Origin of the sequence: Mesorhizobium sp. M0587, from assembly GCF_040320945.1 — a bacterium.
Taxonomy (GTDB): domain Bacteria; phylum Pseudomonadota; class Alphaproteobacteria; order Rhizobiales; family Rhizobiaceae; genus Mesorhizobium.
In genome coordinates this window covers 1-57,671 of the sequence record NZ_JAMYQP010000018.1, presented here as the reverse complement: position 1 = coordinate 57,671, position 57,671 = coordinate 1, and the positions used below count along the sequence as shown (strand labels likewise).

The 57,671-nt window shown below is 60.5% G+C and carries 43 protein-coding genes and 15 pseudogenes; 41 read left to right on the top strand and 17 right to left on the bottom strand.

The genetic code is table 11. The features are described 5' to 3' along the window. Nucleotides 1–413 precede the first annotated feature (413 nt). From NKI49_RS17860 to NKI49_RS17845, 4 genes are all read right to left on the bottom strand, one after another. Nucleotides 414–1,631 carry an MFS transporter gene (locus tag NKI49_RS17860; protein ID WP_352603571.1) on the bottom strand — a complete coding sequence of 406 codons (1,218 nt, stop codon included), beginning with the start codon at nucleotides 1,629–1,631 and terminating at the stop codon, nucleotides 414–416. 57 nt (nucleotides 1,632–1,688) lie between these two features. Beyond that, on the bottom strand, nucleotides 1,689–3,125 hold the full coding sequence (gene rpoN / locus NKI49_RS17855) for an RNA polymerase factor sigma-54 (RefSeq protein ID WP_352603569.1): 1,437 nt from the start codon (nucleotides 3,123–3,125) through the stop codon (nucleotides 1,689–1,691). Nucleotides 3,126–3,193: 68 nt separating this feature from the next. Further along, on the bottom strand, nucleotides 3,194–3,727 hold the full coding sequence (locus NKI49_RS17850) for a peroxiredoxin (RefSeq protein ID WP_352603567.1): 534 nt from the start codon (nucleotides 3,725–3,727) through the stop codon (nucleotides 3,194–3,196). A gap of 836 nt (nucleotides 3,728–4,563) precedes the next feature. Further along, nucleotides 4,564–4,863, bottom strand: coding sequence for a hypothetical protein (locus tag NKI49_RS17845; protein ID WP_352603565.1), 300 nt, complete (start codon nucleotides 4,861–4,863; stop codon nucleotides 4,564–4,566). Between the two features lie 200 nt (nucleotides 4,864–5,063). Between NKI49_RS17845 and NKI49_RS17840 the strand changes: the two genes are divergently transcribed. The 30 genes and pseudogenes from NKI49_RS17840 (at nucleotide 5,064) to NKI49_RS17685 (ending at nucleotide 35,824) form a co-directional block, all read left to right on the top strand. After that, nucleotides 5,064–6,266, top strand: a complete 1,203-nt coding sequence (locus NKI49_RS17840; protein ID WP_352603563.1) for a cytochrome P450 — start codon at nucleotides 5,064–5,066, stop codon at nucleotides 6,264–6,266. A gap of 89 nt (nucleotides 6,267–6,355) precedes the next feature. Continuing rightward, nucleotides 6,356–7,645: a cytochrome P450 gene (locus tag NKI49_RS17835; RefSeq protein ID WP_352603561.1), complete on the top strand. Its 1,290-nt coding sequence runs from the start codon at nucleotides 6,356–6,358 to the stop codon at nucleotides 7,643–7,645. Then, a pseudogene (locus NKI49_RS17830) lies at nucleotides 7,629–7,772 on the top strand (ferredoxin); the annotation flags it as partial. The gene NKI49_RS17835 and the pseudogene NKI49_RS17830, both read left to right, overlap by 17 nt. 168 nt (nucleotides 7,773–7,940) lie before the next feature. Continuing rightward, complete coding sequence (locus NKI49_RS17825; protein WP_352603647.1) at nucleotides 7,941–8,783, top strand: SDR family oxidoreductase; 843 nt, start codon at nucleotides 7,941–7,943, stop codon at nucleotides 8,781–8,783. Continuing rightward, nucleotides 8,783–10,126 (top strand): cytochrome P450, encoded by a 1,344-nt coding sequence (locus tag NKI49_RS17820; protein WP_352603559.1) that lies wholly within the window; start codon nucleotides 8,783–8,785, stop codon nucleotides 10,124–10,126. Before NKI49_RS17825 ends, NKI49_RS17820 begins: the two co-directional genes overlap by 1 nt. A gap of 147 nt (nucleotides 10,127–10,273) precedes the next feature. Beyond that, nucleotides 10,274–11,266 carry a polyprenyl synthetase family protein gene (locus NKI49_RS17815; RefSeq protein WP_352603645.1) on the top strand — a complete coding sequence of 331 codons (993 nt, stop codon included), beginning with the start codon at nucleotides 10,274–10,276 and terminating at the stop codon, nucleotides 11,264–11,266. Between the two features lie 146 nt (nucleotides 11,267–11,412). Further along, a complete protein-coding gene (locus NKI49_RS17810) occupies nucleotides 11,413–12,972 on the top strand; it encodes a hypothetical protein (protein WP_352603557.1) in 1,560 nt (519 codons plus the stop codon). Beyond that, nucleotides 12,969–13,871 carry a terpene synthase family protein gene (locus NKI49_RS17805; RefSeq protein ID WP_352603555.1) on the top strand — a complete coding sequence of 301 codons (903 nt, stop codon included), beginning with the start codon at nucleotides 12,969–12,971 and terminating at the stop codon, nucleotides 13,869–13,871. The genes NKI49_RS17810 and NKI49_RS17805 overlap by 4 nt, the downstream gene beginning before the upstream one ends. A 28-nt stretch (nucleotides 13,872–13,899) precedes the next feature. Beyond that, the gene (fni, locus tag NKI49_RS17800) at nucleotides 13,900–15,003 is read left to right on the top strand and encodes a type 2 isopentenyl-diphosphate Delta-isomerase (RefSeq protein WP_502899538.1); all 1,104 of its coding nucleotides are present in this window, start codon (nucleotides 13,900–13,902) and stop codon (nucleotides 15,001–15,003) included. Nucleotides 15,004–15,592: 589 nt separating this feature from the next. Beyond that, a complete protein-coding gene (locus NKI49_RS17795) occupies nucleotides 15,593–15,919 on the top strand; it encodes a helix-turn-helix domain-containing protein (RefSeq protein WP_352603641.1) in 327 nt (108 codons plus the stop codon). Then, entirely contained in the window at nucleotides 15,894–17,150 is a 1,257-nt protein-coding gene (locus NKI49_RS17790) for a type II toxin-antitoxin system HipA family toxin (protein WP_352603639.1), read from the top strand. The genes NKI49_RS17795 and NKI49_RS17790 overlap by 26 nt, the downstream gene beginning before the upstream one ends. A 477-nt stretch (nucleotides 17,151–17,627) precedes the next feature. Then, nucleotides 17,628–18,521 (top strand): nitrogenase iron protein, encoded by an 894-nt coding sequence (nifH, locus tag NKI49_RS17785; protein ID WP_023706403.1) that lies wholly within the window; start codon nucleotides 17,628–17,630, stop codon nucleotides 18,519–18,521. 98 nt (nucleotides 18,522–18,619) lie between these two features. Beyond that, nucleotides 18,620–20,122, top strand: coding sequence for a nitrogenase molybdenum-iron protein alpha chain (gene nifD / locus NKI49_RS17780; RefSeq protein WP_352603553.1), 1,503 nt, complete (start codon nucleotides 18,620–18,622; stop codon nucleotides 20,120–20,122). A 127-nt stretch (nucleotides 20,123–20,249) separates the two neighbouring features. Then, nucleotides 20,250–21,791, top strand: coding sequence for a nitrogenase molybdenum-iron protein subunit beta (nifK, locus tag NKI49_RS17775; RefSeq protein WP_352603551.1), 1,542 nt, complete (start codon nucleotides 20,250–20,252; stop codon nucleotides 21,789–21,791). 57 nt (nucleotides 21,792–21,848) lie between these two features. Further along, the gene (gene nifE, locus NKI49_RS17770) at nucleotides 21,849–23,339 is read left to right on the top strand and encodes a nitrogenase iron-molybdenum cofactor biosynthesis protein NifE (protein ID WP_352603549.1); all 1,491 of its coding nucleotides are present in this window, start codon (nucleotides 21,849–21,851) and stop codon (nucleotides 23,337–23,339) included. A 9-nt stretch (nucleotides 23,340–23,348) separates the two neighbouring features. Further along, nucleotides 23,349–24,731 (top strand): nitrogenase iron-molybdenum cofactor biosynthesis protein NifN, encoded by a 1,383-nt coding sequence (gene nifN, locus NKI49_RS17765; RefSeq protein ID WP_352603547.1) that lies wholly within the window; start codon nucleotides 23,349–23,351, stop codon nucleotides 24,729–24,731. Beyond that, complete coding sequence (nifX, locus tag NKI49_RS17760) at nucleotides 24,697–25,194, top strand: nitrogen fixation protein NifX (protein WP_352603545.1); 498 nt, start codon at nucleotides 24,697–24,699, stop codon at nucleotides 25,192–25,194. The genes nifN and nifX overlap by 35 nt, the downstream gene beginning before the upstream one ends. A 17-nt stretch (nucleotides 25,195–25,211) precedes the next feature. Beyond that, nucleotides 25,212–25,691, top strand: coding sequence for a NifX-associated nitrogen fixation protein (locus NKI49_RS17755; RefSeq protein ID WP_352603543.1), 480 nt, complete (start codon nucleotides 25,212–25,214; stop codon nucleotides 25,689–25,691). 27 nt (nucleotides 25,692–25,718) lie between these two features. Next, nucleotides 25,719–26,504: a winged helix-turn-helix transcriptional regulator gene (locus tag NKI49_RS17750; RefSeq protein ID WP_352603541.1), complete on the top strand. Its 786-nt coding sequence runs from the start codon at nucleotides 25,719–25,721 to the stop codon at nucleotides 26,502–26,504. A gap of 102 nt (nucleotides 26,505–26,606) precedes the next feature. Further along, nucleotides 26,607–27,494 (top strand): universal stress protein, encoded by an 888-nt coding sequence (locus NKI49_RS17745; protein ID WP_352603539.1) that lies wholly within the window; start codon nucleotides 26,607–26,609, stop codon nucleotides 27,492–27,494. Between the two features lie 1,311 nt (nucleotides 27,495–28,805). Continuing rightward, a complete protein-coding gene (locus tag NKI49_RS17740; protein WP_352603638.1) occupies nucleotides 28,806–29,975 on the top strand; it encodes a TlpA disulfide reductase family protein in 1,170 nt (389 codons plus the stop codon). A gap of 333 nt (nucleotides 29,976–30,308) precedes the next feature. Beyond that, a pseudogene (locus NKI49_RS17730) lies at nucleotides 30,309–30,774 on the top strand (NifX-associated nitrogen fixation protein). Between the two features lie 25 nt (nucleotides 30,775–30,799). Further along, complete coding sequence (locus NKI49_RS17725; protein WP_352603537.1) at nucleotides 30,800–31,003, top strand: CCE_0567 family metalloprotein; 204 nt, start codon at nucleotides 30,800–30,802, stop codon at nucleotides 31,001–31,003. Next, nucleotides 31,000–31,317: a ferredoxin III, nif-specific gene (gene fdxB / locus NKI49_RS17720; protein ID WP_352603535.1), complete on the top strand. Its 318-nt coding sequence runs from the start codon at nucleotides 31,000–31,002 to the stop codon at nucleotides 31,315–31,317. The genes NKI49_RS17725 and fdxB overlap by 4 nt, the downstream gene beginning before the upstream one ends. Continuing rightward, entirely contained in the window at nucleotides 31,226–31,669 is a 444-nt protein-coding gene (locus tag NKI49_RS17715) for an exopolysaccharide production repressor protein (RefSeq protein ID WP_352603533.1), read from the top strand. Before fdxB ends, NKI49_RS17715 begins: the two co-directional genes overlap by 92 nt. Before the next feature lie 339 nt (nucleotides 31,670–32,008). Further along, nucleotides 32,009–33,025 (top strand): annotated as a pseudogene (locus NKI49_RS17710) (1-aminocyclopropane-1-carboxylate deaminase). A 229-nt stretch (nucleotides 33,026–33,254) separates the two neighbouring features. After that, nucleotides 33,255–33,791, top strand: coding sequence for a transposase (locus tag NKI49_RS33400; protein WP_502899535.1), 537 nt, complete (start codon nucleotides 33,255–33,257; stop codon nucleotides 33,789–33,791). A gap of 670 nt (nucleotides 33,792–34,461) precedes the next feature. Continuing rightward, nucleotides 34,462–35,162: pseudogene (locus tag NKI49_RS17695) on the top strand (IS5 family transposase); the annotation flags it as partial. Beyond that, nucleotides 35,162–35,510: pseudogene (locus NKI49_RS17690) on the top strand (hypothetical protein). The pseudogenes NKI49_RS17695 and NKI49_RS17690, both read left to right, overlap by 1 nt. An 83-nt stretch (nucleotides 35,511–35,593) precedes the next feature. After that, a complete protein-coding gene (locus NKI49_RS17685) occupies nucleotides 35,594–35,824 on the top strand; it encodes a hypothetical protein (RefSeq protein ID WP_352603531.1) in 231 nt (76 codons plus the stop codon). 30 nt (nucleotides 35,825–35,854) lie between these two features. On the opposite strand, the gene NKI49_RS17680 is transcribed toward NKI49_RS17685, so the two are convergent. Together NKI49_RS17680 and NKI49_RS17675 are read right to left on the bottom strand one after the other, a co-directional pair. After that, nucleotides 35,855–37,126 carry an ATP-grasp domain-containing protein gene (locus tag NKI49_RS17680; protein ID WP_352603529.1) on the bottom strand — a complete coding sequence of 424 codons (1,272 nt, stop codon included), beginning with the start codon at nucleotides 37,124–37,126 and terminating at the stop codon, nucleotides 35,855–35,857. Between the two features lie 539 nt (nucleotides 37,127–37,665). Beyond that, nucleotides 37,666–38,191 (bottom strand): annotated as a pseudogene (locus NKI49_RS17675) (IS630 family transposase); the annotation flags it as partial. Between the two features lie 284 nt (nucleotides 38,192–38,475). Between NKI49_RS17675 and NKI49_RS17670 the strand changes: the two are divergent. Beyond that, a pseudogene (locus NKI49_RS17670) lies at nucleotides 38,476–39,199 on the top strand (transposase). Between the two features lie 546 nt (nucleotides 39,200–39,745). On the opposite strand, the gene NKI49_RS17665 reads toward NKI49_RS17670, so the two are convergent. Together NKI49_RS17665 and NKI49_RS17660 are read right to left on the bottom strand one after the other, a co-directional pair. Then, nucleotides 39,746–40,162: an SAM-dependent methyltransferase gene (locus NKI49_RS17665; RefSeq protein WP_352603635.1), complete on the bottom strand. Its 417-nt coding sequence runs from the start codon at nucleotides 40,160–40,162 to the stop codon at nucleotides 39,746–39,748. Between the two features lie 841 nt (nucleotides 40,163–41,003). Beyond that, nucleotides 41,004–41,267 (bottom strand): hypothetical protein, encoded by a 264-nt coding sequence (locus tag NKI49_RS17660; RefSeq protein WP_352603527.1) that lies wholly within the window; start codon nucleotides 41,265–41,267, stop codon nucleotides 41,004–41,006. Between the two features lie 424 nt (nucleotides 41,268–41,691). On the opposite strand from NKI49_RS17660, the gene NKI49_RS17655 reads away from it, so the two are divergent. From NKI49_RS17655 to NKI49_RS17640, 4 genes are all read left to right on the top strand, one after another. Next, nucleotides 41,692–42,351: an OmpW/AlkL family protein gene (locus tag NKI49_RS17655; protein ID WP_352603525.1), complete on the top strand. Its 660-nt coding sequence runs from the start codon at nucleotides 41,692–41,694 to the stop codon at nucleotides 42,349–42,351. Between the two features lie 191 nt (nucleotides 42,352–42,542). After that, nucleotides 42,543–43,802 carry a diaminobutyrate--2-oxoglutarate transaminase gene (gene ectB / locus NKI49_RS17650; RefSeq protein ID WP_352603523.1) on the top strand — a complete coding sequence of 420 codons (1,260 nt, stop codon included), beginning with the start codon at nucleotides 42,543–42,545 and terminating at the stop codon, nucleotides 43,800–43,802. Continuing rightward, nucleotides 43,792–44,634: a 2OG-Fe(II)-dependent halogenase WelO5 family protein gene (locus NKI49_RS17645; RefSeq protein WP_352603520.1), complete on the top strand. Its 843-nt coding sequence runs from the start codon at nucleotides 43,792–43,794 to the stop codon at nucleotides 44,632–44,634. Before ectB ends, NKI49_RS17645 begins: the two co-directional genes overlap by 11 nt. Before the next feature lie 199 nt (nucleotides 44,635–44,833). Then, nucleotides 44,834–45,907 carry an IS110 family RNA-guided transposase gene (locus tag NKI49_RS17640; RefSeq protein ID WP_352603632.1) on the top strand — a complete coding sequence of 358 codons (1,074 nt, stop codon included), beginning with the start codon at nucleotides 44,834–44,836 and terminating at the stop codon, nucleotides 45,905–45,907. Nucleotides 45,908–46,200: 293 nt separating this feature from the next. Here the strand turns inward: NKI49_RS17640 and NKI49_RS17635 are convergent. From NKI49_RS17635 to NKI49_RS17615, 5 genes and pseudogenes are all read right to left on the bottom strand, one after another. Further along, nucleotides 46,201–46,425, bottom strand: a pseudogene (locus tag NKI49_RS17635) (transposase domain-containing protein); the annotation flags it as partial. Nucleotides 46,426–46,453: 28 nt separating this feature from the next. Then, a pseudogene (locus NKI49_RS17630) lies at nucleotides 46,454–47,901 on the bottom strand (recombinase family protein). Beyond that, a complete protein-coding gene (locus NKI49_RS17625) occupies nucleotides 47,888–48,076 on the bottom strand; it encodes a hypothetical protein (protein WP_352603518.1) in 189 nt (62 codons plus the stop codon). The pseudogene NKI49_RS17630 and the gene NKI49_RS17625 overlap by 14 nt, the downstream one beginning before the upstream one ends. 305 nt (nucleotides 48,077–48,381) lie before the next feature. After that, nucleotides 48,382–48,604, bottom strand: a pseudogene (locus NKI49_RS17620) (IS66 family transposase); the annotation flags it as partial. Next, nucleotides 48,593–48,837: pseudogene (locus tag NKI49_RS17615) on the bottom strand (IS21 family transposase); the annotation flags it as partial. The pseudogenes NKI49_RS17620 and NKI49_RS17615, both read right to left, overlap by 12 nt. 159 nt (nucleotides 48,838–48,996) lie before the next feature. Here NKI49_RS17615 and NKI49_RS17610 point away from each other — a divergent pair. Further along, nucleotides 48,997–49,386 (top strand): annotated as a pseudogene (locus tag NKI49_RS17610) (transposase); the annotation flags it as partial. Between the two features lie 54 nt (nucleotides 49,387–49,440). Here NKI49_RS17610 and NKI49_RS17605 read toward each other — a convergent pair. After that, nucleotides 49,441–50,319: a TauD/TfdA dioxygenase family protein gene (locus tag NKI49_RS17605; RefSeq protein WP_352603516.1), complete on the bottom strand. Its 879-nt coding sequence runs from the start codon at nucleotides 50,317–50,319 to the stop codon at nucleotides 49,441–49,443. Between the two features lie 385 nt (nucleotides 50,320–50,704). Here NKI49_RS17605 and NKI49_RS17600 point away from each other — a divergent pair, with 385 nt between their 5' ends. Both NKI49_RS17600 and NKI49_RS17595 read left to right on the top strand, forming a co-directional pair. Then, entirely contained in the window at nucleotides 50,705–50,932 is a 228-nt protein-coding gene (locus tag NKI49_RS17600) for a hypothetical protein (protein WP_352603514.1), read from the top strand. Nucleotides 50,933–51,134: 202 nt separating this feature from the next. Next, nucleotides 51,135–51,929 carry a LuxR family transcriptional regulator gene (locus tag NKI49_RS17595; RefSeq protein ID WP_352603512.1) on the top strand — a complete coding sequence of 265 codons (795 nt, stop codon included), beginning with the start codon at nucleotides 51,135–51,137 and terminating at the stop codon, nucleotides 51,927–51,929. Nucleotides 51,930–52,499: 570 nt separating this feature from the next. Here NKI49_RS17595 and NKI49_RS17590 read toward each other — a convergent pair. Together NKI49_RS17590 and NKI49_RS17585 are read right to left on the bottom strand one after the other, a co-directional pair. Continuing rightward, complete coding sequence (locus NKI49_RS17590) at nucleotides 52,500–53,783, bottom strand: ATP-grasp domain-containing protein (RefSeq protein ID WP_352603510.1); 1,284 nt, start codon at nucleotides 53,781–53,783, stop codon at nucleotides 52,500–52,502. Between the two features lie 629 nt (nucleotides 53,784–54,412). Beyond that, nucleotides 54,413–54,511 (bottom strand): annotated as a pseudogene (locus NKI49_RS17585) (transposase domain-containing protein); the annotation flags it as partial. A 14-nt stretch (nucleotides 54,512–54,525) separates the two neighbouring features. Here NKI49_RS17585 and NKI49_RS17580 point away from each other — a divergent pair. From NKI49_RS17580 to NKI49_RS17570, 3 genes and pseudogenes are all read left to right on the top strand, one after another. Further along, nucleotides 54,526–54,906, top strand: a pseudogene (locus NKI49_RS17580) (transposase); the annotation flags it as partial. Nucleotides 54,907–55,612: 706 nt separating this feature from the next. Then, nucleotides 55,613–56,041 (top strand): aspartate 1-decarboxylase, encoded by a 429-nt coding sequence (gene panD, locus NKI49_RS17575; RefSeq protein WP_352603508.1) that lies wholly within the window; start codon nucleotides 55,613–55,615, stop codon nucleotides 56,039–56,041. 297 nt (nucleotides 56,042–56,338) lie between these two features. Then, entirely contained in the window at nucleotides 56,339–56,773 is a 435-nt protein-coding gene (locus tag NKI49_RS17570; RefSeq protein WP_352603506.1) for a GNAT family N-acetyltransferase, read from the top strand. Between the two features lie 382 nt (nucleotides 56,774–57,155). On the opposite strand, the pseudogene NKI49_RS17565 reads toward NKI49_RS17570, so the two are convergent. After that, nucleotides 57,156–57,595, bottom strand: a pseudogene (locus tag NKI49_RS17565) (transposase); the annotation flags it as partial. Nucleotides 57,596–57,671 lie beyond the last annotated feature (76 nt).

The window sequence follows — 57,671 nt, the reverse complement described above, 5'->3', positions numbered from 1 at the left end:
CCGAACGATAGTCTGCGGCCGAAACAAGGTACGCGCGGTAGACGATAGTCCGGCCGCCGTTGACACGACTGGCAATTCGCGACCTGTCTGCGCTATCGAGCGGCATCGTCACCGGCGTTCTGACGGGCATGGCCGGCGCGTAGCTGTCGCTTGCCCAGAATCCCGGCTTGTCGTGAAGGATATGACCGCCAGCAAGGGTCCCATCGCGCCGGCAGCGCTCACCGTCGCCAAATATGGAAACCTGTGCCGGCGAGGGTTCGCGTGTCTGGCGGGGAAGGTCCCTGGCCCGGAGGTGAAGCCGGCGAGGCGCTTGCGCTGGTCCATGCGTAATCGTGCGGAGGACCGCGCCGCGCCGCGCTGTGCATCGCATCTCTCGTCCCGCTGCGCTGCTGAGGCCTCTTCTGTCAGGCGGTCTAGGTTTCGCGCTTCGGGCCGAGCAGGAACACTATGAGGGCAGCGACGAACGTGGCAACAGCACTGTAGGCAATGGCGCTGGTAATCCCCGCATTCTCCACCAATAGTCCACCGAAAATCGCGCCGGCTGCGATTGCCACTTGGAATACTGTGACCAGCAGCACACCGGCGCTTTGGGCCTGCTCGGGAACGGCCCTCCGTACCATCCACGTCTGCAATCCCACTGGCACCGCGCCGAAGGCAAACCCCCACGCGGCAACAGCAATCGCCGAGGCCAAGGCCGATGCTCCCGCCGTCAGCAGCGAAACAGCGGCTATCGCTATGAGCAGCGGTGCAAGGGCCGCGACTGCCTTGAGACTGTACTCGGCCAGAAGCCCGCCGGCCAAATTGCCGAAGAATCCGCCGATGCCAAAAGCAAGCAACACAAGCGAGATCGTCTCTACATCCAGCGCGGGAATCTTCTCGAGGAAGGCGCGGATATAGGTGATTCCGGCGAAGTGGCCGGAAGCGACCAGCAGGACGACCAAAAGCGCAATTTTGACCATCGGGATCTTGGCTACATCCAGCAGGCTGCGGAAGCTAGCCACTCCAATCGGAGGCAGTCTCGGAATGGTTATGAGTTGCACGAGCAGTGTAGCGGCGGCGCCGGCTGCGGCGAGCATAAAGGCGCTTCGCCATCCCCAGATATCACCGACATAAGCGCCGATTGGAGCTGCGCAGACGGTAGCTACGGAAACGCCGGTGAGGATGATCGACATAGCGCGCGGCAGGAGGTGGGTTGGAACAAGCCGCATCGCCAGTGCTGCCGACATCGACCAGAAGCCTCCGAGCGCTATGCCGAGCACGACGCGTGCAGTCAGGAGAGCCGCCAGCGACCACGCGCCGGCCGCCAGAACGTCCGACAGGATCAGCAGCAGCGTCATGGTCCACATGACGGTCCTGCGGTCCAGGCGCTTTGTGATAATGGCCACCGTCGGCGCCGAGATCGCCCCGACGATAGCTGTCGCCGTCATCGCCTGTCCAGCCGCTCCCTCGCTGATACCGAGATCATGCGCGAGGGGCGTGAGCAGGCTGACAGGCAGAAACTCTGCCGTGACCAGCCCGAAGGTGCCCAAGGAAAGCGAAATGACCGCACCCCATGCGGGACCAGACGGTGGGACGGGCTTTTCTGGGTCGCGCAGAACAGCGTCCATGACACCTGCTGCGGATTGGGTCATGAACGAAGTCTCCACTTTGATGCAATGCAACGTGATGTTGGCTGCCTTGACCCAAATCTAAAAACACAAGCGCATTTCCCGGCGGCGTTGCACGGAGGAGGGGATGTTCATTGCTTCGCGATATTTTGTGACGGTGCGGCGCGCAACATCGATGCCGGTTTCCTTCAGCCGGACAGCGATGTCCTCATCGGAAAGCACGTCGCCGGGAGATTCTGCGGCAATGATCGCTTTGATCCGATGCCGGACAGCTTCAGCGGAGTGCGCATCGCCGCCTTGGCAGGACGCGATCGCGACGGTGAAAAAATACTTCAGTTCAAAAACTCCGCGCGGGGTAAGCATGTACTTGTTCGAGGTCACCCGGCTTACCGTCGACTCGTGCACGCCGATCGCGTCAGCGACGGTTCTAAGATTGAGAGGCCGCAGGTGGGCGACGCCGTGTTCCAAAAAGGCATCCTGCTGACGCACGATTTCAGCCGCAACCTTAACAATCGTCTTGGCGCGCTGATCGAGGCTGCGGATTAGCCAGTTCGCGTTTTGCAAGCATTCGTCGAGAAATGCTTGATCTTTCGAATTTTGGGCAGTTTGACGCGTGACTTCGGCATAATAGGTTTGGTTGATCAGCAGCTTTGGCAGCGTGGCGGGATCAAGTTCGATCTGCCACCCGCCTTGCGGCGAGGGCGTGACCCAGACGTCGGGTATGATTGATTCAGACGCACCGGATTCGAATCTGTTCCCAGGCTTGGGATCGAGCGCCCGAATCTCATGCATCATGTCGAGAAGGTCTTCTTCATCGACGCCGCAATGCTGCTTCAGTGCCTCAAAATCCCGTCGCGCAAGCTTTTCAAGATGGGCAACCAAAGCTGCCATTGCCGGGTCGAGCCGATTTCGCTGGCGCAACTGAATCTCGAGGCATTCTCTGAGACTTCGCGCAAAAACTCCCGGTGGATCAAATTGTTGCAAGGTTCCGAGAACCCGTTCCACAACAGCCTCATGGACATTCAGGCTCTCGGCCAACTCCAAAAGGTTTGCCCGAAGATAGCCAGTGTCTTCCAGATCGGCGGCAAGCTGGCCAGCGATCAGCCGCTCCTGTGGTGTGAACGCAGTGAGGGCGATCTGACGAGCGACATGGTCGTGCAATGTTTCGGCGAGGGTGGCATACTCGTCGAGGGAAGGGCCATTGCCGGGCGGGTTGTTGGTCGTGTTGCGAAGTGATTTCCATTGCCCGAGCCGTTCAGGCGAACCTGCCCCGGTCGGTCCTTCAACGGCGTTTGCCCCAGGGCCGACAGGCTGATCCGCTCCCGAAATCGAAACGTCGTCAAAAGGCCCGCCATCGCTTGATGCAGATTCCAAGAGCGGGTTCTTCTCAATTTCCCGCTCCACGAACTGATGCAGTTCAGTATGCGCCAGTTGCAGCAAGCGAATCGACTCAATGAGTTGAGGCGATGCCACCATGGATTGCTTCTGGCGTTGAAGCAGGCTTGCTGAGGATTGCATGGTGAGCGCGATAATCCTGTCGAGGAGCCTCTTGGGCCGGCACTGGCACCAGGGAGACGTTTTCTAGGTCAAGCGGCGGCTTTCAGCGTTTCGAGAACGTTTTGCGGGGATGAGACGCCATACGGGTCGGCCTCGCAGTTGTCGGAGAAACCTTCCTCCTCGAACCAGTGCTCCACCACGCCATTGTTGATCAGGGCGGCGTAGCGCCAAGAGCGCATCCCGAAGCCGAGATTGTCCTTGGCGACCAGCATGCCCATTTTGCGTGTGAACTCGCCTGAGCCATCGGGGATGAGCTCGACCTGCTTCAGGCCCAAGGACTTCCCCCACGCATCCATGACGAAGGCGTCGTTGACTGAGAGGCAGTAAATCGCGTCAATTCCCTGCTTCACAAACTCATCATAGAGCTCTTCGAACTTGGGTAATTGGTATGTCGAGCAGGTCGGGGTGAAGGCGCCAGGCAGCGAGAACAGGATGACCCGCTTGCCGGCAAAGTAGTCGTCAGATGTCTTTTCCTGCCAGCGATATGGATTTGGCCCCTGGACGGACTTATCGTGAACACGTGTGAGAAAGGTGACGAAGGGAACTTTGTTTTGAACTGTCATTAATTTGCTCCTGCAAAGTAGAAAACTGGCGCGCTGGATTCTGGCAGAGCCTGGCGCAATACCGAGCAAAGGCTCGTATGCCGGGCACGGAGTGAGGACCTCGCGGTTAGCAACCTCCTTTTTCCATGCCGGGGAATGTCTTGGCTGCTGGTCTTTGCCACCCGAACGCAATCGATCTGAGCGAGCTGGAGACCGTCGAGCTGCTTGCTTTCCACGGCTATGGCGCCCGGAGGAGACGATGTCCCGATGTTCAACGGGAACGGGCACCGTCTCCTCAGGCCACTGTCTAGAGCTTCGCGCGTCGGGCATGGTGCAAGTCGCTTTCATCGTTATTTGATGGTGCTCTAACCAGGAGCAGCAAGCGGCGTGCCATTTCAAATAGAGGTGCTGTTGGACCGCCCCTTCTTCTCGGAGGCCGTGTCTTAGAAGATCGGGCGCGCGCTATGCCGCCTCGTCACACAGGCAACAACGATGCTGTACGGTGCGGATATTCGGCGCTTCAGCCTCGGCTGGGCAAAGACGAACCGGAAGCCGAGCCGATGCATTACCTGAGGCTGGAGGGCACTCCAGTCATTGCGTAGCGTGTGGCGCTAGCGTTCCTGGGTGCGCAGGCACGGCTATCGCGAACATGCGCGTGTCGCAGCAACATGAGCGCGCGCTCTTGGGCAAGCGCCCTGGCCCCGTGAGGATCGAATTCCCCAATCGTGTCTGTTTGCCGCCCTCTTATGTTCGAAACTGGACCAGAATGTCGCAGGCCCGACCTAAAGGTCGCCCGAGGCGTTCTGTCCGACACTGTACCGTCGCCTTTGTTGGCCCGCGACACCGGCTTATTTCGCCTAGCTCTTCTCTGGCCTCAGGCTAAGCCGCTGAGAAGCTGCCACGATTTTTTTCTGCTGCGGCCAAATTGGCACGAGATTTGAAGCACCTTCGTTGCGGGCCGGGAGCCGCCGACCGACTTTCATTTCGTGGATGACACGAATGGAACGAAGAAAGAAAAGCAAAATGTCAAATCCGCGTCGGATAGCGTCTATGGGCAGGGGGTCCTCGGCGAAACCGCCCTTACCCAACAGCTCGCCGCCCTTGTCGACCCTTGCGCAGGAAATCTTGGCCGGCGGCGAGTCAAAGGCTGACCACACCGACTTTATCCTGACCTCGAAGGTACAGGATAACGTTCTGCATCTGGCCGCGCGTTTGCCTAGACAGTTAAGCGTTAGCCGATCCTGATAATCGGTCTGCCTTCCGACGGCGTCGTCTACATGCCGTCTTAGGTCTTCTCTACCGCAGCGCCCGCCGGTCACCTTCCGCCCTTCCATCGCTATAGAGTGAAGTGCCACCCATGTCCGAACAACCTTTGCCGACGCTGCCGATGTGGCGCGTCGATCACATTGAGCCCTCGCCTGAGATGTTGGCGTTACGGGCCAACGGTCCGATCCACCGCGTGCGCTTCCCGTCCGGGCACGAAGGCTGGTTGGTGACAGGCTATGACGAGGCCAAGGCGGTGTTGTCCGACGCGGCGTTCCGGCCCGCGGGAATGCCGCCGGCGGCATTCACCCCGGATTCGGTGATTCTCGGTTCGCCAGGATGGCTGGTCTCGCACGAGGGGGGCGAGCATACGCGGCTACGCACGATCGTGGCGCCGGCCTTCAGCAACGGCAGGGTGAAGCAGCTCGCGCAGCAGGTCGAGGCGATCGCCGCGCAGTTGTTTGAGACGCTGGCGGCCCAGCCCCAGCCCGCCGATCTGCGGCGCCACCTCTCCTTTCCGCTTCCCGCCATGGTCATTGGCGCGCTGATGGGCGTGCTCTACGAGGATCACGCCTTTTTCGCCGGGCTGTCCGACGAGGTGATGACGCACCAGCATGAAAGCGGCCCGCGAAGCGCGTCGCGCTTGGCCTGGCAAGAACTCCGCGCCTACATTCGCGGCAAGATGCGGGACAAGCGCCAGGATCCGGGCGACAACGTGCTGACGGATCTGGTCGCGGCGATCGACCAGGGCAAGGCGACCGAGGAAGAGGCGATCGGCCTGGCGGCGGGCATGCTGGTGGCGGGGCACGAGAGCACCGTCGCGCAGATCGAATTCGGCCTGCTGGCCATGTTCCGCCATCCGCAACAGCGCGAACGCCTGGTCGGCGATCTATCCCTGGTGGACAAGGCGGTGGAGGAAATCCTGCGCATGTACCCGCCGGGCGCCGGCTGGGACGGCATCATGCGCTATCCGAGGACCGACGTGACCATCGCGGGCGTGCATGTTCCCGCGGAGAGCAAGGTGCTGGTCGGCCTGCCGGCGACGTCATTCGATCCGCGCCATTTCGACGACCCGGAAATCTTCGACATCGGACGTGACGAAAACCCGCACCTGGCGTTCTCCTACGGGCCCCACAACTGCGTCGGCTTGGCGCTGGCCAGGATGGAACTCAAGGCGGTGTTCGGTTCGATCTTCCAGCGCTTTCCCGCGCTGCGCCTGGCCGTGGCGCCCGAAGAACTGAAGTTGCGCAAGGAGATCATCACTGGCGGGTTCGAGGAGTTCCCGGTGCTCTGGTGATACGCGGACGCCACCAGGAATCCCGATGTTCTCGAATTGCCGGCGCGCCTGCCGCGCCGATCAGATCAGCCAGCCAACAGGTGACCAAGATGGACGTGCAAGACACCATGGCATCATGCCAGGACGCCTTCGCCGAACTGGCGTCGCCAGCGTGCATTCAGGACCCGTACCCATTCATGCGGTGGTTGCGCGAGCACGATCCGGTACATCGCGCGGCGTCGGGCCTCTTTCTGTTGAGCCGCCACGCCGACATCTACTGGGCGCTTAAAGCCACTGGCGATGCTTTTCGGGGGCCGGCGCCAGGCGAACTGGCGCGCTATTTCCCGCGTGCGGCGACCAGCCTGTCGCTAAGTCTGCTGGCGTCCACTTTAGCGATGAAGGAACCTCCAACGCATACGCGTCTGCGCCGGCTGATCTCGCGCGATTTCACCATCGGCCAGATCGACAAGCTGAGGCCGACCATCGCTCGCATCGTCGCAGCGCGCCTGGACGGCATGGCGCCCGCGCTGGAGCGCGGGGAGGCGGTGGACCTGCATCAGGAATTCGCGCTGGCCTTGCCCATGCTGGTTTTCGGCGAACTGTTCGGCATGCCCCAGGAAGACATGTTGGGGCTCGTCGCCGGCATCAGCGCCATTCTGGAAGGCCTGAGCCCGCACGCCAGCGATCCCCAGCTCGCCGCGGCGGACGCGGCCAGCGCCAGGGTGCAGGCCTACTTCGGCGACCTCATACAGCGCAAGCGTATCGATTCCCGCCACGACATCGTGTCAATGCTGGTCGGCGCACACGACGACGATGCCGAGACGCTGTCGGATGCGGAATTGATCAGCATGCTTTGGGGCATGCTGCTGGGCGGCTTCGCCACCACTGCCGCGGCCATCGGCCATGCGGTCCTGGCGATGCTGGCGTATCCCGAACAGCGGCACTGGCTGAAGGGAGATGCCGTGGGGGTGAAGGCTTTCGTCGAAGAAGCCCTGCGCTACGACGCGCCCGCCATGTTCAGCTCCATTCCGCGTATCGCCCAGCGCGACATCGAACTGGGCGGCGTGGTGATCCCGAAGAACGCGGACGTGCGCGTGCTGATCGCGGCCGGCAATCGCGACCCGGACGCCTTCGCCGATCCCGATCGCTTCGATCCCGTGCGGTTCTACGGCACCAGTCCTGGCATGTCGATCGACGGGAAGATCATGCTGACCTTCGGCCACGGCATCCACTTCTGCCTTGGTGCGCAACTGGCCCGGGTGCAGTTGGCCGAGAGCCTGCCGCGGATCCAGGCGCGCTTCCCCACGCTGGCATTGGCCGAGCAGCCGACCCGGGAGCCCTCCGCGTTCCTTAGGACATTCCGCGCGCTGCCGGTACGGCTGCATGGGAAGGAGGGCTGAGATGCGCGTCGTAGTCGATCAGGATCTGTGCGGAACGACCGGGCAGTGCGTGCTGACGCTGCCGGGCACCTTTCGCCAGCGCGAACCGGACGGCGTGGCCGAAGTGTGCGTGGCGACGGTCCCGCAGGCGCTGCACGCCGCCGTGCGGTTTGCGGCCAACCAGTGCCCGGTCGCCGCCATTCGGGTGATCGAAAGCGACGCCGGCCATGACGAGCGCGCCAGCGCCGACCCTGCGCCTTCTCCGGTGGAGGCCGAGCGGCATGCTGCGAAAGACCAATGCAATTCAGGAGACACGATGGGACGGTTTGAAGGCAAGGTGGCCGTGGTGACCGGCGCCGGCGCCGGCATCGGCAAGGCATGCGCTCTCGCCATCGCGCGCGGGGGCGGCAGAGTGGTGGTGGCCGACATTGATGGCCCGGCGGCCATCGCCTGCACCGCGCAGATCGCAGCCGAAGCAGGCCACGCGCTGGCCATACCCATGGATATCGCCGATGAGCAGGCGGTGGCAGCGCTGTTCGAGACGGCGGAGCGGCACTTCGGGGGGGTCGACCTGCTGGTGAACAATGCGAGCGCCATGCATCTGACCCCGCGCGACTGCGCGATCCTCGACCTGGAGCTGGCAGTTTGGGACCAGACCATGGCGACCAATCTGCGCGGCACGCTGCTCTGCTGCCGGCAGGCCATCCCACGGATGATCGCCCGCGGCGGTGGCGCGATCGTCAACATGTCGTCGTGCCAGGGGCTCAGCGGTGATACGGCGCAGACGTCCTACGCCGCGTCGAAGGCGGCGATGAACATGCTCTCGGCTTCGCTCGCTACCCAGTACGGTCATGCGCAGATCCGCTGCAACGCGGTTGCGCCGGGTCTCGTCATGACCGAGCGTCTCCTCGCCAAGCTGGACGAGTGCATGCAACGGCATCTGCGCCGGCACCAACTCCTGCAGCGCGTCGGCCGCCCCGAGGACGTGGCCGCGCTCGTGGCGTTCCTGCTCTCCGACGATGCTGCGTTCATCACCGGCCAGGTCGTGTGCATCGATGGCGGCATGCTGGCGCATGTGCCGACATACGCCGACGGTGGCAACAGCTGCGCCGCGCGCCCCGCCGGCGACACCGAATCGGCGACGGCGGCGCGCTGCTGATGGACATGCTGCTCAACCCACTCAACCGCCGGCACCGGCTGCGATGCGACATCCCGGTCATGCCTGGCGCTTTCCCCCTGGTCGGGCATCTTCCCGCCATTGTCTGCGACCTGCCGCGCCTGCTGCAGCGCGCAGAACGGACGCTGGGCAGCCACTTCTGGCTGGATTTCGGCCCTGCCGGACATCTCATGACCTGTGTGGATCCGGACGCATTCGCACTGCTCAGGCACAAGGACGTGTCCTCGGCGCTGATCGAAGAGATCGCGCCCGAATTGCTTGGCGGAACGTTGGTTGCCCTGGACGGCGGCGCGCACCGGCAGGCGCGCGATGCCATCAAGGCAGCGTTCTTGCCCAAGGGACTGACCCAGGCCGGGATCGGCGACCTGTTCGCGCCCGTCATCCGGGCGCGGGTGCAGGCGTGGCGCGCCCGCGGCGAGGTAACCATCCTGCGCGAAACCGGCGACCTCATGCTGAAGCTCATCTTCAGCCTCATGGGCATCCCCGCGCAGGACCTGCCGGGATGGCATCGCAAGTACCGGCAATTGCTGCAGTTGATCGTCGCGCCACCGGTCGACCTGCCCGGACTGCCTTTGCGGCGCGGCCGCGCCGCCCGCGACTGGATCGACGCGCAGTTGCGCCGGTTCGTCCGCGACGCGCGCGCGCATGCCGCGCGCACCGGGTTGATCAACGACATGGTGAGCGCCTTCGACCGCAGCGACGATCCGCTCTCCGATGACGTCCTGGTCGCGAATATTCGCTTGCTGCTGCTTGCCGGTCACGACACCACTGCCTCGACGATGGCCTGGATTGTAATCGAGCTGGCGCGGCAGCCTGTGCTATGGGACGCCCTGGTCGAGGAGGCGCAACGCGTGGGCGCGGTGCCGACCCGGCACGCGGACCTGGCGCAGTGTCCGGTCGCCGAGGCGCTGTTTCGCGAGACACTGCGCCTGCATCCGGCGACCACGCTCCTGCCGCGTCGCGCGCTGCAGGAATTGCAACTCGGCCAACGGCGCATTCCCGCGGGCACCCATCTATGCATCCCGCTGCTGCATTTCTCGACCTCGGCGCTGCTGCACGAGGCGCCTGATCAGTTCCGCCTGGCGCGGTGGCTGCAACGCACGGAGCCGATCCGGCCGGTTGACATGCTGCAGTTCGGTACTGGCCCACACGTCTGCATCGGCTACCATCTGGTATGGCTGGAAATGGTGCAGTTCTGCATCGCCTTGGCGCTGACCATGCACAAGGCCGGGGTGCGGCCGCAGTTGCTGAGCGACGTCGAAAAAGGCCGGCGCTATTACCCGACCGCACATCCGTCCAGGGCAATCCGCATAGGCTTCTCATGAGCTGGCATCGCATGCCCTGTGTGGCAAGGCAGCGGCGCCGGCGGGGCGCGGCATTGCTGCACTCAGCGCACGCACTCGTGTGACGCCGGCAACACCGTGACGACTTGCGCTCGCCGTGGCCGTCTCAGCTACAAGGACATGAACAACATGCAGACCGGTCCCACTCCACGCGACGACCGAACTGGCGTTTCCGCATCCGGCGGGTTGGGCGCGCAGGCGCGCGGCGCATCTGGCGGGCTGCTCCCCGAGATCTGGATGCAGGACGGCGCAAAGCGGGTCGAACAGGCGCTGGCGCGTCTGCTCTGCGCCGAAGACGACGGTAAGACAGAGCTGATGGCGGCCATGCGCTACGCCACCTTGCATGGCGGGAAGCGCACCCGCGCCTTGCTCTGTCTGGCTGCCGGCGCACTGGCGGGCACGCCGGCGCACATGCTCGACGACGTCGGCGCCGCCATCGAGATGATGCACGCCTGTACGCTGGTCCACGACGACCTGCCCGCGATGGACGACGACGTGCTTCGCCGCGGCCTTCCGACCGTGCACGTAAAGTTCGGCGAAGCCACTGCGATCCTGGTCGGCGATGCGCTGCAGGCCCACGCCTTCCTGACCCTGGCGAGCCTGGATGCGCCGGGCGACAACCGTATCGCGCTCGTGCGCGAACTGGCGCAAGCGGTGTCCGCCGAGGGTGCCGCAGGCGGGCAGGCCATGGATCTGTCGCTGGTCGGAAAGCACGCCGGGCTGGACAGGATCCTGGCGATGCACGGGATGAAAACCGGAGCGCTAGTGCGCGCGTCGGTTCGCATGGGCGCGCTATACTCCATCGCGGAGGATGCCGCGCACGCTGCGCTGTATGCTGCGCTCGATCGCTACACCGCCTGTTTCGGCCTGGCGTTGCAGGTGGCCGACGACATTCTCGACGCGACGGCGGATACCGCGACTCTTGGCAAGACCCCCGGTAAGGACGCGGCGGCGCAGAAGCCGACCTGCGCGTCGATCATGGGGCTGCAGGCTGCGCGCCAGTTCGCCCTGTATTTGTTGCACGACGCCGGGGAGGCCATCGCCACTCTGGGGCCGCGTGCGGAAGGGTTGGCGCAGATGCTGCAGCGGGCCAACGCCTATCTGTCCGCGCCATGCGCATGAGCGCGCCCATCCGTAAGGACTCGCCCCTGTGCTGGTGCGATCGGCCGGCGGGCGCTGCATGCTGCACTGTGTCCGTGTCGGCGGCGACGTGCGCGGCGTCTGCCCGTTTCTGTTCTCGTTAGCCCTCTGCAGAAGGAACATCCCGCGTGAACGCGCTGTCCGAACAGATCCTTTCCGAATTGCGTCACCTGCTGAGCGAGATGAGCGACGGCGGCAGCGTCGGTCCGTCCGTATACGACACGGCGCGAGCTCTGCAGTTCGACGGCAACGTCACCGGTCGGCACGACGCATACGCGTGGCTCATCGCGCAGCAACAGGCCGATGGCGGATGGGGAAGTGCGGACTTCCCGCTGTTTCGCCATGCGCCTACCTGGGCGGCGTTGCTGGCATTGCAGCGTGCCGATCCTCTTCCCGACGCTGCCGACGCTGCCGACGCAGCCCAGGCTGCAATCCGGTTCCTCGAGCGCCAGCCCGATCCCTACGCGCATGCGGTGCCGGAAGACGCGCCCATCGGCGCGGAGCTGATCCTGCCGCAGTTGTGCGACGAGGCCGCATCCTTGCTGGGCGGCTTGGCGTTTCCGCGCCACCCGGCGCTGTTGCCATTGCGGCAACCACGCCTGGTCAAGCTGGGGGATGTGGCGACGTTGCCGAGCGGCCATCCGTTGCTGCACTCCTGGGAAGCCTGGGGGACGTCGCCGGCCACCGCATGCCCGGACGCCGACGGCAGCATCGGCATCAGTCCAGCGGCCACCGCCGCGTGGCGTGCGCACGCCTTGACACAGGGAAGAACGGCGCAAGTCGGGCGCACCGACGGGTATCTGCAGGCGGCATCGCGGGCGACGCGCACCGGCATCGAAGGTGTCGTTCCCAACGTCTGGCCGATCAATGTGTTCGAGCCATGCTGGTCGCTGTACACCCTGCATCTGGCCGGTCTGTTCGCGCATCCCGCTTTCGCCGAGGCGGTGCAAGTGATCATCGCGCAGCTCGACGCTTGCCTCGGCGTGCGCGGTCTGGGCCCGGCCTTGCACTTCGCGGCGGATGCGGACGACACCGCCGTTGCGATGTGCGTCCTGCGCCTTGCAGGCCGCGACCCGGCGGCCGACGCGTTGCGCCAGTTCGAAACCGGCGAGCTGTTCGTCACCTTCCCCGGCGAGCGCAATGCCTCGGTGTCGACCAACATCCATGGCCTGCATGCGTTGCGACTGTTGGGAAAGCCCGCCGCCCGCACCAGTGCCTTCGTCGAGGCCAATCGCAACCCGCACGGTCTATGGGACAACGAAAAATGGCACGTTTCGTGGCTGTATCCCACCGCGCATGCGATTGCTGCGCTCGCGCAAGGCAACCCCCAGTGGCGCGACGAGCGCGCGCTGGCCGGGCTGCTGCGGGCGCAACGCGACGACGGCGGCTGGGGCGCCGGTCGCGCGTCCACATTCGAGGAAACCGCCTATGCGCTGTTCGCGTTGCACGTGATGGACGGGAGCGAAGAGCCGGCAGGGCGCCGGCGCATCGCGCAGGCGGTGGCGGGTGCGCTGAAGTGGATGCTCGCCCGCCACGCAGCGCACGCACTGCCCCAGACACCGCTGTGGATCGGCAAGGAACTGTATTGCCCCACCCGGGTGGTGCGCGTGGCCGAACTCGCCGGGTTGTGGCTGGCGCTTCGTTGGGGGCGGCGCGTCTCGGCCGAGGGAGCAGGAGCGGGGCCATGATCCCGACCCATCGCGCCCTGCAACAGGTGCTGGAGTGGGGGCGTTCCCTGACCGGGTTCGCCGACGAGCATGGCGTGGAAGCAGTCCGGGGCGGCCAGTACATCCTGCAGCGCATCCAGCCGAGCCTGCGCGACACCAGCGCCCGCACCGGCCGCGATCCGCTGGACGAGACGCTGATCGTGGCGTTCTATCGAGAACTGGCGCTGCTGTTCTGGCTCGACGATTGCAACGACCTTGACCTGATCGCGCCGGAGCAGCTCGCCGCGGTGGAGCAGGCGCTCGGGCAAGGCGTGCCGTGCGCGCTCCCCGGATTCGAGGGCTGTGCTGTGCTGCGCGCTTCGCTCGCCGCGCTCGCCTACGATCGTCGCGACTATGCTCAGCTTCTCTACCATACCCGGTGCTACTGCGCGGCGCTGCGTGCCGGACATGCGCAGGCGGCAGGGGCAGAGCGCTGGTCCTACGCCGAGTACTTGCAGAACGGCGTGGATTCGATCGCCTACACGAACGTGTTCTGTTGCCTCTCCTTGCTGTGGGGGCTGGACATGGCGACCTTGCGCGCGCATCCGGCGTTTCGCCAGGCCCTGCGGCTCATATCCGCAATAGGGCGCTTGCAGAACGATCTCCATGGACTCGAAAACGATAGGTCGGCCGGCGAGGGGGACAACGCGGCGATCCTGCTGCTGCAGCGCTATCCCGCCATGCCTGTGGTGGAGTTCCTCAAGGACGAGTTGGCCGGCCACACACGCATGCTGCACCGGGTGATGGCGGAAGAATGTTTTCCACCGCCGTGGGGACCGTTGATCGAAGCCATGGCGGCCATCCGCGCGCAGTACTACCAGACCTCAACCAGCCGCTACCGCAGCGACGCTGCAGGCGGAGGCCAGCGTGCGCCGGCGTGAACGCGGGGGAAACGATGGCGTGCGCGCGCTGCCGTCGGTCCGACCCGACGCAACGCCGTCGCCCGATGACGCGGATGGAGCGAGCATCAGCGACACCAAGCTGAGCCGGCGCAAGGACGACCACCTGGACATCGTGCTGAATCGGCGAACGGCACGGGCCAAGGCCGCCGGCTGGGAGTACATCCGTTTCGAACACTGCGCATTGCCCGAGTTGGATCTGACGCAAATCGACCTCAGCGCCTCGCTGCTGGGCAAGACCATGCGCGCGCCTCTGCTGATCAGCTCCATGACCGGGGGCATGCCACGCGCGGAGTCCATCAACCGGCATCTGAGCGAGGCAGCGCAAGCCTTGGGGATCGCCATGTGCGTCGGTTCGCAGCGCGTGAGCCTGCAATCCCGCAACTCCCATGGGCTGACGCGCGCGTTGCGCCGCCTAGCCCCAGACATTCCCTTGCTGGCCAATATCGGCGCCGCGCAACTGCGCGAAGCCGACGGCCTGGACCTGGCGCGCCGGGCGGTGGATGCACTGGAGGCCGATGGACTCATCGTCCATCTCAATCCGCTGCAGGAAGCGGTACAGCCGGAAGGCGACCGCGACTGGCGCGGCGTCCTGGCGCAGATCGCTCGCGCCGCGCGCAGCGTCGGCGTGCCGATCGTGGCCAAGGAAGTGGGGTCGGGCCTGTCCGCCTCGGTGGCCCGTGCGCTCGTCGAGTCGGGCGTGGCGGTGATCGATGTCGCCGGCGCCGGCGGCACCAGCTGGGCCGCGGTGGAGGGCGAGCGCGCCCGCGATGCCGCCGACCGCGCAGTGGCAATGGCATTCGCGGATTGGGGGATTGCGACCCCGGCCAGCGTGCAGGCGATCCGTCGGGCGATGCCAGCGGTGAAGCTGATCGCGTCGGGCGGGATCAGCGACGGCGTCGACGTGGCCAAGGCCATCCGCCTGGGCGCGGACATCGCCGGGCAGGCGGCCGGCGTGCTGCGCGCGGCTACGCAATCCAGCGAGGCCGTTGTCGCGCATTTCGAGATCGTCATCCGCCAGTTGGCCGTCGCCTGCTTCTGCACCGGCTCGGCTGATCTTGCCGCGTTGCGTCAGGCGCGCTTGTTGCCCTCGGCGCATCTGCCCGCCGGTTGATGCAGGCGTCGCGCGCACGTGGCGGCGGGCGCCTAGTTTACTGAGTGAGAAAGTCTCGGAAGCGGGGGATTTGCGCTGGTCGCGGGCTTGTTCGGGTGCTGCTTCGTGATCAGGGAGGCGCCCCGCCATGCTCGAACGGACAGCCGAGAGTGAAGTTGTATTCGACGGCTATGTCGATGCTTTGATCAGGGTGATCGGTCACGCCGACCTAGCCGAGCCCCTGAAGGGGTCGGAACATGGTGCGCCGGGAGACCGGCAGGGAGTAGATGGTGCAAATCCATCGCAATAAAGGAGTCGCGATCCACATTGACCCCGAGTCAGCGCGGTCGGCCGTATGAACGAGAAGAGGGAAGCGATTTCAGCTGCCGGACGCGCCTGGATTTAACATTTCGAATTTCGGAGGGCTGATCGGGCGTCAGTTTCGGACGGCGTTCAACGTCGGGCGGCGCCAAATGCAGGATGATTGATCTCTTTACGTATCATAAGGCTGATGAATGATACGCAAACAGATCCTAACGTGTTGACTCGATCATTGGATAAGATACTCTGCCATATCATCTAGCGTTGGAATGGAACGTTGACGTATCATATGGACCCTCAATCGGAAATTCTACGCGAAATCGGTGGGGTGTTCAGACAGGCGAGGCTGGCCGCTGCGATGACGCAAGAGCAGGTCGCTGATTTGGCGGGTATATCCCGTCCCCGGTATCGCGACATCGAAAAGGGAGCCGCAGCCGCGCGTGCAACAACGCTCATGAATATCGCTCGCGCGCTCGGCCTGGAAATGATGCTGGTTCCGCAAGTCATGGTGCCGGCTGTCCAGGCTCTATTGCGTCCGCATGATGATGACGATCGACCCGCCTTTGTTTCTCAACCTGACGATGACGATCATGCCCCCAGTCTTTCGCGCACCTAACACGATCCCGTCGCTGGACGTGCTCTTGAACGCAGTGAAGGTCGGCACGATCGTCAGGACGCCGGGCGATTTCAATGCATTTAACTTCGATGAGGCCTACCGCGCGACGGGCGGCTTTCCGGTTCTGAGCCTGTCGTTCCGGGCAGCGACGGGAGGATTGCGGAAAGATCCGAAGCCTCTGGCAAGCGCCTTGCCCGCTTTCTTCGCGAACCTCCTGCCGGAGGAGAAATTGCGGGAGGCGATGGAAAGGCACCACGAAGGCAATGTGCGGCCAGGCAATGACTTCGATCTTTTAGCGGCACTAGGCGCCGATCTGCCGGGAGCCGTACGGGCGTTGCCCAGTGACGGCGCGATAGCGGTTTCGCAGGATGCTTCAAAGGATCAGCCCAAGGCACGGTTCTCGCTTGCCGGCGTGCAGATGAAGCTGTCGGTCATGAAGAACATTGGAAAAGGCGGCGGCCTTACCTTGCCGATGGACGACGAGCAGGGCCGGTACATTGCCAAGTTCCCTTCGACGGCCTTTCCGGGCGTTTCCGAGAACGAATTCGCTAACCTGGCGCTGGCAGCAGCAATCGGCATGGACGTTCCTGAATGCGAACTGGTCGAGAAGTCCGATTTTGAGGGCGTTCCCGAAGAATTCAACACGCTGTCTGACGGCAAGGTCCTTCTCGTCAAACGCTTCGATCGCGGCGCCGGTGGCGAGAGGATACACATCGAGGATTTCGCTCAGGTCTTCGGTGTCTACCCTTCGCGCAAATATGAGGGGGCTGCTTATCACGACATAGCCTTGGCTCTTGGCGTGGCCGTCTCGCCTACGGCGGCTCTCGAGTTCGTCCGCCGCCTGGCACTGACCGTCATCACCGGCAATGGCGACATGCACCTGAAAAACTGGTCTTTGATCTATCCCGGTAACGGCGACAAGCCGGCGCTTGCACCAATCTACGACCTCCTATCCACCGTGCCATATATTCCCGCCGACGCCATGGCGCTGTCGCTTGGAGGAGAGCGCTCGTTCAAGGCGCTGGCAGCACCGCGATGGAAAGCATTTGCGAACCGTGCACGGCTTCCGGAGCCAGCAGTCCTGAAGGCAGTGGTCGAGACGGTCAAACTCGTCAACGAGTACTGGTGGCGTCTGCCTGAGCGCGACGTTGTCGCAGCGAAAGTGCTCGAGCGGATCGACGGACATGTGAAGGCGATGACGCCGATACTGAACTCCTGTGCCGACAAGTGAGCCGAGACCCCCGAATTGCTGATATAGCGGGACCATCCGCCTGTGGCACCGGATGAGTGGCCGCGGACCGATGGTATGCCAGCGTCGCGCGCAGGATTCTACGCGGTCTCGACGAGGACACGCGAGACGAAGCACGTCAGCTCGCTGGCACAGAAATTTCGCAGCTTCCCGCAAGTAGGTTGAGATGCTGTTCGTCCACTTCAACATAACGACGCGGTGCAAACGAATTCGGTGACTGAGGATCGCGATCCGACGCTTTGTGTCGCCAATGTCGCGTCCGCTACACGGGCTGTTCCGACGATCCTTTCTTGGAACTCAAGCTAAACCCCTGAAAAGCAACCATGAAATTATTCTTCTGTTGGATCAGCCAAATTGGCATGAGTCTTGAGATCCTTAGGTGCGAGGCGGCTAGAGCTGCCCGACCGGCATTCAAGTCGCGGCAGCCGCGATGAATGGGAACGAAGGAAGGAAAGCTACATGTCAGGTTTGCGTCAGATCGCCTTTTACGGCAAGGGCGGCATCGGCAAGTCCACCACCTCCCAAAATACGCTCGCCGCCCTGGTCGACCTCGGGCAGAGAATCCTCATCGTCGGCTGCGACCCCAAAGCCGACTCCACCCGCCTGATCCTGAACGCGAAGGCGCAGGATACGGTCCTGCATCTCGCGGCAGAGGAAGGTTCGGTGGAAGACCTGGAACTCGCGGACGTGCTCAAGGTCGGCTACAAAGGCATCAAATGCGTGGAGTCGGGCGGACCCGAGCCAGGTGTCGGCTGCGCCGGCCGCGGCGTGATCACCTCGATCAACTTCCTCGAGGAGAACGGCGCCTACGACGATGTCGATTATGTCTCCTACGACGTGCTCGGGGATGTGGTGTGTGGCGGTTTCGCGATGCCGATCCGCGAGAACAAGGCCCAGGAAATCTATATCGTCATGTCCGGCGAGATGATGGCGCTCTATGCCGCCAATAACATCGCCAAGGGCATCCTGAAATACGCCCATTCGGGCGGCGTGCGGCTCGGTGGCCTGATCTGTAACGAGCGCCAAACCGACCGCGAGCTCGACCTCGCCGAAGCGCTGGCTTCCAGGCTCAATTCCAAGCTTATCCACTTCGTGCCGCGCGACAACATCGTCCAGCACGCCGAGCTCAGGAAGATGTCTGTGATCCAGTATGCGCCGGACTCGAAGCAGGCCGGGGAATACAGGGCGCTGGCCGAGAAGATTCACGGGAATTCGGGCCAGGGCACCATCCCGACCCCGATCACCATGGAGGAGCTCGAGGACATGCTGCTCGACTTCGGCATCATGAAGACCGACGAGCAGATGCTTGCCGAGCTTCAGGTCAAGGAAGCGGCCAAGGCGGCCGCACAGTAGCGACCGCTGCCGACATGAGGCGCGCCCTGACCTGGTGCGCCTTTCAAAGAACGGCGCCTCGTCGGTGAGGTGTCACCCTGAACCTTGAAAGGGGTCCCATGAGCCTGGAATACGAGAATGACGGTGCCCTCCATGCGAAGCTTATCGAGGAGGTGCTGTCGCAATATCCTGACAAGTCGGCGAAGCGCCGCAAAAAGCACCTCAGCGTTGCAAAGAGCGGCGACGAGGCTGGCGAGGAAAGCGAGGTCCTTTCCGAATGCGATGTCAAATCGAACATCAAGTCCATCCCCGGCGTGATGACGATTCGCGGCTGCGCCTATGCCGGCTCGAAAGGCGTGGTGTGGGGTCCAGTCAAGGATATGGTCCATATCTCGCACGGGCCGGTAGGCTGCGGGCAATATTCCTGGTCTCAACGCCGGAACTACTACGTCGGCACGACCGGCATCGACACGTTCGTCACGATGCAGTTCACCTCCGATTTCCAGGAGAAGGACATTGTTTTCGGCGGCGACAAGAAGCTGGAACGGATCATCGACGAGATCGAGGAACTGTTTCCGCTGAACAAGGGCATGACTGTGCAATCCGAATGCCCGATCGGCCTGATTGGCGACGACACCGAAGCTGTGTCCCGCAACAAGGCCAAGGAGCACGAGAAGACAATCGTGCCGGTGCGCTGCGAGGGCTTCCGCGGCGTCTCGCAATCCCTCGGCCACCACATCGCCAACGACGCGATCCGAGACTGGGTGTTCGAGAAGAAGGAAGTGGAGTTCGAGTCCGGCCCGTACGATGTCAATGTGGTCGGCGACTACAATATCGGCGGCGACGCTTGGGCTTCGCGCATCCTGCTTGAGGAGATGGGCCTGCGCGTGGTCGGCAACTGGTCGGGCGACGCTACGCTGGCCGAAATAGAGCGAGCGCCAAAGGCGAAGCTAAATCTCATCCATTGCTACAGGTCGATGAACTACATCTGCCGGCACATGGAGGAAAAGTATGGCATCGCCTGGATGGAGTACAATTTCTTCGGCCCCTCCCAGACCGAAGCCTCTCTGCGCAAGATAGCCAAGCACTTCGGGCCGGAAATCGAGGCCAACGCCGAGGGGGTCATCGCCAAATACCGGCCGCTGGTCGATGCGGTCATAGCCAAGTACCGGCCGCGCCTCGAAGGCAGGACGGTGATGCTCTATGTCGGCGGGCTGCGCCCCCGTCACGTCGTCACGGCATATGAGGACCTGGGCATGGTGATCGTCGGCACTGGCTACGAATTTGGCCATAACGACGACTATCAGCGTACCGGCCATTACGTGAAGAAGGGCACGCTGATCTATGACGACGTGACTGGTTACGAGCTGGAGAAGTTCATCGAGGGGATCCGTCCTGATCTCGTGGGCTCCGGCATCAAAGAGAAGTACCCGGTCCAGAAGATGGGGATACCATTCCGTCAAATGCATTCCTGGGATTATTCGGGCCCGTATCACGGCTACGACGGCTTTGCCATCTTCGCCCGCGATATGGATCTGGCCATCAACAACCCGGTCTGGGGCCTCTACGACGCACCCTGGAAGAAAAAAGCCGAGCCGTCGGCGGCGATCGCAGCCGAATGAAACCCGGCCTCCCGGAAGCCGGGACGCCCTTTAACGCCTGTGGCCGTTTGCCCGCGGGAGACCTGAAAACGTTTCGTCGTCCCTGTGCCGCCGTATGGCGGGCCAGGTGGACAAGAGGTAACCACCCATGCCGCAATCGGCTGAAAAAGTTCTCGACCACGCGCCCCTGTTCCGCGAGCCTGAATACAGGCAGATGCTCGCTGAGAAGAGGCTGAATTTCGAATGTCCCCACCCGGACCAGGTCGTTACCGACCAGCGCGAATTCACAAAGACGTGGGAATACCGCGACAAGAACCTTGCTCGCGAAGCGCTTGTCGTGAACCCCGCCAAGGCCTGCCAGCCGCTCGGCGCGGTGTTCGCGGCCGCAGGCTTCGAGCGAACCATGTCCTTCGTCCATGGCAGCCAGGGCTGCGTCGCCTATTACCGCTCGCACTTGTCGCGCCATTTCAAGGAGCCTGCTTCGGCGGTTTCCTCCTCGATGACCGAGGACGCGGCAGTGTTCGGCGGCCTGAAGAACATGGTCGATGGGCTCGCCAACACGTACCAACTTTACGACCCAAAGATGATCGCCGTCTCGACCACTTGTATGGCGGAGGTCATTGGCGACGACCTGCACAGCTTCATCGAGAACGCCAAGGACCAAGGCTCGGTCCCGCGCGACTTCGACGTGCCCTTCGCCCACACGCCGGCCTTCGTCGGTAGCCATGTCGACGGCTATGACGTTACGGTCAAGGGCATTTTGGAGCATTTCTGGAAAGGCGAGGAGCGCACGGAAGCCGAGGGGACCATTAATATCATTCCGGGCTTCGACGGTTTTTGCGTTGGCAACAATCGGGAACTCAAGCGCCTGCTCGATCTGATAGGCGTGTCCTATACCTTCATCCAAGACGCCTCTGACCAGTTCGACACGCCGTCCGACGGCGAATACCGCATGTACGACGGCGGCACGAAGATCGCAGACGTGAGGAAGGCACTCAACGCCGAGGCGACGCTGTCGCTGCAGCATTACAACACCCGAAAAACACTGGAGTATTGCGAGGGGGTAGGGCAGGCGACTGCCTCGTTCCATTACCCGCTCGGAGTTCAGGCGACCGACGACTTCCTGATGGAGGTCTCCGCGATTTCCGGCAAGCAAATCCCCGAGGCAATCCGCCTGGAGCGCGGCCGACTTGTTGACGCCATGGCCGACAGCCAATCCTGGCTGCACGGCAAGAAATACGCCATCTACGGCGATCCGGACTTTGTCTACGCCATGGCCCGCTTCATCATGGAAACGGGCGGCGAGCCGACCCATTGCCTCGCCACCAACGGCACGTCGGCATGGGAAGCCGAGTTGAAGGAGCTGCTTGCATCATCGCCCTTCGGCAACGGTGCTCAAGTCTGGGCGGGCAAGGACCTTTGGGCGATGCGCTCACTGCTCTTCACCGAGCCGGTGGACCTGCTGATTGGCAACTCCTATGGCAAGTATCTTGAGCGCGACACCGGCACGCCGCTGATCCGGCTGACGTTTCCGATCTTCGATCGCCACCATCACCATCGGTTTGCGCTCATGGGCTACCAAGGCGGATTGCGCGTCCTGACGACGATCCTCGACAAGATCTTCGACAAGCTCGATCGCGAGACAAGCGAGACGGGCGTGACGGACTATTCGTATGACCTCACCCGCTAAGCGTGACGGTCGGCTTGTGGCCGGTCGTCTTCCCGAGGGACCTTGGAGACCGACGCAATGTCCTTGCTCAGAGCCAAAATCCAGGATGTCTTCAACGAGCCTGCCTGCGAAAAGAACCGCGGCAAGGATGCCAAGGCGCGCAAGGAGGGCTGTTCGAAGCCACTGACCCCCGGGGCGGCGGCCGGCGGCTGTGCCTTCGATGGCGCCAAGATCGTGCTGCAGCCGATCACCGACGTTGCGCATTTGATCCATGCGCCGCTCGCCTGCGAGGGCAATTCCTGGGACAACCGCGGTGCGGCTTCGTCCGGGCCAGCCCTGTGGCGCACAAGCTTCACGACCGACCTCACCGAACTCGATGTTGTGATGGGGCAGGGCGAGCGGAAGCTTTTCAAAGCGATCCGCGAAATCAAGGAAGCGTATGGGCCGCCGGCGATCTTCGTCTATCCGACCTGCGTGACGGCGCTGATCGGCGACGACATCGAGGCCGTCTGCAAGCGCGCGGCGGAAAAGTTCGACCTGCCGGTGGTACCGGTCAATGCGCCGGGCTTCGTAGGCTCCAAGAGCCTCGGCAACAAGCTTGCCGGCGAGGCGTTGCTCGAGCATGTCATCGGCACGGTCGAGCCCGACGATGCCGGCCCTTACGACATCAACATTCTTGGCGAATTCAACCTCTCGGGCGAATTCTGGCTGGTGAAACCGCTCCTTGATCGGCTGGGCATCCGGGTGCGCGCCTGCATTCCGGGTGACGCACGTTACTTCGACATTGCCGGCGCGCACCGCGCCCGGGCGGCTATGATGGTGTGCTCGACCGCGCTCATCAATCTGGCCCGCAAGATGGAGCAGCGCTGGGACATCCCGTTTTTCGAGGGATCCTTCTACGGCATCACCGACACCTCGGAAGCACTCCGACAAATCTCTCAGCTGCTCGTGCAGAAGGGTGCCGATCCGGAGATCCTCGGCCGCACCGAGGTATTGATTGCAGAGGAAGAGGCGATCGCTTGGAAGAAGCTAGCCGCCTACCGGCCGAGGCTCGAAGGCAAGCGCGTGCTGCTCAACACCGGCGGTGTGAAGTCCTGGTCGGTCGTCCATGCCCTGATGGAGATCGGGATCGAGATCGTCGGCACCTCTATCAAGAAGTCGACCGTCGAAGACAAGGAGCGCATCAAGCAGATCCTCAAGGACGACAACCACATGTTCGAGCAGATGGCAGCGCGCGAGCTTTACGCCATGCTCTCCGAACACAAGGCCGATATCCTGCTATCAGGCGGGCGCACGCAATTCGTCGCGCTGAAGGCCAAGACACCCTGGCTGGATATCAACCAGGAGCGCCAACACCCTTACGCCGGCTATGACGGCATGGTGGAACTCGTACGCCAGATCGACATCGCCATTCACAACCCGATCTGGGGGCAGGTGCGGGAGCCGGCACCATGGGATTGCCAGCCTGCGGTGAGGGAGGAACGGCCGCGCACGAAAAGCGAGACCGCGACTTTGCATGTTGTCCAGGAATTCGCAGGCACGACGGCCGGCAATTTCGGCGAGTGTTGAGGAGAGTCGATGGTCCGCATCCTTCCCCAGACCAAAGCGGCGGCGGTCAATCCGCTGAAGTCATCGCAGCCATTGGGTGCCGCCTTGGCCTTTCTTGGCGTCGACGGCGCGATGCCGTTGTTCCACGGCAGCCAGGGGTGCACCAGCTTCGCCCTCGTGCTCTTCGTGCGACATTTCAAGGAAGCCATCCCCTTGCAGACGACGGCGATGGACGAGGTGGCGACGATCCTCGGCGGGGCGGACCATCTGGAACAGGCGATACTCAACCTCAAGGCCCGCACAAAGCCAACGCTGATCGGGGTTTGCACGACCGCGCTGGTGGAAACCCGGGGCGAAGACTGCGCAGGAGTTATCGCCAATATTAGGCTGAAGCGCACCAAAGAACTCGCGGGTACGGAGGTGGTGCTAGCCAACACACCGGATTTCGACGGCGCGATCGAAGAGGGCTGGGCCAAGGCTGTCACCGCTATGATCGAAAGGATTACGCGGCCCGGCGAGCAGGCGCGGCAGTCGAAGAAAATCGTGATCCTGCCTGGCTGGAACCTCACTGTGGCTGACATCGAGCATTTGCGTGAGATGGTTGAAAGCTTTGGACTGAGGCCCGTGATTCTGCCGGACGTCTCCGGCTCGCTCGACGGTGCGGTGCCCGACCGCTGGGTCACGACCACCTATGGCGGCACCAGCGTCGAGGATATCCGCGAGCTTGGCACGGCTGTGCAATGCGTCGCCATCGGTGAGCATATGCGCCGCCCGGCCGAGCTGCTGCATAGGTTGACCGGCGTGCCTTACGTGCTGTTCCGGTCGCTGACTGGATTGAGCGACGCCGACCGGTTCGTCTCGCTGCTATGCGCGATTTCGGGCGCGGCAGCGCCGGCTGGGGTGCGCCGTCGCCGGGCGCAGTTGCAGGACGCATTGCTCGACGGACATTTCCACTTTGGAGGCAAGAAAATTGCGATCGCTGCTGAACCAGACCAACTCTACCAACTCGCGAGCTTCTTCATCGGCATGGGCTCCGAAATCGCGGCGGCGGTCACAACGGCCGCTATGTCGAAAATTCTGGAGGAAGTACCGGCGCAGGCGGTTCAGATCGGCGATCTCGGCGATTTGGAAGCTCTCGGCGCCGGCGCTGATCTTTTCGTTACTCATTCCCACGGCCGCCAGGCGGCGCAGCGTCTCGGCATTCCGCTCATGCGGGTCGGCTTCCCGATCTTCGACCGGCTCGGGAGCCAGCACAAGCTCACAATTCTCTACCAGGGGACCCGCGACCTGATCTTCGAGGTCGCCAACATTTTTCAAGCCAACCGGCACGCGCCGACGCCTGAGGCGCTTGACCCACTCCGTAAGAGAGAAATCACAGATGAGCTCCGTTCGTCGCCTCTCGCTCGTCACTGACGAGGTTCGCGCACCGGCGCCGAAACGCCAAGCCGGCGCATTGCGCGTAGCGATCGCCACCCAGGACATGAAGAACCTCAACGCCCATTTCGGTTCGGCCAGGTGCTTTGTTGTCTACGACGTGGGACGCGAGGAGTGGAATCTCATCGAAGCCGTAGCCTTCGATGACGTTTCCGACGAGAGCGAGAAGCACCGAACTGAGGGCGATGACCGCATCACGCCGAAGGTGGAGGCGCTGAAGGGCTGTCATCTCCTGTTTTGTCTGGCGATCGGCGGACCTTCGGCGGCCAAACTTGTTTCGGCAAAAATTCATCCGATCAAAGTGCCGCAGCCCGAAACTATCCAAGAGGTGCTGTTGCGCACGCAGATGATGCTCAGGACGTGTCCTCCCCCTTGGCTGCGCAAGGTGCTGGCGCAGGCAGGTGTCGCCAAACAGAAACCGTCCTTCGAGGACGAGCAGTGAAATGAGGAGTGGGCGAAATGTCTGATGCCGAGTTTAGCCCTGCCGCCACCGAGGACGAGGCGGCCCTTGCCACCCCGTTCGCCAAATGCCTCGTGCGGCTGATCCGTGCCAATGATTCCCACGGGTCATGGGAAGGCAAATCGGACGCCGAGCTGCTGGGCGACTTCATTATCACCAGGCAACAGCGCCGTGCAATTCCGATCATCGGCGATCCCGATCCGGACGTGCTGTGGAGGCTCGATAAGTTCTACACCGCCGTCGGGCTTGCGATTGAGGAACGCTCCGGCCTGATGGCATCGCCGATGATGGAGATGAGCCACGAGGGCTTCGGGCGCGTGCTCTTCACGGCCGGGCGACTGGTCGTTCTGTCCAAGACCCTGCGCGACGTCCATCGGTTCGGCTTCGAGACGTTCTGGAAACTCGCCGCGGCCGGTACCCAACTGGCCGGCGATGCAACCGCAGCCATTGAGGCTTATCCCGAGGTGGCGCGGGCGTGATGGAACCGATTTTCGATCGAGGGGATCATGTCAGGCCTTGAGGACATGCGATGGCCAGCCCTCTCAATCGAGGCGGTCGAGGCCGATATGGTTCTTGGGGTAGCGCTGATGAAGCCAGTGGTCTTGATCTGTTCGCAAGATGCGGAGCTGTATCTGTTCCTCAGCCACATTCTGGGGGTGGACGGCTTCACGAGTGAGCCGGCAGGAGGCGTTAAGGAAGCACTTGCATTGGCCGATCAACGGGAGCTCCAGGCGGTTGTCCTGGACTGCGGGCCAGCAAGCGCGGCAGGCTCCACAATCTGCGCCCGGTTCAAGGGGGAGCCCCGGACCGGCCGCCTGCCCGTCGTTGCGTTGATCGCGCCAGGCGCCGAGAACCAGCACCTCGATCTCTTGAAGGCAGGGATTGACGAGAGCTTTGTGCGGCCCTTCGCGCCGGCCAAGCTGCTTGACTGTCTACGCACGAAGCTGGCGCTGCCACAGCCGGGTTCAAACGGGATAAAAAACGGCAGCTGGCTCAGTTGCGGCAGCCTTGAGATGAAGCTCGATGCTCACCGGGTTCGAGGTAATGGCCACGACATCCATCTCGGACCTCTCGAATTCAACCTACTGCGGCAATTTCTTGAGGCTCCCGGCAAGGTCTTCAGCCGAGACGAGCTGATCGACGCGGCCTGGCCGGACAATATCCATGTCGGTGAACGCACGGTCGACGTCCATATCAGCCGGATCAGAAAGGCGCTGAAGGCGGCCTCGCCAGGTAGCGTCATTCGTACCGTCAGGTCTGCCGGCTACTCGCTTGAGAAGCTGGACGACTGAAGCGCGAACGGATGGTGTGCCACTCTCCATCTTCGTTGGAAGGCAAGCCTTGCGGCTTCGAAACGCGCTACGGGCGCGACATACTCAGGGGGAAGCAGTCAGATGGCCTTCAAAAGCCTACTCAGTGTAGCGGGAACTGACCACTCCGACCGCGACGTCAGAACAGCTGCAAGCTTGTGCGCCGAGGTCGGCGCACATTTGTCCGTTCTGATTATGTCGCCTCCGCCTCTCGTTATGTCGCCTCCGCCGCTGGGTGATGGCATCCCCGAGTGGCCTGGACAACGCGCCCACGCCATTGCCGCACTGGAAAAACGGTACAGGCAAATCGAGAGATTTTCACAGGACACGGCCACTTGGGAAAAAACATCCCAGGGAATTCACAAACTGCTGAGAGCCACGTGGCGGTGCTATGATGTCGATATTGCCAACTGCGATCAGGCCAGCATCGGTGACGCGGTGCGACAGCGGGCGATATGCACCGACCTGACAATCGTCGGCCCCGCACTTCTCAACGATGTTAACGTCGGTCCCCTTGTTATCAACGGCAGCCTGTTCGACACCGGAAAGCCGGTTCTTGTCGTGCCAGAGGGCGCTGAGGCGACTCTGTCTCCACGGCGCGTCCTGGTCGGCTGGGATTCGCGAGTCGAAGCGTCCCGTTCGGTTCGGGAAGCGCTGGATCTGCTATCCGGTGCTGAGGAAGTTCGTGTCGCACTCGTCGATCCGGAGGCGACCTGCACCGGAAACGGCGCCGAGCCGGGAGCCGACATCGCTGCCTATCTCACTCGGCACGGTGCTCGGGTTTCGGTCGACCGGCTGGCGAGCCGCGGCAAACCGGTGGCCACGGTGCTAGCGCAGCACGCAATCGACACGTCTGCCGACGTGATCGTCATGGGCGCTTATGGCAGCCGCCGGCTGCGCGAGCGGCTCTTCGGTGGCGTGACAAGATGGATAGTTGGCAAGCCGCCATTGCCGCTGTTTTTGGCTCGCTGACTGGTTCCGCAGTAGCACCGATGCTGTTCCAAGCTCTACTCCCCTTGGTCACCCTGATGCGAAGTCGGAGAAAGGTCGCCGGAAACGAGCAAGTTTCGCGAAGCTCATAAGCAACTTGCAAGCGCCGGCGCGAAGAACATTGCCGGACGCCTCTAACGCGCTCGGTGTCTGCTCGCCGAGACAAGGTAACGCGCAGACAAACGGCCGGGCTGAGGCCCAGGCGTCCTCAATGCGCTCAAAACACCAATACTCGAGCCGGCGTCAGGTCGAGAAAGAGAGTCGTTTCAGCGCGGCAGGCCGCGTTCGGACCGTAGCCTCATCGTATTGGCGTTATCACGATTTCCCTCACCACTGGCCGGGAACGGAACACGCAACGACCGTGCAGCGGCCAAGGCACCGACCTTCGAGTCCGACGGTCGCGCTCTTGCCGGCCCTCGGCGCGAACGGTGGCATCAATCACGTGCCATCGCCTGGGATGGTAGCCGGGTCAGCGGCGAGGGCGGCTGCATCTTCGGAATTTTCAGTCTGCCCGGCCCACCGCGTGGCGACCGAGTGGCCTTGAGGCCGGTCAATTCCCACAACGCTCACATTCGCACCAGGCGGTCCCTATAGGGCCTGTGCACAGGGACACAGAACAACAAAAGTAGGAATCCGGGAGAGTCACCGGCCCGGCACGCCGGCACTCATCCTGGCCTCTTCGCCACGATCATCATCTGGCGATGACGGTACTCGCGACCCGCAGCCGGACATGACGGGCGTCGTCGTGAAGAACTCCTGCGTCGCCACCGGGAATTCAAGCGCAAAGCGGAAGAGGTAGGGCAGAGGCGATGCTCGGATGGAGCGGCGCCTGCAATCGCAATGGCGTTGCGCTACCACCTGAGCGACCGAAACGGCAAGAAGCTAAAGCAAGGCTTGCGGCGGGACGATGAGACGAGGCTGGCGGTAGCCAACGGTCATGCATCTGTTCGTCCCTATGTCGAGACGTCCGTGGCCACGCTTCTGTGCCGACGGGAAGCGGGTGATGCGTGTCCAAGACCTGACAGTGGCAGAAAACATGTCGCGACTAATACAACCGCCTACCTCGGCGCCCCGGAAGCTTTTTTAGTATTATCAAGCGTTTACCGCACGCTGAGCGCGTTGGCACGGCCTTTGCGAATTGAGATTCAGCAAAACTGAGTGAAGGCTGACTGCACGCAGATGCGCAAGACGAGCGATGGTCTCTCTTCGCTGAACCCTCGTGCCCCGTCTCAAAGAGGGAACAAGCTTGCGCATGAGGTCACGCAACCTTTGGCAACAGCTTTGGAGGGCAAGATGATGTTGCGGATGGGGTCTCCGGCTCCTTCGATCAAAGTGGAGGACTGGCTGCGTGGCGAGCCCCTTGCGGACTTCCAGCCCGGCAAAGTCTATATCGTCGAATTTTGGGCAACTTGGTGCGAACTATGTGCGGCGGAGATGCTCGAGCTGATGCGGCTACAGGAGAAATACAGGGACAGCGGACTTGAGGTCGTCGGGATCGCGGCTGATGAAGACGCTCCAACGGCCGTCGAGGCCCGGACCAAGTTGGACGCGTGGTTGGCCGAAAAGTGCCCGGATCTGAATCATCGGATTGCGTTCGACTTCACAGGCGAAATGAGGAAACTTTGGAGGGAACCCAGCTTTTGCGTCGGGGTTCCGACCTCGTTCGTAGTCGACCGAGACGGCTGTATCGCCTTTATCGGTCATCCGAGCCAACTCGGTGAGGTTTTGCCGAAAGTGCTCAACGGCAGCTGGCGTACCAGCAAGAAGGCGAAAGCCGCCGATCATGAGCGGATCGCCACAAGCGAACCCCTGGCGCGCGAACAAGCGTTGAAGAAGCCGATCGATGACAGGTTCTGGGCGGCGGTGAAGTTGGAAGATTGGAAGACGGCGCTCTGGGCGATCGAAGAGGGCATTGCCTTGATGCCGGACGACCTCAATTTCCGCCTGGCTCATGCACATCTGTTGCTTCACAAAATTCAAGACATGTGGACCGGTTTGCCCGTGATGCGCGAATTGGTTCGCGACGCGATCGACAAAAATTCCGAGGATTGGATGGTTTCCGCGCTAGACCAACTTTTCCATCCGGCCAATGGCCATTCGCGCCTTCCTTCTGCTGAGCGCTTTGCGATGGGCAAGGAGCTGTCCGAACACATCCTGGCGCTGAATCCCCCGCAAGGCGACAGTCCTAAGTTCCGGTCCTATCCCGCGGTCGCCCGATACTATCATAAGAACGGCAACAATGATCGCGCGATCGAGTTGGTCGAACTGGCACTGACGTCGCTAGACGGTCCGGACCCTATCCCGGCCGAAGTGAAAGAGCAGCATCTGCCGGATTTGCTGCAGGCCCTCGCCAAGTACAGGGGTGCGAAGGCGTGTTGCGGCGCTCTCTTTGCGGCTCCGCAAAACAATTTCGCGAAGGTGCCAAAGCGCGGTCGGCCGAGGAGGAAAGATAAAAAAGGGTAATTGGTCGAAATGGCTTACTGGCCAATTCGTCCATTTCCCTGGTGTGGCCGCAGCAAGGAGGGTCCATGCAGCACTTGGTCGAACCTTTGCAGCAGGATCGAGGCTCGAATCTTCATGGCCTCGGGCCGCATGGCGGCGGAAGCGATGTTCGACGCGAATTCGATGGAAGACTTCGCAGTCGAGGACGTGTTCAAGGTCGGACCGAGGGACATCAATTGCGTGGAATCAGCGGCGCCGAGCCGGGCGTCGGCTGCGCAAGTGTGCCCGAAGTAGGCGTCCCAGAAAACAGACGTCGTGCTTCGAGGGATAGGACTGAAATGAGGAGAAGGCGAAATGTCTGATGCCGCGGTCAGCCTGGCTGTCAACGAGGACGAGGCGGCCCTTGCCTTGCCTTTTGCGAGATGCCTCGTGCGGCTGATCCGTGCTCAGGATGCCTCCGGGTCACGGGAAGGCAAATCCGACGCCGAACTGCTGGGCGACTTCATCATCATCAGAAAACAGCGCCGTGCGATCCCCATCATCGGCGATCCCGATCCGGACGTGCTGTGGAGGCTCGATATGTTCTACACGGCCGTCGGGCTTTGGATCGAGGAACGCTCCGGCCTGATGACATCGCCAACGATGGAGATGAAACCCATGGGGCTTCGGACTTGCTTTTCACGGCCGGGCGCTTGGTCGCTCTGTCGAGACATCCACCGGTTCGGCTTCGAGACGTCAGGAAGCTCGCGGAGGCCGGTACGAACTTGGTCGACGATGCGACTGCAGCATTGAAGCCTATCCCGACGTGGCACGGGCGTGAAGAAACCGATTTCGAGGAACGATTTATGTCAAACCTAGATGAGATGGGGACGAAAGTTCGAAAGCTTCAGCTGCGCGCGGCAGTTGCCAAGATGAGATTGCGCGGCCTTGCAGAGGATCTCCCGAGAAAATGGCGGGAGATAGAGGAAGTTGCCGAGGAAACGTCCGCCGTTTTTGCCGAGTTGGATGGTGCCAAGAGAGAGCTCGCTGCAATGAAGAAGTTACGATGACGAGCACATTCACCACCCGCGACGGCTCCGGATGGATGCCGGAATATCTCACCGCTATCGATGACACGACCTGCATCGGTTGCGGCCGCTGTTTCAAGGTCTGCTCGCGCGAGGTCATGCACCTTCACGGCGTCGATGATGCGGGTGAAATCCTCGGCGCCTGCGACGGCGAAGACGACGATTTCGATGGCGAGCTCAATCGCATGATCATGGTCGTCGATCATGCCGGCCGCTGCATTGGCTGCGGGGCCTGCGCCCGCGTCTGCCCGAAGAACTGCCAGACCCATGTTGCGGCCGACAAGATCGCAGCCTGATCTGAGGAGACAAAACCAGGAGAACGGTTTGCCCTTTAGATTCTTTTGTTGCCTCCTGGGAATGGTCCTGTGCAGCACCGCTCTGACCGTCTACTTCGTTTTTCGTTCCATCGGCACAGTAGTCGTCACGACGCTGGCTTGTTGGCTGCTCCTTCAGCTGGCGTATTTCGCAAGCGTGCTCTTTCTGATCTGGCGGTCTGGCTGCGTTAGCCGAGCTGGCCAAAGGGCTGAGCATTTCGACAGTTGCAAAGAAGTTGGATCCGAGCCGCCAGACCTTGATGAGGTGACGAATGAATCCGCAGATTTGCTCCAGCGCGATCAAATGCTGGCCATATCGCTGCTGCTGCCTTGAGGCCCCATGACAAGGCAGTGCTCAAGCTGGCGCCACTTTGGACCAACCATAAACATTGAGCAGATATTAGAAGGCAATACTGTGCTTGAGGAGTCAATGGTGACCGCAATCCTGTCATTCTAGTTAATCCAGAAGATGCAGTTCTTGAATGCCATAACGCATTGGGGTAGTCTCTCGCACGCCGGCGTGCGGTTGCAACTCTCAATGACGAACGAGGTGCTGGAAATAGTAATGGGACTCGGCTGGCGCCGGATAATGCAGATGACGTCAAATCAAAGACGCCTCTAGAATGAATCGTGAATGGCTAATTCAGCTCCATCGCGTGTTGCCGGAGAGAAAATGCTGGAAAAGTCCGAACGGCTATCCGCTCACATTTGGACGCACGCCCATCGAGAAGCTCGACCGCCTCTCCAAGCATCCAGGGGGAAAGGTGGAAATCTACGCCAAGCGCGAGGACTGCAACTCCGGTCTTGCGTTAGGCGGAAACAAGCTCAGCAAGCTCGAATACATCATCCCCGACGCGATCGCGTCAAATGCCGATACGCTTGTCTCCATCGGCGGCGTGCAGTCCAACCACACGCGGATGGTCGCCGCGGTCGCCGCCAAGATCGGCATGAAAGCCTCCTGGTTCAGGAGAGCTGGGTACCACATGAGGATGCCGTCTACGACCGGGTCGGCAACATTCTCTTGAGCCGGATCATGGGAGCAGAGGTGCGCCTGGTCGACGATGGCCTTGACATCGGTTTCCGCCGCAGTTGGGAACAGGCGCTCAATGAGGTTAAATCAAGGGGCGGAACGCCCTACGCGATACCGGCCGGGGCCTCAGTTCACAAATATGGCGGGCTTGGGTATGTCGGGTTCGCGGAGGAGGTGCGCGCCCCTCGGGAAAAACAGCTTGGGTTTGGCTTCGACTACATCGTCGTTTGCACGGTCACAGGCTCGACGCATGCCGGCATGCTCGTTGGATTCGCCAAGGACGGTCGACAGCGCAACGTGCTCGGTATCGATGCCTCCGCCACCCCCGCCCAGACCAAAGCGCAGGTGCTAAACATTGCCCGGGATACTGCGAACCTCGTCAAGCTTGGCATGGAAATCGTCGAGGATGACGTGGTGTTGCTCGAGGGGACGCTTATCCCCTGTTCTGGCATCCCGTCCGAGGAAAGGAAGGAGGCCATCCGCATCTGTGCGCGGCTCGAAGGTATGATTACCGATCCCGTTTACGAGGGCAAATCGATGCAAGGGATGATCGGCCTCGTCCCGAAAGGCTTTTTTGCCGAAGGTTCGAGGGTCCTTTTCGCGCATCTCGGCGGTGCGCCGGCGATCAACGGCTACAGTTACACCTTTTGCAACGGCTGACCCGTACAAGCAACGACCCGGCTGGGTGTCCCCCGCGACCGCTGCCGGCCGTGGAGCTGATGCATCTGGAGCGGTCGGCGCCACGTCTGATCGGCGCCCTTCTTGGCCGTGAGGGTTGGCAGGTAAACCACAAACGTGTGTTGCGGGTAATGGGGAGGATAATCTTTTATGTTTGCGCACTCGGCCATTTGTGCCGCGCACTACGGATTCCCGGCACAGCTGGCGGGTGATGCCGAACCTTGCCAGAGGCATGGAACTGACAGGTATCAACCAGCTTTGGGTCGCTGACATCACATATTTGCACCTTGCCGAGCAGTTCGCCTATCTGGCGGTTGCGCTCGATGCATTGAGTCGCAAGGTCATCGGATGGACGCTCGAACTCCGCCGGGCTAGCCTTGCTGTCGATGCCCTAAAAATGGCCATCTCCGCACGTGATCCGGTTCCCGGCAGTTTGATCCATCATTCTGACCGCGGCGCCCAATACGCTTGCGCCAGCTATTCTGATATCCTCCATGGGCACGGGATCCACCCGAGCTTGAGCCATGTGGGGAACCCTTATGATAACGCACGCGCGGAAAGCTTCATGAAAACCTTGAAGCAGGAAGAAGTCGCAGGAGTGGCTATCGCGATGCACCAGATGCGCGGCGACGTATCGCGAGCTTCATTGAAGATGTCTACAATCGGCAACGGCTGCATTCAGCACTCGACTATCTCACCCCTGAAGAATAAGAAAAGACCTTACACCATTGGAAAATGCCGCATTTGAATTCACGAGCATGGAGTTGTCTCGCAATTTCTCTGTCTCACAATGGGTGCACTCCAGCTTGTCCGCGATTTACTGAAACGGCTGTCCCAATTTAGTGAAATCCGCAACATCAACACGATCCGCGCCTGGCTCGGCCACGTGTCGTTGGGCACCACGCATATTTACGCCGAGGTCGACTTGGAAATGAAGCCAAGGCGTTGGCCAGGGTCTATATCAGCGGCCTGAGGAAGCCACCTCGGCAACGTTCTCTGCCGTCATTGATGGCATTCCTGAAAGCCTTGTAGGCAACAACCATCACTTCTTCTTATGCTGGCTCGAGCCAGGGAAATCGCTGAGATCCCTGGCTCATCCCTGCAGCCGCAACATAAATTGGCCGGAACATAACGACTGTAGCCGTAGCCGTTCGTTGTCCCACAAGAGCCGCCCCGTTTGTCGCATCGTGCAGAGTTTGAACGGGGAAGCCCAGCTTCTTCTGCGGTCGCCAGCGGAGTTCGCAATCCAATCTGTCTGCCGGGTCCCACGCTAAGGTCGAACGAAGCGCGAACACGCGCATGGATCTGTAGATGAAGCCACCGGGCTGGTTGAAAGCCTCCGGCCGATTGCGAACTACTAGCCCTTGGAATTTAGTGTGCCGAGGGAGAAGGCGAGTGGGTAGAAGACGGCTTGTCAGCAGCCCAAGGTGAAGAAGCTTCTGTCTACGGACCACTTCTCGGTCGATGGCACATTGATCGAGGCGTGGGCGTCGATGAAGAGCGTCAAACCGAAGGACGGCTCGGGCGAGCCGCCGGCTGAAGGCGGTGGGCGAAACGCGGAAGCGGACTTCCATGGCCACAGGCGCTCGAATGACACACATGCCTCAACCACCGATCCGGATGCCCGGCTCTATCGCAAGGGCAAAGGCAAGGAAACCAAGTTGTGCTTCATGGGTCCTGGCTTACGGAGAACCGCCACGGCCTGCTGGTCGACGCCTGCCTGACACTGGCCGACGGACATGCTGAGCGGGTGGCCGCATTGCACATGATCGAACCTCGAGCGGAGCGGCCACAGGCGATCACGCTCGGCGCCGACAAGGCCTACGACGCGGAAGACTTCGTTAGTGAGCTACGCTCGATGAGGATGACGCCGCATGTAGCGCAGAACACGAGCGGCCGCAGTTCCGCTATCGACGGGCGCACGACGCGACATGGCGGCTATGTTGCCAGCCAGCGCATCAGGAAGCGCATCGAAGAGGCATTCGGTTGGATCAAGGTCGTGGCTGGCCAGCACAAGACCAGGTTCCGCGGCCGCGACCGTGTCGGATGGGCCCTCACCTTCGCAGCCGCTGCCTACAATCTGGTGCGACTGCCAAAGCTCATGGCGGAGACCGGCTGATGGCCAAGGTTCCCGGCTTCGCCAAGGCCTTTCGGCCGCTGGCGCATCGTCGAGATGGATGTTTGGGATAACGACTTCCTCGATCTCGTCGAGGAAGCCCATCTGACATTCAAGGGCTCGGCGGATGGCGAGATCGCCTTCGGCGCACTCAAGGGCTTCCTCGATGTCCGCTATGGCACCCACGATGGTTCAGCCTGCGCGGAATTCTCGTGGGAGGGGCATGATGAGAACGACCCAGCCTGTGGCCGCGGCTGGGTTGTCTTTGGCACTGGAGGTCGCCTCGTCGGCCACTTCTACATCCACAACGCCGACGTGCGAAAGAGCCCGACTTCTGCAACAGCCTGCTAGCGAAGACATAGAGACGTTCGCGGAAGCGGATGAAGCCCGAGCATAGGAACGGGTCGGGCTGCCGCAGCTTAAGGTGGTATTGTATGCTCCATATTGGCAACCAGGTTGTCCATATGGGCATTTTCGATGACCACAAGACAGTCGCCCATCGTCCAAACTCTTCATCCGCCAAACGAAGTGGCAAAAAAATTTCGGGATCGATCATGGGCCTGCAAACCAAAGCCAGCAGCCGGTTCCTTGCTCTACTGCTTGCCGGATCCCGCGCGACTGCCGCCATGGCTGCGTGGGAAGCCGTGAGTTCACGGCTGGCTTGAAAAGCGCGGCGTCGGCTCACGCGGCACATTTCAAACAACGTGACAACGCCCCGCAGATTGCTCCTGTTCGCCACCGGCCGGAAATGGTGAGATCGACCAATGGATTAGGTCGACGGCACGCTGAAGTATCGCCTCGGTCCGAGGAAGGCTGGATGAAGCGGCCGTGACATATCCGATCTTGTCTCGCCAATCGCCCTTTCTGATGATCGGCATCTTGGGTTGAGCATAGAATTTGACCTCGGCGACACCTGATATAGCTGCCGCCCGACTGCCGCCATCAATCCGATCGAGGAGGCCATCGCGATCAGGAATAAGAGACCGCGCGACCGCAGTGCGCGAAAGTCTTTTGGACAAATTCCATTCATCGCCGATAACAAGCTTGATGTGCTCGGTAACGAGATCGACGCCGTAAGCCAACTTAACCAGTTGAGGAGTGGGCGTGCCAGCAAGACGTGGATTAACTTCAATGACCACTGGGCCAAGCTTCGTCCATCGGAGATCAATGTTCGTTGGACCCCAGCCAAGGCCGAGAGCGCGCAAACACCTCAGTGAGACATCAGCGATCCGCCTATGCTCGTCATCAGTCAGCGCGGCTGGATAGATGTATTCACGACAGACAAAATGAGGTGGGCGGCCGAAGTCAGCGGCAGCGATTCCAAAGACCTCATTTCCCATTACCTCAACGCTGTAATGGGAGCCTTGTGCGAATTCTTCGACTAATATCTTCGGCGGACATTCCGATATGTGCTTCCCCTCCAACAGATGGGTCGCATGTTCGGCCAACTCATCGACTTTGCGGCACAATCGGACACCGGTGCTGCCCGTGCCTACGGCCGGCTTAACAACCACCGGCAGCCCGATGTCGGCGGCAGAATCTTCTACCTCCGTTGCATTCGCGGCCACGCGAAAAACGGGTATTGGAACGCCGGCCTCCCCTAGGAGCTGACGTTGAACGAACTTGTCGCAGCATCTTTCAATGGATACGGGGTCTGGTCCCGGTAGGCCGAAATGCCGGCAGAGCTTGGCAACCATCGCATAGACCGACTCGCCTAGACTGGCGAAACCAGTAATACCAGCAATGTCATAATTCGTTCCTACCCGAGAACATTCCCGAATCAGTGCATCGAGATTGTCTGTGTCGGCACGAATTGCCTCAATGCGTTCCGACGTAATATAGCCGTACTGAGTTGGATCAGCCGACAGGGTGATTGGATGGAGGCCAAGTCGCTGGGCCGCTTGCACGTATAGCATGCCGTTGCCCGATGTATCGCCTTCAATCAAAATGAGCGCTCTTCTCGCCATTGGCTCCTATCTCCGACGTCGTGTGCCGTGCGGCGGATCCACCGCAATCGGGATCAGTTTTTCAGCCGTGGCTGCTCGGCCGCCGTGTGAACGTAGCATCGTCGGGGACTGGCGGATGCAAAGTATCTGTAAAATGATTTATAGGTTTTGTTGCAACAGTTGGAAACGCTAGATCGTGGTAATGCAAAGTATCGCATTCCATTTAGCTGATTCATGGTACTGTCACCACTGATTGTGGGGTAAGGAAAGTGAGATAGCAGAGCGCCCATTACCGTGAGTGCAACGAACCACAAGAACCCACCGCTATCCGATCGGAATCGTGGTTTCTCCGCAGTCCGAAATCTCTTCCTTCCTTCCATCCCATCCCATCCCAGACCAACCGCTCCGCAGCAAACAAATTCGAACCTGTCGACGCCAAGCCATGGCCGCGTGGGACGCCGTGAGTGCACGGCCAGCCTGAAAGCGGTGTCGGCCTCACGGCCACATTTCAAACAACGTGACAACGCCACATCGATTTCCTATTCGCTAGTCATGTGAATCTAAAGTTCGCCACATAAGGTCTGCTCGGCCTTCTGACAGAAACGCCTGACGGACGAGAGAATTTCGTCTGCGGACTTGGTACTCGATAGGGCTTTGGGTTCTCATTGTGGCGCTCGATGAAGGTGCGAATATCGGCCTCGAGCTGGCTGGTTGACGTATGGACGCGCGTCGCAGCTGCTTTCGGGTCGGTTCAGCGAACCAGCGTTCGACCTGATTGATCCAGGATGCCGTGTGGGCGTGAAGTGGACATGGTAGTGAGGCCGGCGCGCCAGCCATGACCTGACCAGCGCGGTTTTGTGGGTGGCATAATTATCCATGATGATGTGGACATCGAGATCGGGCGGCAAGTTGGCATCGATTTGCTTGAGGAAGTGCAGAAACTCGGTTGGCCTGTGCCACTTGTAGCATTTGCTGATCACAAAGCCGGACCCCACATCGAGCGCCGCGAACAGCGAGGTGGTGCCGTGTCGGACATAGCTATGGGTCCGGCGCTCCCATCATCGGCAGGACCGGTTGCTGGGAGTCGCCGCGACGGCCGCCGGCCGTGGAGCTGATGCATAGGAGCGGTCGTCGCAGTCGCCTATAGATATCGCCACGAACTTCACACAGTTGGCGAGGTCGGCGGCGGCGCCTAAAGTTCCGGGACCGCGTCGGGTCCTGCATCCGAGGGTTGCTCGACGACATCACTCGGTCGTGGCGGGCCGGATTGCCGGCGCATTCCGCCCGCGTCGGCAAGCAACCCAGGTGACTTTGCCCCTCTGGTCTAATCCGGTTTGAAGTTCGTTCTGGCCCATCGAGAGGACCAGGACATGAAACGTAGCCGCTTCTCTGAAGATCAGATCATCGGAATTTTGAAGGAACATGAGGCCGGGGTATCGGTTGCCGATCTGTGCCGCAAGCACGGGGTCAGCGACGCCTCGATTTACAACTGGAAGGCCCGCGTCGGCGGGATGGATGTCTCCGAGGCTCGGCGACTGAAGGCTCTGGAGGACGAGAACACGCGGCTGAAGCGGCTTGTGGCCGACGCCATGCTCGACAATGGCGCGTTGAACAGACGGGCGCCGCTTCCGCATCCTGGCCGTCGTCGACGACTGCACGAGAGAGTGCCTGGCACTCATCGTTGATACAATGGCAGCGAGTTCACCTCGAACGCCATCCTCTCCTGGGCGGATCAGAACCGCGTCGAATGGCATTACATTGCGCCCGGCAAGCCGATCCAGAATGGCTTCATCGAGAGCTTCAACGGCCGACTGCGCGATGAACTGCTCAACGAGACGCTGTTTACTTCGCTGGCTTAGGCACGCGTCGCGATTGTGGCGCGCCGACTACAACACCGCGCGGCCGCATTCCCAAATCGCCTAGCAGACACCGGCCGAGTTCGCCACCACCTTCAATCTGCGACGGTCGCTCGCGCTGCGCTATGCCAAAGGCTCCGCGCCAGCGCCCGTCGCTCGACCCGCCCCAGCAGGGCACAACCCACGCCGGAAACGAACTCAAAACTGGAGTAGAAACTGGGGGCGACGTCACAGGTGATCCGATGTCCCGTGGCTCGCCCCCGACGAATTCACCATGACCGGACGAACGTCTGAGTCTAAAGCCTGCCTCGGCAGGCCTGCATGGAATGCGCAAACCGGGCTCTCGCTCAGATCGAAGTGGATGTGGCAGGCATTATGATCGAATGCGAGTCTTCTGGTTCGACAGCGGCGACAGCGTTGTCATGCGTAAGCTCGGCGCAAGCGCTTGGCTCGCCTCCATATTGGCCCTCGGCGCGAAGCTCAGCGCAGGCAAGACTGTCACGCCGGCTTAGGCTTGTGTCCAGCTGTCGCAAAAGCGTGTCTGGATCTTGTGCGACTACCGCCCCAGGCGCTGTTTCCAGACGAGATAAAGCACTGCCAAGGAGTATGCGAGCTCCCATGAGCAAAACGCACAGGCCAGCTTGCACAAACATAGCGGTGAACGAGCCGGTCAGGCAATACGTCGCGATCGCGAAGACGGCCAAAGTGCCAATCGTGCCGCTGACAAATCGGGCTGCGGCCATTTGCTCAAATCCCGTCTTGCGTTTGCCGAACCCTCGGCTGGTTAAGCCGCATTTCTGAAGAGTACGAACAAATAGTCTTCGCTCGAGGCATTGCCCCGACATCGCACGCGCAGCAGCTGCGACAGCTTCGGGTTCAACGTGGCTATCGCGGGCTCGGCACTCGCGAAACGGCCCCAGTGCCGGCGAGTTGAATCGCGCGGCGATCCGAAAACCAGATGACCGTCCGGAGCAAGCACGCGAACCAGATTGTCGATCGCCGTTCCCAGTTCCGCTATGCCCGGGAGTGGCAAAGCACGTCGCCCAGGAAGATAAGGTCGAGCAACTCCCTGCCTGAGCTGCGTTAGTTCTCGTAGACACTCCCAATCGATGTGCGAGAAATCCTGCATGCTCAGGCGCGTCATAGAAAGCGTTTGCGGCTCGACATCAATGACCGTGAGCCGTTCGCAATGCGGCGCCAGCTATTCCGTGAAAGCCCCGGTCCCGCACATCAGCCGAAAGTGAACTCAGCGGTCCCTGTCCCTAGCGGGCAGCCGGGGGCAGCATGCGGCATGCGAAGTGGCCTTCAAGAAGAGGCGGGATGGCCAGAAGATGGCGTGCGGGCCAGGGCTTTTGTCGGGGCAGCGCGAACCGGAAGCGGAGTGCAATGGCGAGAGGAAGAGGAGCGAGATCTTGTCCCGCCACGCAGAGCGTCCTAATCCATCGCACCTCAGAGCGCACGAACAGACCTCCTACGGCCACTTCCTGAAGCACGGGCACGCTCTTTCGCTTGCCGTCGATTTATCGGCCGATATTTGTAGCCATCTCGATCGATCGGAACAATGGATTGTAAGACGTCGAAGCGGTGGATGTCTGAACGGACTTGAATGAACAGCTCGCGATCCCCGTGAGGAATTGTCTCGTTCGAGCGAGGACTTCGGGGAATTCACGCAGAGCCACGTAGCCATCGCAATTCGGAGCCCTCAGGTCTCGGCTTCCGCGGCCCAACGTTCGCTACCGCCGAGCTATGCCATGAGGTCCACGTCGCCAATGCAGCCAAGCCCGACGGTTGCTGGCATCGTGGAGCCTCCCTGACCCGCAAAACCTTGCGGATCGCGCTGATGCGCAGCTCGCGGGCCGCCCTCAACAACGCTGCACATTTTGGGCGAGGAATTCGATAGAACGATGCCGCCATTTCCCTCACGTCCTCCGGATTGAACCTCCTGGGCAATTTTCGGGACAAAGCCTGGTCCGAGTCCATGTGCGCCTTGAGTATCTCCATAGCGGACCGCGTCTGTCTACGAATGAGTACGGCTCGGTGCCTCACCACACCAGTATCCCGAGTGACGTCTTGTTCAGCTTCTTGCCCGCGGCTTTATCGGCCTCCAGTTCCGCGGCCATTGATTTGCCTGGTACGCGCAGGCTCTGTTTCGCCTCGGTCAGCAAGTCGGCGCTTTGCCAGCGCCATCTCAGCACCTGCCGCACGTGATCGCTCACGCCTGTGCTCCAGCAGATGCGGGCGATGCTGAGAAGGCCGTTGAAGCGCCGCCAAGCCATCTCCAGGAGGACCTCGACGATGGTGCACACCAATCGGCACACGCTTGCAGGCGACCGGTTCGATACCGCTCAAGCCTCCGCCCTTCGCAGTGAAAAAAAGGTCTTCCAAACTCTGCAGTGCGGCGGCCGGCCATGTCGACGGCCAGAATTTCGCCGCCGGACCAACCCGGCGATGCGGATCGCACCCATCCTCTACCAAAATAGGGCAGGGATAGCTCTCGCATGCTCGCGGTCGTTAGTCCGTTTGTGAGAAACACGACAGTATCAGCTCGAAACACACAGTATTAGCTCCGAAACACGAGTGCGTCGGAAGCGAAAGGTGCCGTTTCCCAATGCTCTTCTCGTTGGCACGACAAATGCAATGCTGTTCGCAGAGCGTCCGGAGAGCGAGTGATGAGCAATCATCGCGGGCGCAAACGACGGAGCCTACGGGCTATCAGTACCAGGAGAGAACATGATGACAAAGGTGCGGATGGTTGCGGCGCGGAGCGCTGCAGCGTTCATCGTCCTTATGGGGGTGAGCCAGCAGGCCTTGGCGGCAGACCCTGTGCAACCTTACATCGCACAGGACCAAGGGACGGTGGAGGCGCCGTGCCCATGGCAGATCCGCGTGCGCGCGCTGGGAGTGAATACCAACGATTCAGGTTACGTCGGCGGGGTTGCCGGTTCCAATCTCTCCTATTCGGACACCATAACCCCGGAATTCGACATCTCCTATTTCTTCACAGAAAACATCACTGCCGAACTCATACTTGCCACCACCTCCGCCAAGGCCGACGGCACTGGAGCGATCGGAACATTGGGGAACGTCGGAAAGGTATGGGTACTGCCGCCCACCCTCACGCTGCAGTATCATATTAGCCAGTTCGGGGCCTTCCGACCCTATGTCGGAGCCGGCCTGAACTACACCGTCTTCTACAATCAGAGTGTCGGCAGCGCCGATGCTCTCCATGTGAAGAACACCTTTAGCGCCGCTGCAGGTCGGCTTCGATTACATGCTGGACCAGCACTGGGGGTAAACTTCGACGTCAAGAAGCTTTTCCTGGAACCAGATTTTACCGTCAAAGTGGCTGGCACCGATCTGATGGGCAAGGCCAAGCTTGATCCTGGCTAATTGGTGCAGGCATCACATACCGCTTCAAATGGGTCGCCATGTGAACCTTCGGCACCGATTTTGGAAAAGCGAAAACGCCCCGATGATAGAGCCGCGACGCTGACATTCTGGCTCTGCCTTGGGGGGTATGTCGCCAGCAAACGAGCCTATGTGCAATCTGTTCAATGAGGCACCACGTGCAGAGCCCTACGATGAATACCGACGTTTTCGCGGCTTATGAATCTAACGTCTGTCGCTACGGGCGGTCCTTTCCTACAGTCTTCAAAAGGGCCCTTGGAGCGACGATCTGGGACGAGACCGGCAACCCATATATCGATTTCCTGGTAGGCTCGGGCGCCCTCAATTACGGGCACAACAACCCGAATATTGTCGCGCCGGCGATTGAGTATCTCGTCGGCGAGAACATTATTTTATCGCTCGACATGTATACATCCGCAAAGCGTGAGTTCATCGAAGCGTTTGTGGATTCGATCCTTAAGCCCAGGGGTCTTTCTTACAAAATACAATTTCCTGGGCCGACTGGGACAAACGCTAATGAAGCAGCGCTTGCGCTGGCGCGAAAATATACCGGGCGCTCGAGCGTCATGGCATTCACGAATGCGTTCCATGGCATGTCGCTTGGTTCTCTGGCGGTTTCGGGTTCCGCATCGACCAGGGAATTGGGCGGTGTTGCTCGCCACGATGTAATCCGTGTCCCATACGACGGATATCCGAACCAAGATTTCGATTCCGCCAGCTACATAGACTTCGTATTGGGCGATCTAGGGAGCGGCATTGAAAAGCCAGCCGCTATCATTCTAGAGACCATCCAGGCAGAAGGTGGCATGAACACTGCATCTGCTGCTTGGCTCACAGAAATTCAGCGCATTTGCCGCAAGCATGGTGTTGTTTTGATCGTCGACGACATCCAGGCGGGTGCGGGACGAACGGGCGAGTTCTTCTCATTCGAGTTCGCGGGTATTGATCCCGACATCGTATGCCTTTCAAAGTCCCTCAGCGGGTCAGGTAGTCCGTTCTCCATCGTTCTGATCCGCCCCGACCTGGACATTTGGAATCCCGGAGAACATAGCGGGACCTTCAGAGGCAACAATTTCGCCTTCGTGACTGCAGGGGCGATGTGCAAACTGTGGTCCGACACGCAGTTCACTGCAGGCGTCGAGCGGACAGCCGCCAAACTGCAAAGACACTTGGATAGCCTCCTTGCGAAATTCCCCGACTGCATCGAGCAAAAGCGCGGCCGCGGTCTGATGGCCGGCCTCAAATGCCGTTCACAGGCCGTTGTCGGCCGTGTGCACGATGTCGCATTCGAAAATGGCCTTCTGATCGAATCTTCAGGACCAAATCGCGACGTCATCAAAGTCCTGCCACCGATAACCATCACCGACGACGAACTCGATCATGGCATCGCCATCCTGGATCAAGCACTAAAGGAGCAAGCCAATGGGCACTAACCAAGCATCTCAAGCACCTACCATCTCGCCTCCTACGATCAGGGAACGAACCGGCTCAATCAGCACTGCGGAAATCGTCTCAGTCCTGAAAGGTGAGATCACAGCTTTGCACGTCAAGCAAGCTTTCAGTACGGAAATAGCCGAAGAAATCACTGGGAACTTTGTTGACAGTCCCGGTCTCAGGGAGCGTAAAGATGGCGTCCCTGGACAATATGTCGGCGCATCACACTACAGGAAGGACGCAGCCAGCTATTTCGCAGAATCGGAAACGGCGCGACCATACGTCGACGGCCTTTTTGGCAATTTGGTTGATCCCGTTCGCGGATTGTTCGATGCGTTGAAGCGCGAGCTTCACAAACAGGGCGTTGAATTGCGGCTGGCCCGTTCGGAGCACGGTCAGGCTAATGTTTGTCGCGCTCTCAGTTGGTCTGGCAGTGGCACATTCTCCTTGGACCCCCACGACGATGTCGCTCAAGTGTTATGTGCTGGGAACGACTACGAGCTTTCTGCGGTGGCGCACAACACCGTCGCAGCGCTCAACTTCTATCCCAGCATGCCCGAGGAAGGTGGCAATCTGCGGCTCTGGAGCCACAAGCCGACAGTTATCAACCGAAAGTCGCAGGATGTGGAGACCACCGGATATCCCTATTCGGCAGCTTATCTTGAGGCCGTGCCTTGTCGCGACTTCCAGCTCAGGGCCGGGGATATCGCCCTAATTGATGGCGGTTTCGTTCACGGGGTCACCGGTCAATCAGGCAACGGAACGCGTCGCGTGCTGCTGAATAGCTTTTTCGGGTTTGCGCGGCCGGATCTTGTTCTCTGGTGGACCTGAAGTCGGATCAACGTCCTGCTGCCGGTTTCGTGGACACCGAGATAAGGTGTTTGACGGAACTGGAGGTAAGACCGTATGTCCGCCTCTGCCGATGAGGTGGCTCGCCCTACAGTGCGCGTCCGAGGGTTGCTCGGGCGGGCCGAGCCGACCCTCACCACAGGAGGACGAGCCGTGGCAGTATAGAGAAGCATTTGACGGAATCGATGTCGCGAAGCTGAGGAACGCCATCGCGATTGCGGACGTGGGCCAGGAGGGAGAGGTTCGCTTCTTCGGCGAGATCGACGCGTCGGCCGCCAGCATGCGGCGGGTCATAGGCCGGATCGCCAGCCGCTTTGATTACGTGCATTTCTGCTATGAGGCCGGGCCGACCGGGTACGGCCTTTATCGCCTGATCCGGCCGCTCGGGTACGAGTGCACCGTGGTTGCCCCATCATTGATACCGAGGAAGCCCGGCGATCGGGTGAAGACGAACCGCCGAGACGCCATTTCCCTTGCCCGGCTATTGCGCGCCGGCGAGCTGACCGCGGTGTGGGTTCCCCATGAAGGGCACGAGTCCATACGGGATCTTGTTCGCGCGCGGGCGGCAGCAGTCGAGACGCTGCGTCGCCAGCAGGTGAGCGCATTCATGCTCAAGCACGGCCGTAGCTATCCGCGAAAGAAGAGCTGGACGATGCGCTATCTACGCTGGCTTCAGGAACAGCGGTTCGATCATCCCGCGGATCAGATCGCACTCCAGGAGATGGTCGAGGCGGTGCGCGTCTCGAAAGAGCGGGTCGAGCGGCTGGAGCGTGTGATCGAAGAGTTCATCCCGGTCTGGTCGCTGGCACCGATCGTGTGGGCGCTTCAGACATTGCGTGGGGTAGACCTGATTGTCGCCGTGACGTTCGTCACCGAAGTCGGCGACGCCAGCCGGTTCGAAAGCCCACGCCAGCTCATGGGACATCTCGGTCTGGTTCCCGGCGAGCGCTCAACCGGGGAGACGGTCCGGCGCGGCGGCATCACAAAGGCAGGCAACGGTCGGGTTCGCCACATGTTGGTCGAGAGCGCCTGGACCTATCGACATCCGCCCAAGGTCGGGAAGGCGAAGCTATACCGCTTGGAGCAGGCTCCACCGAAGGTGCGTGAGATCGCCTGGAAGACGCAGTCCCGCCTGACAGCCCGCTACCGCATGCTGAGCGCTCGAGGCAAACGGACAACGGTCGTCTGCACCGCGATCGCCCGTGAACTGGTCGGCTTCATGTGGGCAGTCGCAAGGGAGGCGCGCGTCACCTGATCCTTGCCGCGACGGCGCACATCTCGCGCATGGGCGGAGGCGGGACCACGGCAGGGGAATGCCCGTCAGACGCTTTGTGGCCGGCGAACTGCCGACGCCCGCAGTAAGATAGGAACAGCCGCCCCAGACGCACATTCGGGAATGCGGTAGCCAACCCGCGCATCAGAGCTTGATCACCGACACCCTTCAGTTCCGCCTCCACCCATGCGCGATCATCAGAATGAGCAGCCGTTCCTCGGATCGGGCGACCTCCTGCGCTCCAAACCTTGACAGCGGACATCAGAGCGGTGTTCTCAGGCCACGGCCCTGAGTTCAGGAACCCGGATGTAGGCCCAAGGCAGGAGATCATCGATCCGGCTGTTGGGATTGTCGTTGGTGGTCCTGGTGAGGACATCGGCGACATAGCCGAGCGGCTCGACAGCGTTGAGTTTGCAGGTTTCGGTCAGCGAGGCGATGACGGCCCAATGCTCGGCGCCGCCGTCCGAGCCAGCAAAGAGCGCGTTCTTGCGGTTGAGCGCGAAGACTGACTCATTATGCACCCCCTCTTCAAATGGCGGAAAACAGCGATTCCTGATTGTCGTCGTTGATGTGATGCGGAGTATTGCGCGCCAAATCGGCTTGGATCCGTTCATCTTCAAGGTCACTGGCGCGGATCTGGTAGGGCGCACCGCGCATGACCTGTTCGGCGGGCAATATGCCGTCCCTGATGAAACGGCGGATCTTGACGTGCGACACGCCGAGCTTCGCGGCCGCATCCGACATGGTGAGCCACTCCCCATTCTTGTCGGAAGAGCGATAGCCGCTGATCTTGTGCACTGTGCGTAGCGATTGGACGCGCCGAGCAGTCCAGGTCTTTCCCTGACCGGTCTGCATGCCCATGCGGTTAAGCGTGGCCGCGATTTCGGCATCCGACCACCGCGTTGCCATGGATCGCATGATCGCCAGGGCTTCTTCAGGTGTACGCTGGCCATGCTCGCCGGATTTGGGCTTGCGAACCCGCACCTGCGAGTGCGTGGCCTCCATGCCAGTGAATGGTCAGGATCACGTCGCGCGCAGCGTCATCGACGTCCGCCATATCCTTGATGAGCGCGCGCAGGAGCTGCTGGCGACAGCGCATGTCCACGCCCGGCGCGTTCCAGGCGGCTTCAAGATCCTTGGCGAGACCCGTGAAGTCCGGAACCGCATCGACAGGCGCCACGCCCCGCACCTCGCTCAGCCTGGCCTCGCAGGTCTCCACGCGCCTGAGCGTGGCTTCCCAGCTCTTCTCGAGCTGGGCCGCAGTGAGCCGGTTCTCGGGGTCGCAGGCGGCATAACGGCGCTCGGCGAGCGATGCCTCGTAGCGCGCCTGCTGCAGGTCCAGCTCGATCATCTGCCGGCGCCTGGCCTCGCTCTCCAGCTGCATGCGTTCAGCCTCCAACGCCGCCTCGATCGCCATCGGCGCAACCGCCTCCAGCGCTTCGCGGGCCACCGCCGCGTCGGTGCGAAAGCCGTTGAACGACATGCATCGCGCCTGTGCCATCATGAGGTTGCCGCGCTCGCAGCGATATACCGGATAACCTTGGCCGCGTCCGGCATACGTGACAACCAGTCTTCGCCCGCATCGACCACAAGAGATGAGACCCGGGAGCAGCGCGCGACCGCCGCGGCCCGACTTGACGCCGCCGGCACAACTCGAGCAGCCGATGCCAGTCCGGCCCGTTGCGCGACAGGCGGGAAGCTTCCAGGCAAAGCACGGCGCCGACCTGGCCGGTGCACAGATCGTCGACCAGGCGCTCGAAACCGGGCCGCTCCACGGCCCCGCTTGCGGTTCGTCCCAGATCCTCGTCGATCACCTCTACTTTGCGGAATCCCCAGCGCCGCGCGACGTCGACAAGCTCATATTGCCGACGCTGGCTCTCAAGGTTGAGCTGGACCTGCGCCTGAGTGGACTGACGCATATAGACGACGGCCTTGCGCTTGAGGACGGCTGTCGGAATCAGATTACCGCTCGTCATCGCAGCTCTCCTCCTCCGTTGCCCCGCCGGCGGCGGCCATCAGTACGTTGGCGAGCCGGGCGATCACTATGGTCCGTTGCGCTGAACTCAGCCCGTTCAGCTTCTGCGAGTCGAGCGGCAAGCTGAGTTGGCGAACGACCACGAGAGATCGTGTCGGGGGTGGCAGGGTTCTCATGTTGCGCCTCCGCGATGGTGAAACCATCCGGAGAGCCTCGCCGAAAACGGCGTTCGATCAAGAGCTTGTGAAGCTCAAGCAGCGCGGCACGCGATACGCGCGGGGAGCCCAGGTCCATTGTCGCGCAAGCCACCGGATCGACCATCCAGGCGGGAGTGGTAATGACATGCCCCGGCACGACGACGAGATGAATGATCCGACCGTTCGCGCGTTCTTCGCTGTTCTCGCAGCGAAGCCGGCGTCCGAAATACGGATGCCAGCGATAATGGACTTCGACCTCCTGCCCAACATGGGCAGAATGACCCCGAGATTGCGATCGGGCGGATTGAGCTTTCGACGGTGTTGCTGTCGATCTCGATGCGGCCGTCGTCAAGGAAGCGTGTCAGGCCTTGCCAGCGCGAGCGTGTAGCGGATCGCCTCGGCGAGCTTGGTCTTCTGACTGATCAGGCCGAGCTTCTCACGCAGCCATGGGTCGAGTGCCGCGATGATTGGAGTACTCTTTTCCTGACGCACCGCACGAAGCCAATCATCAAGCCCGTCGAACGCACTGCGCCGGGCAGGCTGTTTAAAGGGTGCAGCTCCGCCGTCTCGAAGATATCGGCGAACCGTATTACGCGTGCATCCAAATTCTTTCGATAGACGTTTGCTACCCCAACTAAGCTCGTGCAGCCGCAGCATTGCCACCACTCATCAGCCTGAAGCATATCCCCGCCCTGCATCGTTCGCGACAATGCAGGATGCGATGAAATCGCGCTCGTCATCCATCACTCCTCGTTTTGACACGAGGGGTCAGTTCTTCGCTTCGTTAGGGGGTCAGTTTTTCATTTCGCCCGACACTTACCTAGACGGCGCCCTCAAGCCGACCTGAACCTACCGGGCTTTGCCCAGGCCAAATGTCGCAATTTCTTCTGCAAAACCAGATTGGCCGCATCCTCGCCGACGCCGGCTATCGCGGCCACAACGCACCCCAGAGCCACAAATTCAGAGTCTTCACCAGCGCCCAGAAACGCCGCGTCACCCTGGCCATCAAACGCCAGATCCGGCGGCGCTCGGCGGTCGAGCCGGTGATCGGCCACATCAAGGCCGAGCACCGCATGGGCCGCAACTGCCCCGCCGGCCAGCAGGGCGACGCCCTCAACGCCATTCTGGCCGCAGCCGGCTACAACTTCTCCCTCCTGCTCAGATGGCTGAAGGGTTTTTTGTCGCTCTTGATCGCTCTGCTTCAACCCCGGCCCAAGCGGTTGCCGCTTAGAGCCCAAATTGTTCACGGTCGACAAATTCAGCTTTTGCCATTTCTGGGCGGGAAATAGGCCAGACTCCGGTAAGGGGGACACGAGGAGATCAGTTCTAAGCTTCGTCAGCGGTTAGTTCTCCTTTCGCCCGACAAACTTGAGACGCGCAACGCTATGCCGGCCGTCGATACTCACGGGCACCTCGCCCTCGATAGTCGCGCGACGAACGACGCGACGCTGGTCACCGTAGTCCTTGGTTGCACAATGCATCGTGGCTCGGTTGTCCCAGATAGCGATATCACCCTGCCTCCACTTCCAGCGCACCGTGTTTTCCTGCGCGGTGATATGAGACTCAAAAAGATCGAATAGCCTCCGGCTGTCATATATCGAGAAGCCAACGAACCGTGCTACATAAGAGCCGAGCACCAGTGTGCGCTCGCCGGTCTCGGGGTGGACGCGTACGACGGGATGCTCGGTCTCGATCCTCTGTCCGGCAAGAGCATCGGCATGCGGCCTCTTATAGTAATCGCCCGGGAAGCTATGAACAGCCCACAGGTCGTCGGCAAGCCGTTGCAGCGGCAGCGGCAAGTCGAGGTATGCGGCCGCCGTGTTTGACCACACCGTGTCGCCGCCGACTGGTGGGATCACAACGCCTCGCAGCACCGAAATCTTGGGATAGGCATCCATGCAGGACCAATCGACGTGCCAAACGTCAGCCTGGATATCTCCGCCTGCGGAATCAATATCGAAGATCGGCATCGATCCCTCCGGATATGGCGAAGGCTTCCCGAAACGAAGAGCAAAGCGCTCCTGCTCGGCGTCGTCGAGATGACCCTGGTCACGGAAGAAGACGACCTTGTGCTCAAGCACCAGATCGTTTATCGCAGCGATGGTCTGATCCGGCAAATCGGCCGAGAGCTTAATGTTCCTAATTTCAGCGCCGATGCGCATTGTGCATTTAGCAACATCGGCACGTCGAACGACACTGTCGTTTAAGTCAATTTCACTCATGATGAGATTCTCCATCTTACGTTTGCCACGCAAAGCTATTCATCTGTGGCAGACAATCGTTCATCTCGAATCAATAATGCTTCTTTCTGTTCGCTGGTCGAGATTGGTACCACGCCTCTACATCCATCGCACCTCTCACTTTCAGTAGGTTGATCTTATCCGAGCGAGATCGGCGCTACGGTCTCGGCTGAAGGATAAAACTTGCCGCCGCGGATGAATTCGACTTCCGCTGCGTGCGCAGGCTAGACTAGGCTTAGACTAGCTTGGTCGCGATCGCGGCGGGGAATGGTAGGCGGAGATCTTGGGGGCGAGACGGCGCGTCCGGCCGGAGGAAGCCGAATACCCTCGGCGAGTCCTCCCTCTGTTCGGCGATGGCGCTGCGGGTGTGGCCGAGGCCGAAAAACAGGCTCTCTTTCAAGACCCTTCGCGCATGCGGTCGTTGAAGGATTCGACATTCTTCGGCATGCTGTACTGGGAGGCGGGACTGCAGATTGCTCATTCTTGCCGCATCGACTGCACAGCCGACTGCTGCGGCGACCATCGAGAACATCTAAAGGGTGCGCCGTCGGCGCTGTACCAGAAAAAGCTGTCATATAAAATTATTTTCCTTTAATTTTATTAGAAATGCATGAAACAAGTTTATTTGTAACTTAATGTTATAATAATCAACCTATCTCCTCAGATGTTATAGCTTTGTAGATGCAGGCCGCACGCGGCGGTGCGCAGGGCCCTCACGTTACAAGCGGCAGCTTTGCGCAACCAGCACCATAATCCAGTGCAAAAGCTGCGGAGCAGAGAGTATGACATGCCGGTGCATGATTACTAGTATATCCGATGTTCTGGTCCAGAAGACGGACTTCCCTGAAGCTGCCATGGAAGGGTTTGCGCTCGAACTTGGCCGATTTCTCGACCAGGCCGATGGCATTGGTCAATCCGAGGGGTTGTTCGACCGGTTATCAACGTTTGCTCTAACGTTCGATTGCCCGTGGGTCGCCTATGGCTCTCTTGCTCTTCGAGGAGATCAAAAGTTTGCCCGACGTGACCGGGCGGTCATACTGAATTTTCCTGATGAATGGCAGAAGCGCTATGTCGAAAGGGGGTACGACAGGATAGACCCTATCGCCAAGGTGAGTCGAAAGCGCGCAGACGCTTTTCGGTGGAGTGAGATATACAACGACGCAAGCACGACTGACGACGAACGGCGTGTTTTCGACGAAGCTGCGATGTTCGGCTTGAAGTCAGGCATAAGTGTACCATTGCACGACCCGGATGGCACCTTTGTTGTCACGAGCTTCGCTCGATCTAAGGACTTGGAATTCGAGAATAGAACAGTCACATACCTACAAATAGCCGCTTTTCACTTCCACCGGAGAATATCGAGCTTAGTGAATTCTCACTACATCGTTGAACCTCCTGGTCTTTCGCATCGAGAAAAAGAGTGTATTCTGTGGGCCGCGAGAGGGAAAACGTCCTGGGAGATTGGGGAAATTTTAGGAATTTCCGCAAACACCGTGAATTTCCATATTAAAAACGTGACGCGGAAATTGGATGCTGCTAGCAGAACGGTCGCCGCTATAAAGGCCTTGGAGTTCGGGATTATCGAATTGTAAGAACTGGTCATCACGCCGTTGAATTCTCTGATCTACCAAAGTTCCCGTGTTACTGAGATAACGATTTTCTAAAAGATCCGCCGCTTGATACGCAAGTACAATCTGTAAACGAAAGCGCGGCGGCTATGACCGAGAGCGGCCACGGGACGAGATTGTTGAAAATGATTAAGTTCGGTTTCTAAATATTTCTTATCCTTCTGCAAGATTGGACGATGCCTGATTCCCGAACGCGCTCGTTTCACAAGGACGTGTGCCCTGCAAAACTATATCAAAGAAAAAGGAATTGTCTTCATTAGCGAGGCAAAATGGCCCGGCTTCGCCAGACCAGCCCTGCTGCAGTGAATGGTGCGTCGGCGGCGATCTTGTTGAGAGGCCGAAGATCGGCACGAGCCGGCAATCTGCCACTTCGCCTTGCTCATTTCGATGACGCCGATGACCGTGTGATCCTGCTGAAGAGCAGCAAGGGGCGGGCTCGCGTCAATAGAGTGCGACATGGGGCACCTGCTTCCGCGTTGGAGTCAGCAGGTCCAAAGTATGCCACGCCCTCGACCCCCGCCCCATACATCTACTTCAGGGGGCGCGATGCGGTGCGCTGCGGCTGGAAGTCGCTGATTCTTCCTGTTCACCAAGGGTTGGAAATGACATCATCGACCAATTAATCAACCTAAAGGCACGTTGAAGTATCGCCTCGGTCTCAGCAAGGTTGGGTGAGACGGCCACGATATGTCCAATCCAATCTCGATAATCACCATTCCTGACGATCGGCGTCTTGGATGCAACATACAATTTGACCTCCACGACGCCTGGTACAGCAGCCGCCTGACTGTCGCCGCGGATCCAATCGAGGATGCCATCACGATCAGGAACCAGGAATCGCGCAGCCGCAGTCTGCGAATGTGCCCTGCGCAAATCCCATTCGTCGCCGATGACAAGCTTGATGTGTTCGGTGATGAGGTCAATCCCATAAGCCAGTTGGACCAGTTGAGGCTCAAGTGCGCCGGCAAGTCGCGGATTGACTTCGATGACGACCGGGCCACGCTTCGTCCAACGGAGTTCTACATTCGTGGGCCCCCAGCCAAGACCGAGAGCTTGCAAACAGCTCAGCGAAATATTGGTGATGCGCTCTTGCTCGTCGTCTCCTAGCGGGGCCGGAAAGGTCGTATTATGGAAGACGAAATGCGGTGGGGCGCCGAAATCAGCGGCGACAATCCCAACAACTTCGTTCCCCATTATCTCGACGCTATAAAAGGGGCCTTGTGCGAATTCTTCGATCAGGATCCTCGGCGAAGATCGCAAGATGTGCTTCCCGCCCGACAGATAGCTCGTGTGTTCGGCTATCTCATCGGCATTTCGGCATAATCGGACACCTCTGCTGCCGCTGCCCACAGTTGGCTTGACAATCACCGGCAGGCCGATCTCCGCAGCAGAGCTCTCCAATTCTGTCGGATTCGTGGCCAAGCGACAAGCAGGTACTGGAACGCCGGATTGCGCGAGGAGCTGACGTTGGGTGAATTTATCGCAGCATCGTTCAAGGGACGCGGGATTCGGTCCCGGTAGATCGAAATGTCGGCAGAGTTTGGCAACTGTAGCACTGACCGACTCATCGTCGCCCGAGAAGCCAGTAATGCCGGCAATGTCATAGATCGCACGTAGCCGGGAACATTCGCCGATCAGGGCATCGAGATCGTCTGTAGCGACATGGATTGCCTCAACCTGTTCCGCCGCAAGATAGTCGTAGCAGGCCGGATCAGACGCCAAGCTAATGGGATGAAGTCCAAGACGCTTGGCCGCTTGGACGTACAGCAGACCACTAGTTCTGTGACCTTCAACCAGAATGAGCGCTTGCCTTGCCATTGGCGTTGTCCTCCGTTGCGTTCTGCATGGCGGCCCTCAGCGTAAATCGGCATCATTTTTGGGCGCTCCTGTAGCTTAAACCCTGCGGTGATCAAATCCATGCCAACGATTTGCGACGTTCGAGCAGCTTCATGTAGTTCCCTCTGCCGGGATGGCGAGACCGCTTCCGACCTAACGTATCTTCACCACGTCTGATGCAATTGGTGTGCCATTAAAAGTATTGGTATGCGAGAGTGAAGTATACGTATTCCGCGGCTTGCCGGCGGAATACTCACACTCAGTTTGTCTGTGTCTAAACAATGAATGTGTTCAACCGGACATTTTTGGACTCGGCAACACGGATGTCGAATAGACTGTCTCTTGCTGGATCGTTGGCCGTTTCGTCGAGTTCCGCGCCCAGGCCAATCGGCCCGTTGGCCGAAGAAAGATGGCGATTGCGTACCGCAGTCGGACGGAGCGCCTGTGGTTAAAACGAACAAAACCAGGTTCAAGGTTCCGCGCGGGCGAAGCTCCGAAAAGAAAGATCGCCTTGCCCATCGTCCTCACGGGAGCGATCCGGATCACCCTTTCGGGCGCACCACCGTGTCTCCTCTTGTAAGCGGTTAGCTCATGGCGCTTGGCTCGAAGTTCTAGGGTATTACCATTTTGATTTCGGCAACGGGCCAGCGCTGCGCGATGCGGGCCAAAGTCTGGGAAAGCCAGGCGAGCGGATCGACGCCATTCATTTTCATGCGGCTCCCTTGCGCAGGTCGACCCCTCGGACCGCTTCCGCCGCTCGCGGGATATCGGCGCGCATCTGGGTTTGACCCCGGCGCGCTACCAGTCCCGGAGCGGTATCCAGGGCAAAGTCAGCCGCATGCGGGGACGATCTGGCCCGCACAGCGCTTTACGAAGCAGCTCATGCGCTGCTCGCGCGCTGCAAGAAATGGTCGAGCCTGCGCGCGGGGCATGAACGTCGCCAAGCGGCGCGGTATGGCGCCGTGTCGCTGTTGCCTTGAAGTTCGCCGTCATCCTTCATCCCATGTGGAGCGACGCGACCGAGTTCCGCCTCGGCAAGGAACCAGTCCCATATCGGCATGAAATGAACAACGGACAAACGAAGAAAGAGTTTTCGCAAGGGTGACCCTGAATCCTCCCCGTGGGGATGATGGGTAAGGCGATCTCGTTAGCAGGCACGATCCTGGGGCGAACTTGAGACGCCCCGCTCTCCTGACCTCATCATGCCGCGGCCCGGCGCCGACCGCGAAGAGAAGCGAGTGACTCGCGGGGCGACACGGTCCGGAAAAACGCAGCCGGAGCTTGACCTCAACAACGCCAATCAGAGAAACCTGTTAGCTTAGGCGATGATAGGCTCCTGAGCGCTGGCGCGTTGGAGATGCCGGCCGGTATCAGTTGTTGCTTTGTCGGCTCCGCGACAGGCGCTTGTTGAAGCGATCTCTGTTTTGGTCTGAAGCTAAATAGCTGAAATGCGATCACAAATTCTGTCTCTGGCGCGACCAGCCACTGGCATGAGACTTGCGGCGGTGGTGGCGAGGCTGAGGAAACTGCCGCCGACACTCATGTTGTGCCAACATCGCAATCAGTCGAGGGAAGGAACGAGTCAGGTTAGCGACTGATCTATTTCGGGGGAAGAGGCCGACCGCAGACCGGCAGCAATGCTTTCGCCTCATGAGACCAAGCTGGCGATGATGACAACGATTTCGGTCGGCGTTGACGATCCCATCTTGACACCCCGATTCGACTTATCGCAGCACATCGACTGTCCGTGGGACTAAGGCCTGCAGTCACTCGTCAGAGTGGTGCTCCATAACTAAAAAGGAAATCAACAGATGAGAAAAATCGTTGCCGCCAAGCTTCACGGCATCACTGTAACCGATGCGGATCTTAACTACCACGGCTCAATCACTTTGGATCCAGATCATTGTGAAAAAGCGGGTATCTTTCCGCTCGAATTCGTTGACGTCTGGAATAAGGCTTCAGGCAGGCGTATCAGTACTTACGTCATTTATGGTGAGAGGGGTTCTCGTTGCTGTGTGCTGAACGGAGCCGCTGCTCGCACCTGCCAGACTGGAGATGAGATAATCGTTTGCTCCTCAGTATATATTGAGGCGAATCAGATCGCAAAGATCAAACCGCGAGTGCTGATGTTTAACTCGGACAATTCTGTGCGTGAGCGCATGTTTTATGATGTTGGAACCAAGGAGGACGGAACGATGACGTTCGCGGTTCACGAAGGTTTACCTAGTGAAGTCACCTAAAACCTCGACTCAGCATCGACAGCAACCGGGTGCGGGCACATGAGGGCAGATGTGGTTCCGGCCGCCATCGGCTGGCCTTAGAGCTTGACAGTCCGGATCGCGTCATTCCCAGTCCTGGCCACTGGCAGCACTCGGAATGCGAACATGAAGCCAGAGCAATTCTTCGACAATCTAAGCGGTAGGGGAAGGACGCATCGTCCTAAGCGCCGGATTTTGACACGACAGCGCATCTAGGTCGCAGCCGCGCGCCATGGCTGCAGGCAAGACGCAACACCTGTTGAAGGGAGACAAATCACTGTGGATACATTCCTCGAGATACGAGAACAGCCGGACGACTCAGAGCGACAAGTCATCTTGGACGCTCTAGATGTTTATAACGCAAGGCTGGCCGTTCCTTACAACCCCCAGGCGTTTGCAGTACTCATTAAGGACCCCGGGAACGGCCATACGACAGGCGGCCTTTGGGCAAGGTGCTACTATGATTGGCTGAACATAGAATTGATATTTGTACCCGAGCAGTTGCGTGGTCAGAAAATCGGTAGGCGATTGGTAAGATCTGCAGAGCATTGGGCCTGTCGACGAGGATGTGTCGGAGTGTGGCTAGACACTTTCGAGTTTCAGGCGCCGGCGTTCTATAGGTCTCTCGGATACGAGACGTTTGGTCACCTACCTAACTATCCACGCGGATTCGGACGATATTTCCTTCGGAAGGTATTTTCCACGAGAACTTAGCGCCAGCGGCATTAGAGGCGTTCAACCAATGTGCAGAAGGACGCGGGGGAACGGCCCGACTGGGCCCATAGATCGAGCTCGCGGGAGCCGAACGCCGAGCTTGGCTGGCCCGGATCGTCTTCAGAAATCCGGTGCAAGAGCAGACTCGCTCAAGTGCTTTGACCATGTCCGCGCCGCGCTAGCTGGTGTCCGTCCATAAACAGTAACGTTCGAAGTATTCATTGTACCTCCCATGTAGATTCGAGGTATTTCTGACTGCTTTGGTGGTTCTATCTGCACGAGGCGTTAGAGGAGAAGTAGAGGTCTCTCGCGGTCCGCTAGTTGGCCCATCGTGAACCGCCCGGCTGGGCGCCGGGTAGGCTTTTGCGATGTCGGCGGCGGGTCAGTTCGACTTGAGGCGGGCGAAGAGGGCGAGATTGTAGGCCACCACCGAGGACCAGACATAGGTCTTGAAGTGGTCGAGCCCGCGCCAGGTGCAGCGGTCCAGGCCAAAAGCGCGCTTCAAACATGAGACGCCGGCCTCGTGCCGGCACGGAAGTTGCGCAGCTTGCGATACACCCAGCGGCTCTTGACCATGTCCTCGATCTTGATGCCGCACTTTTTGTGGAAGGCCATGTCCTTCACGCCCCAAGCCTTGGCCTGGATCAGATTGGCGCGGCTGGCATAGCCGCCATCGGCGGCCGCCTGACGTGGCGGCTCGCCATATCGGTCGATGTGGCGCTGAAGCATCGGCAGCAACCGCTCGCTGTCGGCCGGATTGCCGGCTTCGACGATGAGGTCGAGAACCATGCCGCTCCTGCCCGTCGTCAGGTTGAGCTTATATGAGGAAGGTAAAGACGGAACGGGTGTGTCAGGGCAACATTTCTTCACCTTCTCGATGTGTTGCGGAATCCATGGT

Coding starts and splice junctions, on each gene's coding strand:
- NKI49_RS17795 (WP_352603641.1), top strand. CDS start 15,593: ATGGACCCTCAATCGGAAATTCTACGCGAAATCGGTGGGGTGTTCAGA.
- NKI49_RS17805 (WP_352603555.1), top strand. CDS start 12,969: ATGATCCCGACCCATCGCGCCCTGCAACAGGTGCTGGAGTGGGGGCGT.
- NKI49_RS17835 (WP_352603561.1), top strand. CDS start 6,356: ATGGACGTGCAAGACACCATGGCATCATGCCAGGACGCCTTCGCCGAA.
- NKI49_RS17605 (WP_352603516.1), bottom strand. CDS start 50,319: ATGAGTGAAATTGACTTAAACGACAGTGTCGTTCGACGTGCCGATGTT.
- NKI49_RS17750 (WP_352603541.1), top strand. CDS start 25,719: ATGTCAGGCCTTGAGGACATGCGATGGCCAGCCCTCTCAATCGAGGCG.
- nifK (WP_352603551.1), top strand. CDS start 20,250: ATGCCGCAATCGGCTGAAAAAGTTCTCGACCACGCGCCCCTGTTCCGC.
- NKI49_RS17645 (WP_352603520.1), top strand. CDS start 43,792: ATGGGCACTAACCAAGCATCTCAAGCACCTACCATCTCGCCTCCTACG.
- NKI49_RS17725 (WP_352603537.1), top strand. CDS start 30,800: ATGTCAAACCTAGATGAGATGGGGACGAAAGTTCGAAAGCTTCAGCTG.
- NKI49_RS17840 (WP_352603563.1), top strand. CDS start 5,064: ATGTCCGAACAACCTTTGCCGACGCTGCCGATGTGGCGCGTCGATCAC.
- NKI49_RS17740 (WP_352603638.1), top strand. CDS start 28,806: ATGATGTTGCGGATGGGGTCTCCGGCTCCTTCGATCAAAGTGGAGGAC.
- NKI49_RS17685 (WP_352603531.1), top strand. CDS start 35,594: ATGCTCCATATTGGCAACCAGGTTGTCCATATGGGCATTTTCGATGAC.
- nifH (WP_023706403.1), top strand. CDS start 17,628: ATGTCAGGTTTGCGTCAGATCGCCTTTTACGGCAAGGGCGGCATCGGC.
- NKI49_RS17715 (WP_352603533.1), top strand. CDS start 31,226: ATGCCGGCCGCTGCATTGGCTGCGGGGCCTGCGCCCGCGTCTGCCCGA.
- NKI49_RS17755 (WP_352603543.1), top strand. CDS start 25,212: ATGTCTGATGCCGAGTTTAGCCCTGCCGCCACCGAGGACGAGGCGGCC.
- NKI49_RS17815 (WP_352603645.1), top strand. CDS start 10,274: ATGCAGACCGGTCCCACTCCACGCGACGACCGAACTGGCGTTTCCGCA.
- NKI49_RS17820 (WP_352603559.1), top strand. CDS start 8,783: ATGGACATGCTGCTCAACCCACTCAACCGCCGGCACCGGCTGCGATGC.
- NKI49_RS17680 (WP_352603529.1), bottom strand. CDS start 37,126: ATGGCGAGAAGAGCGCTCATTTTGATTGAAGGCGATACATCGGGCAAC.
- panD (WP_352603508.1), top strand. CDS start 55,613: ATGAGAAAAATCGTTGCCGCCAAGCTTCACGGCATCACTGTAACCGAT.
- NKI49_RS17850 (WP_352603567.1), bottom strand. CDS start 3,727: ATGACAGTTCAAAACAAAGTTCCCTTCGTCACCTTTCTCACACGTGTT.
- ectB (WP_352603523.1), top strand. CDS start 42,543: ATGAATACCGACGTTTTCGCGGCTTATGAATCTAACGTCTGTCGCTAC.
- NKI49_RS17655 (WP_352603525.1), top strand. CDS start 41,692: ATGATGACAAAGGTGCGGATGGTTGCGGCGCGGAGCGCTGCAGCGTTC.
- nifE (WP_352603549.1), top strand. CDS start 21,849: ATGTCCTTGCTCAGAGCCAAAATCCAGGATGTCTTCAACGAGCCTGCC.
- NKI49_RS17860 (WP_352603571.1), bottom strand. CDS start 1,631: ATGACCCAATCCGCAGCAGGTGTCATGGACGCTGTTCTGCGCGACCCA.
- nifX (WP_352603545.1), top strand. CDS start 24,697: ATGAGCTCCGTTCGTCGCCTCTCGCTCGTCACTGACGAGGTTCGCGCA.
- NKI49_RS17825 (WP_352603647.1), top strand. CDS start 7,941: ATGGGACGGTTTGAAGGCAAGGTGGCCGTGGTGACCGGCGCCGGCGCC.
- NKI49_RS33400 (WP_502899535.1), top strand. CDS start 33,255: ATGCCGAACCTTGCCAGAGGCATGGAACTGACAGGTATCAACCAGCTT.
- NKI49_RS17595 (WP_352603512.1), top strand. CDS start 51,135: ATGATTACTAGTATATCCGATGTTCTGGTCCAGAAGACGGACTTCCCT.
- NKI49_RS17625 (WP_352603518.1), bottom strand. CDS start 48,076: ATGAGAACCCTGCCACCCCCGACACGATCTCTCGTGGTCGTTCGCCAA.
- nifN (WP_352603547.1), top strand. CDS start 23,349: ATGGTCCGCATCCTTCCCCAGACCAAAGCGGCGGCGGTCAATCCGCTG.
- NKI49_RS17745 (WP_352603539.1), top strand. CDS start 26,607: ATGGCCTTCAAAAGCCTACTCAGTGTAGCGGGAACTGACCACTCCGAC.
- fdxB (WP_352603535.1), top strand. CDS start 31,000: ATGACGAGCACATTCACCACCCGCGACGGCTCCGGATGGATGCCGGAA.
- rpoN (WP_352603569.1), bottom strand. CDS start 3,125: ATGCAATCCTCAGCAAGCCTGCTTCAACGCCAGAAGCAATCCATGGTG.
- NKI49_RS17790 (WP_352603639.1), top strand. CDS start 15,894: ATGCCCCCAGTCTTTCGCGCACCTAACACGATCCCGTCGCTGGACGTG.
- NKI49_RS17590 (WP_352603510.1), bottom strand. CDS start 53,783: ATGGCAAGGCAAGCGCTCATTCTGGTTGAAGGTCACAGAACTAGTGGT.
- nifD (WP_352603553.1), top strand. CDS start 18,620: ATGAGCCTGGAATACGAGAATGACGGTGCCCTCCATGCGAAGCTTATC.